This is a genomic window from Actinokineospora auranticolor (genome assembly GCF_002934265.1).
GTDB classification, from domain to species: domain Bacteria; phylum Actinomycetota; class Actinomycetes; order Mycobacteriales; family Pseudonocardiaceae; genus Actinokineospora; species Actinokineospora auranticolor.
This window is the reverse complement of the sequence record NZ_PTIX01000009.1, coordinates 286,786-339,969: the sequence shown is the minus strand read 5'-3', so window position 1 is coordinate 339,969 and position 53,184 is coordinate 286,786. Positions and strand designations below refer to the sequence as shown.

Below are 53,184 nucleotides of genomic sequence, written 5' to 3'. Positions count from 1 at the left end.
CGCACGCCACGAGAAGTGCACCACGCATACCACGCTCGAAAGTCAGCGATACCGACCGTTGTTTAGCCGCTGTCCGGAGACTTCGAGGCACCCCACCAGAAGATCAACAGCGAGCCTGTGGACAACCCGAGGGACGACCAGCGTCATCCCGACCGGCCGCCCCGCTCACCGCCGCGAACCCGGCGAGGGTGGTGTCGACGAAGGAAGACAGTGAGCGATGATCAAATCGATGCCTCCGGCCCCCAATATCCATTCTAGCGAGGAGGACCGACAGTTCCAGCCGAAGACGATCAAGCCTGTGGACAACCCAGACGGAGATCAGCTGCGCCCCGTGATCTGGTTCGCCAGCTTCCGGGCGTCCTGCTCCGAGTACGTCCCCGTGATCTGCACCGACCCCTCAGTGATCGGCGACGCGATCTGCGGCGCCGAGATCACCTTGTCCCCCACCACGATCGCCACCGACTCACCCACGTGCTCGGTAGTCCACCGACCGAACGCCGCCTGGTCCTCCGCCACCAGATCGATGATCACCCCCCACGACCCGCCCGACGTCAGCTCCGCCTTCACGTTCTTGAACCGGCTGAAATCCCCGATCGGGTCCCCGAGCGCGTACACGTTGCCGTCCGACCCCACCAGCTCACCCGGCCCGGAAGCCTCCGTACCCGCCCGCTGCGACACCACCGGCCGGAACTTCACCGGCACCTTCGCCTCGATCGGCCCACTCGCCGCCTCCGGCGAGGCCACCCCGGGTGTGGCCTCCGAACACGCGGCCGGGGCGAGCAGCAACAGCACGGTCAGCGCACGGGCGATGGCGGTTCGCATGCGCCGATCCTAAGCGGGCTCACCGACGGTGCGTGACCGCTTCGGTCAAGGCCGTGGTCACGCCCCGGGCGTCCGTCAGCACCGCCAGCCGACCCCCGGTCGACGCCGTCAGGTCGAGCAGTTCCTCCCGCGCCACGTCCGGCCCGATCGCGATCACGTCGACCGTCACCGGCTTGCGCTCGTTCGCCGCCCGCTTGATCGCGGCCTTGGCCTGCGCCAGGTCCACCGACCCGTCCGCACCCCCATCGGTGATGACGATCAGGTGGTTCGCCCGGTCGGGGACATATCCCTGCACCGCCGCCCGGTACCCCGCCACCACCGACTCGTAGAAGTCGGTCCGCCCCGCGGGTTCCAGGCCGTTCAGCACCTCGTGCACCCGGTCGCGCCGGTTGACCACCGGGCCGGTCGGCACCGCCACCTGGTACGGCTTGCCGCGCGCCAGCTCGTGCGAGAACGGCCAGACACCGAGGGATCCGGCCGTCGCGTAGTCCGTGTACTTGTTCAGCGCGTCCCGCACCCAGTCGAGGCGGCTGCGACCGCCGCCACCCTCGGTGCCCATGCTCTCGGACACGTCCACGAGGATCGTCGCCGCGACGCCGCCGGTCACGGTGCTGTCCCAGGTCGTCGTGATCTGCTGCGCCGTGTCCGCGGCCGCCGCGACGAACCCGACCTGGGCCTTGTCGTCCCACAGCAGGCCGACCTGGTTGGCGGGTCGGCTGTCGGTGTCGGTGCGCAGCCCCGCCCGGCCGAACTCGCGCTGCTGGTCCGGTTCCTGGAGGAACCGGCGGAACGCGTCGGTGGCCTCGACCCGCTGGGCGTTGAGCGCCGCGACCGGGAAGTCCGCCGACGGGCCGGGGCCGATCGCCACGACCTCCCACAGCGGGCGCTGCGGCGTCGGTTTCCCGTCGGACGCCGAGTTGCGCCGGTAGACGTCCACCTCCAGCGCCGCCACCGCGCTGTACGGGGCCGCCCCCGGGTCCGGGGCGTCGGCCAGCACGGCCAGCGCGGAGGACGTCGAGCCCAGCCCGTCCCGCTGCTGCGACGACGCCAGTGCCGCCAGCGCCTGCGCCACCGGTGGCCGGGCCAGGGCCGCCTGCGTCACCGGGCTCTCCTGCGCCGGGCCGAGCAGCGCGGCCTGCACTGCCAGCGCGCTCGCCGCGTTGTTCTTCGGGTCCGGCAGCGCGACGGTGATCCGGCCCCACTCCGCCCGGCCGAACCGCGCCCACCCCGAGGTGTCCGCGGTGAAGCCGGTCAGGTCGTTCCAGCGGAACCCGGCCCGCTCCCGCAGCAGCCCCGCCGCGGCCTCGTGCGTGGCCAGCACGACCGGGCTGTGCGCGACCGACTCGGGCGCGTTGGCCAGCAGCTTCTCGTCGAAGCGGCTCAACCGGTCGGTCCACAGCGACGACTCCGGCAGCCACGCGTCCGGCCGCTCGCCGAGCCCCGCGTCCCACTGCCCGGTCAGCCCGGCCAGGGCCCGCGCCGAGTCGACGGTGGCCACGACGACCTCGTAGCAGGTCCCGTCGACCACCGGCCCCCGCGCGTTCCAGCGCTTGGCGGCCTCCCGGACCGGCAGGTCCGCGCTCGGGCCGACCGCGACCCGCAGGACCGCCGTGCGGGCGCACTCCTCGGTGCGCGCGGGCCCGGTGGTGGGACCGCCGCTCAGCCAGCCCCACCCGGCCCAGCCGAGGACCAGCAGCGACACCAGTCCCACGACGACCAACGGCCACCGCCTTCGACGTCCCCCGTGGTGTCGAGGCATGACAACCCATCACGTCCTTTCGCGCGGCGCGGTGCCGGTTCACGGCGCGCATCGGGGCGTCCAGCACTCTATTCGGGGAACGGGACGCGTCAAGTCACCGTACGCCGGGAGAAATTCACCTGGACGGCGGACTCAGCTGGGATCGTCCGGGTGATCCGCCAGCAGGGCCTCGCACAGGGCAACGAGACTGGTCCGCAGCGGCGCGGCCCGCTCGGTGAACGCGACCTGCGCCCGCACGTAGTCCGCGCGGCCCCGCTCGGTCTCGATCCGCACCGGCTCGTAGCCCAGCGCGGACAGGTCGTACGGGCTGGCCCGCATGTCCAGCGCGCGCACGTCCACGGCCAGCTCGAAGCAGTCGGCCACCAGCTCCGACGGGGTGTGCGGGGCGAGCTTGTAGGCCCACTTGAACAGGTCCATGGTCGCGTGCAGGCACCCCGGCTGCTCCATCGCGACCTGCCCCTCCCGGCTCGGCGCGAGGGTGTTGAGCGGCCGCGCGGGCTCGGTGAAGAACCGGTACGCGTCGAAGTGGCTGCACTTGATCGTCGACGCCTCGACCACCGCGTCCGTGCCCGCCGACCCCAGCCGCAGCGGCCACGCCTCGTGCCGGACCTCGCCCGCGCGGTACACCATGGCCCACTCGTGCAGCCCGAAGCAGCCCAGCCGCGGCGGCCGGGACGCGGTCGCGGCCAGCAGGTCGCGCACGAACCCGGCGGTGAACCGCCGCTGCGGCGACAACGGCAGCGGCGTCACGCCCTCGGGGACGGCGGTGTACTCCTTCCACCGCAGGTACTCACGCGCACTTGCACCGGCCAGCACGACCCCGTGGCCGGGGTGCCAGCGCTCCAGGTGGGCGGGCCGGTGCGAGTAGTAGGTGAAGAGGAAGTCCAGGACCGGGTGCTTCTCGCGCCGCAGCCGCCGCTCCTGGTGCGGCCCCGTCCACTGCCGGACCCGCCGCGCGTGCGCGTCGCGGCGGGCCTGCCACTCGGCCTCGGGCAGCACGGTGACCTGGGAGTCGGTGAGGGGAGCCATCGCGGGCCATTGTCCCCCACGCTCACCCGTCGCCGATGTGCGTCCCGTCCCGGACGGTGCCGACGTACTCCTCCACCAGGTCCTCCAGCGCCACGACCCCGAGCACCTCGCGGTCGGCGGACACGGCCTTGGCCAGGTGGCTCTGGGCCCGGCGCAGCGCGGTCAGCGCCTCGTCGAGGCGGGAGTCGGCGGGCAGCTCCGGCAGACCCCGCACCCGGGACCACGGCACGCGGGTCGCGGGGTCGGAGTCGACCTGGTCGAGGACGTCCTTGACGTGCACGTACCCGTTGAGGGAGCCGTCCGGCATGCGCACCGGGAACCGCGAGAAACCGGTCTCGGCGACCGCCGCGGCGACGGCGCCGACGGTGGGCGGGTGCGGTACCGACTTGAGCCGTTCCAGCGGTACCAGCACCTCGGCCACCGTCCGCTCGGCGGAGGACAGGGTGTTGGTCAGCCTGCGGTGCTCGGAGTCGTCCAGCAGACCCTCGCGCCGCGACTCCGCGATGAGCGTGGCCAGCTCGTCGGGGGTGTAGGCACTCTCCAGCTCGTCGCGCGGGCTGACGCCGAACAGCTTCAGCACGGCGGTCGACACGGCCGTGAACAGGCCGAGGACCGGCCGCACCAGGCGGCAGAACGCCAGGTGCACGGGTACGAGCAGCATCGCCGCGCGCTCCGGCCCCGCGATGGCGAGGTTCTTCGGCACCATCTCGCCGAGCACCGTGTGCAGCGTGACCACGATGCCCAGGGCCAGCGCGAACGCCACCCCGTGGACCACGGCCTCGGGCAGCCCCATGGCCGCGAACGGCCGCTCCAGCAGGTGCGCCAACACCGGCTCGGCCAACGCGCCGAGACCGAGGGAGCAGATCGTGATCCCCAGCTGCGCGCCCGCGATCAACAGCGGCAGGTTCCGACTCGCCTCGACCGCCACCCCGGCCCGCGTCTTCCCCTCCCGCGCCAACGCCTCCAACCGGTCCCGCCGAGCCGTGATGATCGCGAACTCGGCCCCCACGAAGAACGCGTTGCCGAGCAGCAACAGCACGGTCGCGGCCAACGCCAGCACGTCGCTCACGCGCCCGCCCCCGATCGCGGCTCCGCCACACGCGGCCCGGCACTCCGGTGCCCGACACGCGTCACCGTGACCCGACGGCCCGCCCCGCGGCCTTCGCCGTCGACCCCGGGGACGCGGCTTGGCGGCTGCTCTGTCGCGGTGTCGTGTCCGCTGGTCGACGTCTGGAGTCCCAGGTGTGGCAGGTCGCTCACGCGCCCGCCTCCGATCGCACGGGCAGCTTCGCCACGCGTAGTTCGGCTACTCGGTGGCGGTCCATGCGCATGACGGTGACCCGCCAGCCCGCTACTCGGATCTCGTCGTTGACTTCCGGGATGCGGCCCAGTCGGGTGAGGACCAGGCCCGCCACGGTCTCGTACTCGCCGGTCGGCATGCGGAAGCCGGTGGCGTCGGCGAGTTCGTCGTCGCGCAGGAGGCCGGACACCATCCAGCTGTCGCGGCCCAGTGAGCGGACCGGGCTGACCTCGCCGCGGTCGTGTTCGTCGCGGACGTCGCCGACGATCTCCTCGATCAGGTCCTCGAGGGTGACCAGTCCGGCCGTGCCGCCGTACTCGTCGACCACCAGCGCGACCTGCAGGCCGGAGCCGCGCAGCCGTTCCAGCAGCACGTCGCCGTCGAGGGTCTCCGGGACGGAGGGCACCGGGCGGGCCAGCGACGCCACGCGCGTGGTCGCGCGCTGGGCGGCGGGCACGCCGAACACCTGCTTGACGTGCACCACGCCGCGCACGTCGTCGAGGTCGCCGCCGTGCACGGGGAAGCGGGAGAAGCCGGTGCCGCGGGCCAGGTCGATCAGGTCGGCCACGGTCGCGTCCGCGCGCAGGGCCTGGACCTGCACGCGCGGGGTCATCAGCTCCTCGGCGGTGCGGTCGCCGAAGCGCAGGGACCGGCTCAGCAGGGTCGCGGTACCGGTGTCGAGGGTGCCGGACGCCGCGCTGGACCGGACCAGGCCGCCCAACTCCTGCGGCGACCGCGCCGACCGCAGTTCCTCCTGCGGCTCCACGCCCAGCCTGCGCACGGCCCAGTTCGCCGAGCCGTTGAGGCCGTTGATCAGCCACCGGAACACCGACGAGAACACCGCCTGCGGACCCGCCACCGCGCGAGCCGTGGGCAGCGGGCTGGCGATCGCCAGGTTCTTCGGCACCAGCTCGCCGAACACCATGGACAGCGACGTGGCCACCAGCAGCGCCAGCACCAGCGCGATCACCGAGGCCGCCGCGTGCGGGACGCCCGTCCAGCCCAGCACCGGCTCGATCAGGTTCGCCAGCGCGGGCTCGGCGATGTACCCGGTGACCAGCGTCGTGATGGTGATGCCCAACTGCGCCCCGGACAGCTGGAACGACAACGTCCGGTGCGCCTTCTGGATGGCCAGCGCGCGCCGGTCGCCGACCTGCGCGGCGTGGTGGTCGACCTGGCTGCGCTCCAGCGTGGTCAGGGCGAACTCGGCGGCCACGAACAGCGCGGTGCCGAGCGTCAGGGCGCACACGGCCAGCAGGCCGAGGACGCTGATCAGGGGACCGGTCACCGGGGCCACCGCCCGGGTTCCGGGTCGCTATGGTCGCCGGGACTGTCTCCCGGCCCGCTACTGCGACCGGGGCTCTTCTTCTGCGCCTTGCGCACGGGGCCGGTACTCCTCGACAGACGTGACCCGACGCCGAGGGCTCCCGCCCGGATCCCCGACGTCCTGCGAACCGGCCCAGTCTAAGGGGCGCCGGCCCCGCCCGGGAGGTGATCAGCGCCGGGTGTCCGCCCACGTCACCCCCACTGCCCCGCCGAGCACCGCGCGGACCCCGCGGTCCGACCGCTCCCACACCCGGCATGCCTGATCGCACCGAACCCGCCACACCCCGCCGGCGACCCGGTCGCCTCGGCCCGGCGGCGTCGGCACCGCTGGGCGCGGGCGGCAGCAGATCGGGGCCGCCGCGCTGGTCCCGGCCGGTCGAGCGGTACGGGGCTGCCCAACCGAGTCCTGGTGGCACAGTCGCCCGACTCGGGGGACGAGCCTGCCCCGGCCGGGGGCGGTGGCAGGACGGCTCCGGCCGAGATGAGGCTCCGGCCGAGTGCGGTGGCGCGACCGCCCTGACCGACCTCGGAGACCGACCGACCCCAGCGAAGTGCGGCGGCACGGCCGGTCCCGCCGAGATGAGGCTCCGGCCAAGTCCGGTGGCGCGACTGCCCGGCCGAGATGAGGCTCCGGCTAAGTCCGGTGGCACGGCCGCGCTGATCGAGCCCGGCGACACGGCTGCCCCGACCGCTTCAGCCGGAGCGCGGTGGCACGTCCTTCTTGGCCATGCCCAGGTGACGCGGTCGCCAATCGAATGCGGCGGCGCGGCCGATCCGGGCCGAGCGCGGTGGGCACGCGCACTTCTGCCACGCTCCTGCCGACCGTGGGGCCACGGCCACCTCAACCGATTCCGGTGCCACGACACCCCGGCCAAGCCCAGGTGACACGGCCGCCGGACACGCGCGGCGGTCCGGCTACCTCGGCCGAGTCCTCGCGACATGGCCACCCGATCGAGTGTGGGGGCGCCACGGCAGCCCGCCGGTGCCGTGGCGTGGCCACCTCGACCGAGCCCGGTGGCGCGACCGCCTCGGTCTCGGTGGCATGGCGGTGCCTACCGAGGCAGGCGGCACGGCCGCGCCGGGGTCTCGGCGGCACGTCAGTCCCGGCCGTTCCTGGCGGCATGATCACTGCGGCCGAGTCCGCCGACATCATCACCCGACTGGGCCTTGGCGACGCGATCACTCCAGTCCGGCGGCCTCCTCAGCAGCGCCCAAGCACCCAGAACCCCCCGCCGAGGCGGTCCGAGGCCGCCGTACCAGGTGGTTCGCCGTGGCCGATGGTCACGGTTGCCAGGCCGGGTCGCGGCCGGTGAGGGCGAGCAGGCGGGTGGTCGCGTCCGCGTGGTCGGGGACCGGGACCGGGGCGGCGAAGATGCCCGTGCCCTCCCACCGGGCGATCTCCGGGGTGAACTCGGCCAGCAGCGCCTCGGCTAACGCGTCCCCGATCGCCGGGTCGTGGTCTGTCGCGGCGGTCAGGTCCCAGCCGTGTACGGCCAGGTCGAGGATCATCTGCCAGCGGTAGTCGCGCGCGGGGACGGTCGCGTAGCTCAGGTGGACGTCCCGGTCGTCGGGCACGCCGGCCCACGCCACCCGCGACACCTCCGACGCCCGTGCCCACGCCCCCACCGGGTCGTCGCCGACCAGGTCGCCGTCGTACCGGTCGCCGACCTGCTCGATGGTCTCGCCCCCGACCAGGTGCGGCACCCACAACTGCTCGGACACCAGGTGGTTCACCAGCTCACGCGCGTTCCACGCACCGCACGCCGTCGGCCCGTCCCAATCCCGGACCGCGCCCACGGCCCGGTCGAACACATCTCTTGCCCGATCGTGGGCCGTTGTCAGTTCCATGCGTTCAGTCCACCAGCTTCCGGCGGGCCGCGCTCAAAGTTGTCCCCAGCCCCGCGGCCAGCAGTTGCGTGCCCGCCGTGACCGCCATCGCCGCCCCTGGACCGGCCGCCGGGACCAGCCAGCCACCCGCCAGCGCCCCCAGCGAGTACCCGGCGATCTTGAGGCTGGCGCCCGTGGTCGAGACCTGGGCCAGCAGGTCCGGCGGTGTGTACCGCTGGCGGGTCGACATGATCGCGGGCAGCGCCAACCCCTCCGCGAGACCGGCCACGGCCACTACGACCAGTGTCCACGCGAAACCGTCCACAACCGGCCAGGTGAACATGACCAGCCCGAAGACAGCGGTACTCGCGAACACCGTCCGTTCCGGCCGGGGGATCGCGGCGAGCCTACCGAGCAGCGCGACCGCCACCAGGCAACCGACCTCCAACGCCGTCCACAGGTAACCGGCGGCCGGACGGCCGTGACCGAGCTCCTCGGCACGCAGCGGCATCGCGGTGGCCAGGATCCCGACCGAGCCGTACCCCAGAACCGTGGTCAAGGTGGCGCCACGCAGGGGAGGGGTGCGTACCAGGTGGACCAGTCCCGCCCGGACTGTCCGCAACAGCGGTTCCCGCTCCCGAGACTCGGTGTCCACCCGAGGTAAGAAGCCCGTGCACACAGCCCCCGCCAACGCGAGCACCCCGATCAACAACACAGCCGCGGCGGGGCTCACCACCGCGGCGACCGTACCGGCCAGTGCTGGCCCGGTGATCGAGCCGACGTTGAACGCCGCCGCGTCCAGGGCGTTCGCCCACCCCAACCGCTCGGCGGCCACCAACCGCGGCACCAAACTGGAGTAACCGCCGCTGGTCAGCGGCAACGCCAAGCCGGTGACCGCCGCCAGCAGCACCGGCACCACCAACGGTCCCGTACCGACCGTCGCGGCAAGACCCACGCAGGTAGCCGCCAGCAGCACCCCGCCGCCCGCCAGCACCGAACGCCTATAGGCGGTCCGGTCCAACCAAGCGCCCAACACCGGACCGGACACAATGGAAGGCAGCGTGTACGCGGTGACCACCGCACCGGCCGCCGCCGGGCTCCCCGTGCGGGCCAGCACCAGCAGCACCACCGCGACCCCGACCATCTCGTCGGCGACGCGCGCGAGGCTCGCGGCCACCGCGTACGCGCGCATCACCCCGAGCGGCGGTGCCGTCGAACGGTCTCCTCGACCAGGTCCAGCACGGGGTCCATGTCGTCCGCGGGCAGGCCCATGGCCAGGTGCGACACCAGGCCCTCCAGCACCAGTTCGAGGAACGCGGTCAGCACGTGCACGTCCACGTCGTCGCGCAGCTTGCCCGCTTCCCGCTGCCGCAGCAGGCGCTCCCGCGTGGCCACCGTGAGCTGCTCGGACCGCTCCGCCCAGCGCGCCCGGAACTCCGGGTCGGTGCGCAGCCTGCGCGACACCTCCAACCGGGTCCCCAGCCAGTCCGCCGGGCTCAGCGTGTCGCCGGTGCCCGCGGGCGACGACAGCAGTTCCCGCATCACCTGAACGAGACCTTGCGCGGCCACCACCTCGGCCATCCGCAGCACGTCGTCCTCGGCCAACGCCAGGAACAGCGACTCCTTGTCGCGGAAGTGGTGGAAAATGGCACCGCGGGAAAGTCCGGTAGCCTCTTCCAACCTGCGCACGGTGGCGCCCTCGTAGCCGTAGCGCGCGAAGCACGACCGGGCGCCGTCGAGGATCTGGCGCCGTCGCGCGTCGAGATGGTCCTGGCTCACCCGTGGCACCCGACGATCGTGGCAGTAGGCCCCGGCTTAAGCAATCCGTACGTACGTATTGGGTGTCACGTCCGTCCAGTGGACACCGCCTCCCGCGCGTCGAGCGGGGCCCGTTCGGATCCGTGCGGCTGTCGGTGGCCGCGTGTAGCGTCGTTCTCCGGGGTCAGCCAGCCGTTTTTCGGGGGTCGGCCCGGTTTTTCGGCACCACCAACGGGGAAACCCGGTCGAACCGGACCGGGCGCCGGTGATCAGCGGAAGGGAGATGAGCACATGTCCACCGACGGGCGCAGGCTGCGGGCCAGAGTGGAAGCCGAGGCGTACGTGGCCTCGGTGTGCTTCAAGCACGGGCCGCCGCGTCTGCTGGGCGTCGAGTTGGAGTGGGTCGTGCACCACCGCGACGACCCCCGGCGGCGACTCGACCCCGACCACCTCGCCGCCGCGCTGGGGCCGCACACCCCGGTGACCCTCCGCCCCGACAGCCCCCACCTGCCGCTGCCCTCCGGTTCCCCGCTCACCCTGGAGCCCGGCGGCCAGGTCGAGATCTCGTCCCTCCCCAGCCCCGCCCTCGGCCCGCTGGTCGACGTGGTCACCGCCGACCACCACCACCTCGCCGGGCTGCTCGACCAGGCCGGTCTCGTACTCGGCCCCCGCGCCCTCGACGCGCACCGCGCCCCGCGCCGAGTCCTCGACACCCCCCGCTACGCCGCGATGGAACGCGCCTTCGCACCGATCGGCCCGCACGGCGTCACGATGATGTGCGCCAGCGCGGGCCTGCAGGTCTGCCTCGACGTGGGCGAGCGGGGTGACGCGGCCGCCCGCTGGGCCGCGGCGCACCGGCTGGGCCCGGTCATGGTGGCGCTGTTCGCGAACTCGCCGGACCTCGCCGGGGCGCCGACCGGCTGGGCCTCGGCCCGGCTGCGCACGGTCCTCGGCGTGGACCCGCCCCGGTCCCGCCCGGTCCCGGTCACCGACGACCCGGCCGCCGCGTGGGCCCACTACGTGCTCGAGGCGCCGCTGCTCTGCCTGCGAAGACCCGGCGGCTGCTGGGACGCGCCGACCGGGGTCACCTTCGCCGACTGGATCGGCGGCGCGCTGCCCGGCCCGCCGACCACCGACGACCTCGATTACCACATCTCCACGATGTTCCCGCCGGTCCGCCCGCAGGGCTACCTGGAGATCCGCTACCTCGACGCGCAGGACGGCGACGCGTGGGTCGTGCCCGCCGCGCTGCTCGTCGCGCTGATGGCCGACCGCCGCACCGTCGACGCCGTGGTCGACGCCTGCGCGCCCGCCGCGGACCGGTGGCTCGACGCCGCCCGGCTCGGCCGCACCGACCCGGACCTCGCGCGCGTCGCGCGCCGAGTCCTCGACCTGGGCATCCCGGCGATCAGCGGTCTCGGCTTACCCCCGGGCACCGCCGCCGACATCACCGAACGCCTGGCCCGGCTGCGCGACGCGACCGGGCGGGCGCGTGCCGTCGAACCGCGGGTGGGCGCCGCCGACGGGAACGCGACGAACGGGAGGCAGTCGTGACCAGCACCGAAGACCGGCTTCTGGGGCCGGAGCAAGTCCGCGAGAAGGTGGCCGAGCAGCTGCGCCGCTCCCGCGCCCGCAGCGACGCGCTCACCGCGGCGGTGGACGACGATGACCTGGTCCGCCAGCACTCGAAGCTGATGTCGCCGCTGGTCTGGGACCTCGCGCACATCGGCAACCAGGAGGAGTTGTGGCTGGTCCGCGACGTCGGCGGTCGTGAGCCGGTGCGCGAGGACATCGACCAGCTCTACGACGCCTTCCAGCACGCCCGCGCCAACCGGCCGTCCTTACCGCTGCTGTCCCCGGTCGAGGCCCGCCGGTACGTGCGCGAGGTGCGCGACAAGGTGTTCGACGTGCTGGAGACCTCCCCGCTGGAGGGCAGGCGGCTCGTCGAGCAGGGCTTCGCGTTCGGCATGATCGTGCAGCACGAGCAGCAGCACGACGAGACCATGCTGGCCACGCACCAGTTGCGCGTGGGCGCGCCCGTGCTGCGCGCGCCGGACCCGGCACCGGCGACGCGGCCGGTGAAGCGCGAGGTGTTCGTCCCGGCCGGACCGTTCACCATGGGCACCTCGACCGAACCGTGGGCGCTGGACAACGAGCGGCCCGCGCACCGGGTGCACGTCGACGCGTTCTACCTCGACACCGTGCCGGTGAGCAACGGCGAGTACCTCGACTTCATCGCCGCGGGCGGCTACGACCAGCCGCGCTGGTGGAGCGAGGTCGGGTGGGCGCACCGGCAGCGGGCCGAGCTCTTCGCGCCCCGGTTCTGGGAGCGCGACGGCGACGGCTGGGTACGCACCCGCTTCGGCGTCGTGGAGCCGGTTCCGGTGGACGAGCCGGTCGTGCACGTCTGCTTCCACGAGGCCGCCGCGTACGCGAAGTGGGCGGGCAAGCGGCTGCCGACCGAGCCGGAGTGGGAGAAGGCGGCCCGCTTCGACCCGGCCACCGGGCGGTCCCGCCGGTACCCGTGGGGCGACGAGGACCCCGGTCCCGAGCACGCCAACCTGGGCCAGCGGCACCTGCGGCCCGCGCCCGTCGGGTCGTACCCGCTGGGCGAGTCGGCGCTGGGCGCCCGCCAGCTCGTCGGCGACGTCTGGGAGTGGGTCGACTCGGACTTCCGGCCGTACCCGGGGTTCGCGGCGTTCCCGTACCGGGAGTACTCGGAGGTGTTCTTCGGCGGCGACTACAAGATGCTGCGCGGCGGCTCCTTCGGCACCGACGCCTCGGCCGTGCGCGGCACCTTCCGCAACTGGGACCACCCGATCCGCAGGCAGATCTTCTCGGGCTTCCGCTGCGCCCGCGACGCGTCCCCGGCCGAGGCGCGCTGAGGGATGTGCCGCCATCTGGGTTACCTCGGCCCCGCCGTGCCCCTGGCCGGGCTGCTGCTGGCGCCGCCGCTGGGTCTGCTGCGGCAGAGCTGGGCACCGCTGGACATGCGCGGCGGCGGCACGGTCAACGCCGACGGCTTCGGTGTCGGCTGGTACCCGGGCGCGGGCGCGCCGCCGGTCCGGTACCGGCGGGCCGTTCCGATGTGGACGGACGCGTCGTTCGCCCAGCTCGCGACCGCGGTGTCCAGCGGCGCGGTGCTGGCGGCGGCGCGGTCGGCCACCGTCGGCATGCCGGTCGTGGAGACCGCGTGCGCGCCGTTCGCCGAAGGGCGCTGGCTGTTCAGCCACAACGGGGTGGTGCGCGGCTGGCCCGGCAGCGTGGCCGGGCTCGCCGCCGCGCTGCCCACGGTGGACCTGCTGACGCTGGACGCGCCGACCGACAGCGCGCTGCTGTGGGCGCTGGCGCGCCACCGGCTGCGCGCGGGTGAGTCCCTTGTGGACGCCCTGGCCGGTGTCGCGCGGTCGGTCACCGCCGCCGCGCCCGACTCCCGGCTCAACCTCCTGCTCACCGACGGCACGACCCTGGTCGCCACCACCTGGTGGCACTCGCTGTCCGTCCGCGCCGACGCGGACTCGGTCGTGCTCGCCTCCGAACCGTTCGACGACGCACCACAGTGGACGGCGGTACCGGACCGGTCCCTGGTCGTCGCCACCACCGATCCCGCTGTCTCCGTACGAGTGCACCCACTCGACACCGCCGCGAAGGACGCCCCATGACCGACTCCCGGCTCGACCACGTGGCAGTCCACCTGCCCGACGACCACGCGGCCCGCGCGCTGGCCAAGGACGCGCGCGAAGGCCTGTCGTCGAACCCGAAGACGTTGCCCCCCAAGTGGTTCTACGACGCGCGCGGCAGCGAGCTGTTCGAGGAGATCACCCGGCTGCCCGAGTACTACCCGACCCGCGCGGAACGGGAGATCCTGGCCGCCCGCGCCGACGAGATAGCGGGCCTGACGGGTGCGTGCACCCTGGTCGAGCTGGGTTCCGGCTCGTCGGAGAAGACCCGGCTGCTGCTGGACGCCCTGCGCCGCAACGAGACCCTCGAGCACATCGTCGCCCTCGACGTCTCCGAGTCCGCGCTGCGGGACGCGTCCGCCGCGTTGGCGGAGGAGTACCCGGGGGTGCAGGTCAGCGGGGTCGTCGGCGACTTCACCGAGCACCTCGCGCTGCTGCCGGGCGAGTCACCGCGCCTGGTGGCGTTCCTGGGCGGCACGATCGGCAACTTCCTGCCGGGCGAGCGCGCGGAGTTCCTGTCCACCATCCGGGGCGTGCTGCGGCCGGGTGAGTGGCTGCTGCTCGGCACCGACCTGGTGAAGGACGAGGAAACCCTGGTCCAGGCCTACGACGACGCGCAGGGTGTGACAGCGGAGTTCAACCGCAACGTGCTGCGCGTGCTCAACCGCGAACTGTCCGCCGATTTCGCCCTCGACGACTTCGCGCACGTCGCGGTGTGGGACGCGGACAACGAATGGATCGAGATGCGCCTGCGCGCCCGCCGCCCCGTCACCGCGACGATCGCGGACCTGGGCCTCAGCATCGATTTCGCCGAGGGCGAGGAAATGCGGACCGAGGTGTCGGCGAAATTCCGCCGGGAACGGGTGGCGGGCGAGCTGGCCGCGGCCGGTCTGACGTTGGAGCACTGGTGGACCGACGTCGCGGGCCGCTTCGCGTTGTCGCTGGCCAGGGCCGAATGACGGATTGATGGGGGAACGCGGTCCGTTTTAGGATGGGCCGATCGAGTCGGCGCGCTTTACCGACCCGATCGGCCCATTACTTTCGTCACCGTCCGGACGTCAGCACGGTTTAGGCCGCTTCGCGGATTTTTCCCCGGTGTTTCGCGTGTGAGTCTCATGGGGTCGGAGAAATCACGACCACCCAGGGGGAAATCACGTGACCGCACGATCCATGGCCCGCGCCGCCGTCGTGGCGACCGCGCTGGCCACCGCGGCGGTGACCGCGCCCGTCGCCGCCTCGGCTGCCTCGGCCGCGTCACCGCCCGCCGCCACCGCCGCCACCGCCGCGCCGGTGGTGTGGAAGGACTGCCCGGCCGACGCGCTGCCGGGCGTCCCACCGGCCGACCACTCCCGGTACGGCTGCGCCGACTACGCCGTCCCGCTCGACTACGACAACCCGCGCCGCGGCACGATCAACATCGCCCTGATGCGCCGCGTCGCCTCCGGCGCCGCGGGCAGCCGCATCGGCTCGCTGTTCGTCAACCCGGGCGGACCGGGCGGTCCCGGCTTCGGCATGCCCACCGCCGCCGACCGCTTCCTGCGCCCCGAGGTCCTCGACCGCTTCGACGTCGTCGGCTTCGACCCGCGCGGGATCGGCCGCAGCACCCCGTTGCGCTGCTTCGCCACCGCCGAGGACGCGGCGGCGGTCCGGGGCAAGATCCACGAGATTCCGCGCACCGCGGGGGACATCGCCGCCACCATCGAGGGCGACCGCGAGTACGCCCGGTTCTGCGACCGCTTCGCCCGCCCCCTGCTCCCGGAGATGTCCACCAAGGCCGTCGCCCGAGACCTCGACCTCCTGCGCGCCGCCGTCGGCGACCAGCGCCTCACCTACGTGGGCTTCTCCTACGGAACCCTCCTCGGCGCCACCTACAGCGCCCTGTTCCCGGACCGAACCCGGGCCATCGTCCTCGACGGCAGCGTGGACCCGGCCCTGCGCACCACCAACGGCGTCGAGTACGACCGCCAACGCACCGAGGGCTTCGAGGTCGCGTTGGACGCCTTCCTCAAGGAATGCGACCGCGTCGGCCCGGCCTGCGCCTACAGCGGCGGTGCCCGCGCCAAGTACGACGCCGACCGCGAGTACGTCAAGGCGCACGGCCCGGTCACCCTCTCGGACGGCACCGTGGTCACCCACGAGTTGTTCGTCACCGCCATCGGCCGCGCCCTCTACCAGCGGGACGCGCTCAAGCACCTGGCCGAACTGCTCCAGGAGCTCCACACGATCATCCACAACGGACAGTCCGCCGCCCGCGCCGCCCCTCGCTCCGCGCTGACCCGCAGTCCGCTGCGCGACACCCACCCGGACACGCCCTACACGGGCGACGACTCCTACGCGGCCGTCAACTGCCTGGACAAGCCCTTCACCACCCCGCTGAACAAGGTCCCCGCCCTCGCCGACCGCTGGGACAAGACCATGCCCACCTTCGGCCGCTACGGCGCCTGGGGCGACACCGCCACCTGCGCCGAATGGCCGGTACCCCACCCCGACCGCTTCGCGGGCCCCTGGAACCGCCCCACCAAGACCCCGGTCCTGGTCGTCGGCAACTTCTACGACCCGGCCACCCGCTACACCTTCGCCCAGAACATGGCGAAGGAACTGGGCAACGCCACCCTGCTCTCCACCGACAACTTCGGCCACTGCGTCCTCGGCGACAACAGCTGCGCCGACCGCGCCGCCGCCGACTACCTCATCACCCTCAAAACCCCGGTCCCAGGCCAGGTCTGCGCCCCCGACCGAGGCATCTTCGACCCGGCCTGACCCCGGACGTCGAGATCCGCGCGCGCCGCGAGGAGCGGGCTCCTCGGCAGGTGTGGGCCGCCCCTTGGCACCCAATGTGGGACAGCCCCACTAGTGGCGCTGTCCCACATTGGGTGCCTGCACCGCTTCCAGGGCGCCGCATGGCGCGGTGACCTCACCGGAACCCACACCTCCATACGACAACGGGACCGTCCTCGCGGACGGCCCCGTGTCGGAAGCGCTGGTCAGCTGTTGACCATCTTCCGCAGCACGTACTGCATGATGCCGCCGTTGCGGTAGTAGTCCGCCTCGCCCGGCGTGTCGATCCGCACGACCGCGTCGAACTCGACCTTCGCGCCGTCCGGCTTCGTCGCGGTCACCTGGACCGTCCGCGGCGTCGAGCCGTCGTTCAGGGCGGTGACGCCGACGAAGTCGAAGGTCTCCGTGCCGTCCAGGCCCAGGGACTCGGCGGTCTCGCCCGCCGGGAACTGCAGCGGCAGGACGCCCATGCCGATCAGGTTGGACCGGTGGATGCGCTCGAACGACTCCGTGATGACCGCCCGCACGCCCAGCAGCGACGTGCCCTTCGCCGCCCAGTCGCGCGACGAGCCCGAGCCGTACTCCTTGCCCGCCAGCACGACCAGCGGCGTGCCCGCGGCGGCGTAGTTCTGCGCGGCGTCGTAGATGAACGCCTGCTCGCCGCCCTTGGTGAAGTCGCGGGTGTAGCCGCCCTGGACGCCCTGGCCGCCGTTCTCGTCGGCCAGCAGCAGGTTGCGCAGGCGGATGTTGGCGAAGGTGCCGCGGATCATCACCTCGTGGTTGCCGCGCCGCGACCCGTACGAGTTGAAGTCGCGCCGCTCGACGCCGTGCGAGGTCAGGTACTCGCCCGCCGGGGAGTCCTGCTTGATCGCGCCCGCCGGGGAGATGTGGTCGGTGGTGACCGAGTCGCCGAGCAGGGCCAGCACCCGCGCGCCGGAGATGTCGGTGACCGGCGCCGGCTTCATCTCCATCCCGTCGAAGTACGGGGGCTTGCGCACGTAGGTCGACTCCGCGTCCCACTCGAAGACGTTGCCGGTCGGCGTCGGCAGCGACTGCCAGCGCTCGTCACCGGCGAACACGTCCGCGTAGCTGCTGGCGAAGCTCTCCGCCGACAGCGCCGACGCGATCACCTCCGCCACCTCCTGCGGCGACGGCCAGATGTCGGTGAGGAACACCGGCTCACCGTCGGTGCCCGTGCCCAGCGGCTCGGTGGTGATGTCGATGTCCATCGACCCGGCCAGCGCGTACGCCACGACCAGCGGCGGCGACGCCAGGTAGTTCATCTTGATGTCCGGGTTGATCCGGCCCTCGAAGTTCCGGTTGCCCGACAGCACCGACACGACCGCGAGGTCCGAGGACTGCACGCCCGCCGAGATCTCCTCCAGCAGCGGGCCGGAGTTGCCGATGCACGTGGTGCAGCCGTAGCCGACCAGGTTGAAGCCCAGCTTGTCCAGGTACGGGGTCAGGCCCGCGCGGTCGTAGTAGTCCATGACGACCTTCGACCCCGGCGCCAGCGTGGTCTTCACCCACGGCTTGCGCGCCAGGCCGCGCTCCACGGCCTTCTTCGCCAGCAGCGCCGCCCCGATCATCACCGACGGGTTGGACGTGTTGGTGCACGAGGTGATCGCCGCGATGGCCACCGCGCCGTGGTCGAGCTCGAACTCCGCGCCGTCCACGGTCACCTTGGTGGGCTTGCTCGCCCGGCCCTCGGCGCCGCGCGCGGCGGAGTGGTAGTCGTACGGCTCGCCGTCACCGTTGCCGCTGCTGACCGCGGGGGCGTCGCTGGCCGGGAAGGACTCCTCGACCGATTCGTCCACAGCGGACTTCGGCGCGTCCGTGGTGTAGCTGCCCAGCGCGGCGCGGAAGGCGCTCTTCGCGTCGGTCAGCTCGATGCGGTCCTGCGGGCGCTTCGGCCCGGCGATGGACGGCACCACGGTCGCCAGGTCCAGCTCGAGGGTCTCGGAGTAGGCGGGCTCGGCGGCCGGGTCGTGCCAGAGGCCCTGCTCCTTGGCGTACGCCTCGACCAGCGCCACCTGCTCGGCCGAGCGGCCGGTGAAGCGCAGGTACTCGATGGTCTCCGCGTCCACCGGGAAGATCGCGGCGGTGGAGCCGAACTCGGGGCTCATGTTGCCGATGGTGGCCCGGTTCGCCAGCGGCACGGCGGTGACGCCGGAGCCGTAGAACTCCACGAACTTGCCGACGACGCCCTGCTTGCGCAGCATCTCGGTGATGGTCAGCACCAGGTCGGTGGCGGTGGCGCCCGCGGGCAGCTCGCCGTGCAGCTTGAAGCCGACCACGCGCGGGATCAGCATGGACACCGGCTGGCCCAGCATGGCGGCCTCGGCCTCGATGCCGCCGACGCCCCAGCCCAGCACGCCCAGGCCGTTGACCATGGTGGTGTGCGAGTCGGTGCCGACCACGGTGTCCGGGTAGGCGACGCCGTCGCGGGTCATCACGACGCGGGCCAGGTGCTCGATGTTGACCTGGTGCACGATGCCCGTGCCGGGCGGGACGACCTTGAACTCGTCGAACGCGGTCTGGCCCCAGCGCAGGAACTGGTAGCGCTCCTTGTTGCGCTCGTACTCCAGGTCGACGTTCTGCTCGAAGGCGTCCGGGCGGCCGAAGACGTCGGCGATGACCGAGTGGTCGATCACCAGCTCGGCCGGGGCCAGCGGGTTCACCTTGTCGGGGTCACCCCCCAGTTGGGTGACAGCCTCGCGCATGGTGGCCAGGTCGACCACGCAGGGCACGCCGGTGAAGTCCTGCATCACCACGCGGCCGGGGGTGAACTGGATCTCCGTCGACGGCTCCGCCGCCGGGTCCCACGCGGCGAGCGCGCGCACGTGGTCGGCGGTGATGTTGGCGCCGTCCTCGGTGCGGAGCAGGTTCTCCAGCAGGATCTTGAGGCTGTACGGCAGGCGCCCGGCCCCCTCGACCGCGTCCAGCCGGTACACCTCGTACGAGGCGTCCCCGACCGTCAACGTGGCGCGGGCGCCGAAGCTGTCCTTACTCGGTGTGGTCACGTCCAACTCCAGTGGCGGCGCAAAGTCAGTTCGGGTACTCCGACGGTGAGTCTCGCGCACCCCCACCGGGAGCGCAGCGACGGCCTCACCGTTTTAACAGTACGCTTGTCCTGTATAGCCCTTCAAGGGGGCTCGCCGAAGGGAGTGGATGTGATCCATCACGTTCAGATCGCCTGCCCGGAGGGTGGGGAGGACGCGGCTCGGGGGTTCTACACGGGGGTGCTGGGGTGGGCTGAGCTGCCGAAACCGCCACGGCTGGCGGTCCGGGGCGGGTGCTGGTTCGCGGTGCCCGGGGGCGGGGAGTTGCACGTGGGGGTCGAGGCGGACTTCCGCCCGGCGCGCAAGGCGCACCCGGCCTTCGTCGCGGATGTGGACGCCCTGGCCCCGACCCTGGCGGCGGCGGGACACGAGGTGCGGTGGGCGAACCCGGACGAGATCCCGGGCCGTCCCCGCTTCCATACCGACGACCCGCACGGCAACCGGCTGGAGTTCCTGGCTCCGGCGTGATCGTGGTGGCACCCGAGGTAGGTGAGGCTGGTGGTGCGGAGCTCGAAGTGCAAGATAATAGGCGCGGTAGCCTGTGAAGCCGCAGGTCAGGAAGTGTAGTCCCCGCGCACGCGGGGCTGGTCCGTTCTGGTTGTCGAACTTCGTGTTGATGGTGGTGTAGTCCCCGCGCACGCGGGGCTGGTCCGGTTGGCGCTTCCTGGTCGAGGTTCCAACATGGTCGTCCCCGCGCGCGGGGACCGTTCTTCGGCAAGCTCGTGCGTACCGTAGGCGGCTTCGTCGTCCGGCGTGCCGGGCAGCTCGCGACAGGTGCCTGCACCTCAAGCCCAGTCGCGGGACCAGCCTCGGATGCGGTCGTCAGGTGTAGTGGGACGTGACGGCGGGTTGGCCCGTGTAGTTGGGCCCCGCCTTGTCGTCCGCGCCCAGGTACGTCAGCGGGAACGTGACCTGTCGCCCGCCCTCCAGGCTGATGCGCTTGCGGCGCGAGTCGTAGGTGAAGCCCGCCTGCCTCAGCAGCGGCCGTACCGGTCGGGGCGCCTCGATCGACGCCGCGTCGAGGTTGGCCGTGAACAGGCCGTTCGGGGTCAGCCAGGCGGCGATCCGGGTCAGGGCCGCCAGCTTGTCGCCCACGTAGTGCAACCCGTGGACGCAGGTGATCAGGTCGTACGGCTCCTCCGGCTCCCAAGCCAGCACCGACGCCGTGTGGAACTCGACCCGGGGGTGCGGTGGTGGGGCGACCAGGTCGACCCCGGTCACCCGGGCGTCGCTCGCGCACTCCAGCAGCGCCCGGCCCGTCCCGCAGCACAGGTCCAGCCACGACCCGGCGGGCGGCAGCTCGATCCCCAGCTCCCGCCGGTACGCGGCCAGCCCCCGCTCGCGGTTCATGTCGCGGTTGGCGACCACGGACGACCGCTCCAACGCCTCGGTATCGAGCACGCCCGGAGAATACCGCGCCTGAGCTGGGAAAACGATGAACGGCCCGCCCCCGGGAGGGGGCGGGCCGTTCGACCAGGAGAACTTACTTCGACAGTCGGAGCAGCGCCTTGATGTCCTCCGGCTGCAGGCTCTGCAGCGCCGTGACCTCGAGCTCCGTCACCGTCCGGATCGGGCTGACGTACCACTTGCCGTCGACCTCGGTGGTGACCACGCCGCTGTTGGCCATCATGCCCTTGATCAGGTTGGTCAGGGCCTGCTTGGCGCCCGGGTCCATGTCCCGCGTGGCGGAGCGGCCGAAGGCCTTCTCGGCGACGTCGTCGGCGCAGGCCTTCTGCTTCTCGCCGTTGGCCTCGACGGCGTAGCACTCGCCGTCCTTGCTGACCCGGACGGTCTCGCCGTCCTTGGTCAGCTCGGCCTCCTTGAGCAGGACCTTGGTGCCGCCGTCGACGTCCGCGGTCTCGGTCTCGAGCTTGCCGATGGTGATCCCCAGCGACCCGCCCTTGCCCGCCGCGTCCACGAGGGCCGGGCCCACGTCGTGCAGCACGCCCATCTCGTCCGGCGGGAGCAGCTCGATCGCCCGCTTCACGTCCTGGTCGAGCCCCGCCTCCAGCAGGCCGCGCACGGCGTCACCGGGGTTGTCGGCGCCCTTGGCCGCGATCGACGTCTTGGGCCACTCCAGGCCCGCGTCCGCCAGCGCGTAGTCGGCGACGGTGTAGAACAGGCTCGGGTACCACTCGTCGTCGACCTTGACGGTCGCGATGCGGATGGCCTTGCCGTCGTTCTTCTTGACCTCGTCCTCGATCTTGATGGACTTCTTCTCCGACTTGCTGGAGTAGCCCTCGGGGAACGCGTTGTCGATGAACTCCTCGGTGAAGGGCATCTTGCTCGCGTCGGAGTTGATCGTGACCGTGCCGCCGACCAGCTTGGTGATCGTCAGGTGGTCGTTGATCTTCTCGGCCGCGCCCTCGTCGAACTTGAGGTCCGCGGTGGTGATCTCCAGGCCCGCGATCTTGTTCGGGTCGGCGCCGGGCTTGTAGACCTCGAGCCGCTGCAGTTCCTTGGTGTTCTGCGCGTTGAACGTGGTCATCAGGTCCCGCTCGGCCGGGGCCAGCCCGGTCAGCAGGCCCGCGACGTCGCCCTGGCCGATGGCGTTGACCAGGCTGGTCGCCGCCGCCGTCGGGCTCTCCGCGCCCGCCGGGCCGCTACCGCGGTTGAGCGCCCACACGGTCACGCCCGCGCCCGCGGCCACCGCGAGCACCGCCACGACCGTGCCGATGATCAGGCCCTTGCGCTTCTTCGACGAACCCGGCTGCTCCGGGCCGGGGCCGTAGCCCTGGCCGCCGTAGGGCTGCTGCGGGAACGCCTGCGGGTAGCCCTGCGCGGGCGTCTGGCCGGTCTGCGGGAAACCGCCCTGGCCGGGCTGGGGGAATCCCTGCGCGGGGGTCCCGCCCGCCTGCGGGTAGCCCGGCTGGCCCTGGGGTAAGCCCCCGGGCTGCTGGTTCGGGTCGTTGGGCTGCCACTGGCCGCCACCCCCGGGTGGATAAGTCACTGTTCCCCTCCTGCGATCCTGCCAGCGCTGCTGCGCCCGCTCACTACGATGCCGACCGCGCCGAGCACGGCGAGCGCCGAGCCGATGAGCGTGGTCGTCGGTCCGGTCGCCGCTATGCCCAATGAGCTGTCAACGCCACCGCTTTCGACGGTCGCGGACCCCGAAACGGTTCCGGTGACTATCGCCAGAACCCCGGTGAACGTTGCGGCGGTCCGCCGGAAGCCGAACGCGTACGCGACCACACCCAGCGTGAGCACCGGGATGACCCCGAACCACGCGTAGAGCAGCAGGTGCAGCACGTCGCCCTCCAGGAAGCCCAGGGTATTGATCACCCCGGCCACTTGGAAGCTGTCCCGCAGCACGGTTCCGGAACGCAACCACGGCAGGAACATCCCGACCACGACCAGCAGCCCGCCGAGCCCGCAGGCGGCGGCGGACAGCAGGACACCCCAACGAGGCGCGCGGGGTCGGGAGTCGGCTTCGGACACCACACCATGCTCCCAGTCCGGTATCGGGCGGGGGACACCAACCCTCGTTCGGGTGGCTGAACCGTCCACAAACGACCCGGGAGTCGCCACGCAGCGTCGCGGCGTCGGGTGGGAGTTGCCGTCGTGGCCGGTGTTCCCGCTGGTACGAGTGGTCGGCGAGTGTCCCAAGTGGCACAGTCGGTGCGACGCGGGCGGGGGGAGCCGCCCAGGGGCAGGGAGGTGGAGCGGTGCCCGCACGACGGACGCTGTCGCTGGGGCTGTGGGCGACCGCGGTGGCCCTGGCGGCGACGCTGGCGGGCACCTCGGTGGCCGCCGCGGTGCCCCCGCCGCCGCCCAACCCCAGCGATTCCGAGATCGATCAAGGCAAGGCCGACGCCGAGCGCCGGGCCGGTGACGTCGGCCGGTTGACCAACCAGCTCGCCGAGGCCGAGGCCGCGCTCATGGGCCTGCAGGCCGACGTCGAGGCCAAGCTGGAGGACGCGAACAAGGCGCTCGTCGACCTCCGCGCCGCCGAGGACTCCGCCCGCCGCGCCCGCGACGACGCCGACGCCGCGCGCCGCGAGTCCGACGGCGCGGGCCAGGCCATCGACGACGCCCGCGCCCAGCTCGACGCGTTCGCCGCGGGCAGCTTCAAGCAGGGCAGCACGGTCGGCTCGATCACCGCCTACATCGGCGCGAAGAGCCCGGAGGACCTGCTGGCCCGGGTGCAGATGCTCAACGCCATCAGCGGCAGCGAACTCGACACCATGCAGGAGTTGGAGCGGGCCCGGCTGCGCAAGGCCAACCTCGACTCCCGGGCGCGGGCCGCGCTGGAAGTGGCCAACCGCAGGCAGAGCGAGGCCGAGGAGGCCAAGCACGCCGCCGACGTGGCCACCGAACTGGCCCGGCAGGCGCAGCGCGAGCAGCAGGGCCGCGCCGAGCAGTTGCGGGTCACGCGCACGGACTACGAGCGCCAGCTGGAGGAGGCGCAGTCCAAGGTCGGGGGGCTGCAGGACCAACGGCAGCGCTACGAGAAGTGGCTGGCGGACAAACGGCGCGAGGACGAGGAGAACGCCAAGAAGGCCGCCGCGGGCGGCGCGCACCCGACCTCGTCCGGTTCGGCCTCCGAGCGCGCGCGGACCGTGATCGACCGCGCGATCTCCCAACTGGGCGTGGAGTACGCGTGGGGCGGCGGCAACGGCCGGGGCCCCACCCGCGGCATCCGCGACGGCGGCGTAGCCGACAGCTACGGCGACTTCTCCAAGATCGGCTTCGACTGCTCCGGCTTGATGATCTACGCCTTCGCCGGCGTCGGCGTCGACCTCCCGCACTACAGCGGCTACCAGGCCGACGCGGGCCGCCGCGTCCCCCTGTCCGCGATGGCCCCGGGCGACCTGCTGTTCTGGTCCACCTCGGGCCGCATCCACCACGTGGCCCTGTACATAGGCAACGACCAGATGGTCGAGGCCCCGTACTCGGGCTCCGTCGTGCGCATCGCCCCGGTCCGCTACGGCGGCATCGTCTCCTACGCCACAAGGGTTCTCTAGACCGACAGTCGGGTCAGCCCTCTCGCCACTGGACGACGGTGGGGCGGGTGGCTGTGGCGAGGAATTGCTTGAGGGCCTTGGTGAACACGTCCACCGGTAGTCCGCTGCCCGCTTCGAAATCCGTGTAGTCGTAGTGGTGGTGGGCCGATGTCGGGTCGCCGACCGGCACGCACGAGACGTGGTCCGGGTCGTGGTAGTGCAGGTAGCCGAATCCGCTGTGGACCAGTGCCCACAGCAGGTGGTCCGGCACGGTCTCGCCGCTGTACGGGGACACCACCTCCGCGCGGCCCGCGTGCACGATCGTCGCCGCCGACGCGTGCGGGTCCGACAGCAGGGCGACCAAGCGGTCCACGTCCCCAGGGGACTCGGCCGTGAACTCCTCCTCCCCGGGCACTTCGTCCGGCGCGTACGTGTCCCAGTGGGCGGTGAAGGGCATCGGCGGTCCTCGGCTCGGCGGTGGCGCTCACCCTACGAGCAGCCGCAGGCCGAGTTCCGCCGCCTCCAGGCCCGCCAGGTCGCGGTTGCACTCGTCCCACCGGCCGGACGCGAGGTCGTCGCGGAGCCGGTCCACCGCCCGCCGCTCGGCGTCCGGGCCGACCCTCGTCCAGATCGATACCGCGCGGCGCACGTGCTCGTCCAGGTACGCCTCGGGTCTGCGCCAGTAGGCCTCGAAGAACCCGTCGGCGCAGTCCCACGGGATGAGCACCGGCTCGATGCGGGCGTCGAGCGCGTGCGCCAGCCGGTCGATCGTGGGCCTGCCCACCACCAGGTCGGCGACCTCGGGCAGGTAGTCGCGGGACAGCCAGAACCGCTGCCGCCAGCCCGCGTCGCTGGAGTCGTGCGTGAACACCACGACCCGCCGGGCCACCCGGCGCAGCTCGCGCAGCCCGGCGATCGGGTCGCGCCAGTGGTGCACGGTGCTGAACGCCATGGCGGCGTCGAAGGACCGGTCCTCGAACGGCAGCCGCTCCGCCGCGGCGGCCACGCACGGCGCCGAGCCCGGTGGGCGCTGCGCCCGCATGACCGCCGACGGCTCCACGGCGGTGACGTCGCGGTCGGGCGGTTCGTACGAGCCGGTGCCCGCCCCGACGTTGAGCACCGTCCGCGCGTCGCCGAGCGCCGCCCAGACCTGCGCGGCGATGCGCGGCTCGGTGCGCCGCGTCGCCGGGTAGGCGGAGCCGATGGTGTCGTACAGCTGTGCGCCGAACATCTTGAGCTGGTCCTCCGGACTCGGTCTGATCCCCCTGGCCCGCGCCGCCAGTTCCCCGTCGATGGCGGTCACCATCGCGGCGGCGCGGTCGCGCTGGTCCAGCAGCAGGCCGCGCAGCCTGCGCAGGTGCGCGACCGCGTCGGTGGTCGGGTCGTCGACGAGATCGGCGATCTCGCGCAGCCCGAAGCCCAGCCGCCGGTAGGCGAGCACCTCGCTCAGCCGCTCCACGTCGGCGGCGGAGTACGCCCGGTACCCGGCGGTGGTGCGCGCGGACGGCCGCACGAGGCCGATCTCGTCGTAGTGGTGCAGCGTGCGGACGCTGACGTCCGCCAAGTCGGACACGCGCCCCACGGTCAGGTGCTCCTCCACGCCCCCGACTCTGCGCCATGACGCCGCGTGAGGGTCAAGCCGCTAGCGTCCGACCACCGTGAACGCGTAGTCGGACGGGTCGACCAGCACCTGGAGGACTGTGCCCTCGCGCAGGTCGTCCTCGGCCAGGCAGGTGAGCTGGGCGGCGAACGGGGTGAGGCCCGGGCCGTCGACGGACAGGGTCAGCTCGACCCCGGTCTCGTCGCCCACCGACGCCCAGGTCACCGCGGCGATCGTCGCGGCGGCAGGCACACCGACCGCCCGCACCCGGCGCTCGTCGCGCCGGTTCCTGGCCAGGTCGCGCCAGAAGAACACGGCCAGCGGCATCAACAGGACGGTGAGGCCCGCGCCGACCAGCTCCACCACGCCGAGGTCGGCGTCGGCCGCGACCAGCGAGGTCACGGGCCCGGCCAAGCCCAGGAACAGCAGGGCGAGGTACACCAGCCCGGTACCGACCGGCCCCGGCGACCGGCCGAGCCGAGTAGGCGATTCCGGGACGTACCGACCTGCGGGGCGCACGGGCCGACGGTAGCCCAGTCGATCAGGATCGCGGCAGGCGCCAGATCACACCGCGGTCGCCCGCCCGGCCGCCGGTGACGTAGCCGGAGTTCGTGACCTTGGCGGCCCCACCGCCGGTGAGCGCCGCGCCGTGCGGGTCGAGCAGTTCGGTGGCCTGGTCGCTGCCCGCGGCCCAGACCACCGGGTACGTGTCCCACCCGCGCTGGGCCGTGCCGACCACGACACCGCGGTCGTTGATGTCGTGCGGCCAGGGCATCCAGGTGTCCGCGGGCGGGAACAGCTCGCGGACGTGGCCCGCCCGGCCCCACCGCGTGCCGCGGGTGAAGGCGATGACGGAGATCCCGACGGACTCACCGCGCGAGTTGACGGCGAACGCGTCCGTGTTCTCCTCGGCGAGGTCGTCCAGGGGCTGCCCGTGCCCGTCGGCGTCCCACCGGTAGGCGGTTCCGTTGACCCTTCCGACCGCGACGCCGCGCTCGTTCACGTCCTCCACCTCGGAGTAGACCGAGCCCTCGGGGACCTCCAGCAGCCGCAGCGCGCCGTCGGGTCGCCAGAACGCCGCCTGGCTGAGCGGGTGCGAGCCGTCCAGCGCCTCCAGGAAGCCATACGCCACGCCCGCGTCGGTGACACCCGCGACGTCGCCCAGGTGATTCGGCGGCACCGACAACTCCACCGGCGCGCCCGAGCGCCCCCACAGCACCACCCGCGCGTTGTACCCCGCGCTGCTGACGGAGCGTCCCACCACGTCACCTCGACCGTTGATGGCGGTGGGGAGGCTGCGCACGTCACCGGGCAGGGGGACGAGCTCGTGCGCGCCCTTCCGGTCCCAGCGCACCGCGCGCTCCCCGACCGGTGTCGTCTCCGTCCCCATGACGACCCCCGCGTCGTTGATCGCCACCGCGGTGGTCTCGTCGTTGGCGCCCAAGGGTTCCAGGCGCACCGGGAGGCGGTCGCGGCTCCACATGACCGCGTGGTCGATGTCCTTGCCGACCCCGGACACGCCCACCGCGACCCCGTCCTCGTTCACGTCGTTCGCATCGGCCCACGCGTCGCCCGGCAGCGGGACGAGTTCGATCGCCGCGCACCCGTGCGACGAGGGCTGCCCCACCGCCACCGCCGATCCGCCCACCACCAACACCGGCACGGTCACCACCACCGCGAGCCTCCGCCACATGCGCACACCCTCCCGTCTCGGACCATCACCCGACGCGACCGGTCCGCTCACCGGACGTCTCCCCAACGTCATCCGAATCCCGTTGCCGGACAAGGGGAGGAAGACATGTGAAGACGACAGGGCGGTCACCGGGCCGTCGCGGGATGTCACCGGATCGGGTGGAGACGGTCAGCTTTGGAGAAGCGATCCCCCGCGCCGCGCTCCTAGTGTCTTCGGCATGGACATCACCATCGCGTACAGCTTCCTCCCGCACCTCGACGCCGACGCCGCGCTCGCCTTCTACCGCGACACCCTGGGCTTCGAGCTGCGCAACGACGTCGGCTACAACGGCCTGCGCTGGCTGACCCTCGGCCCCGCCGACCAGCCCGGCACCGCGCTCGTGCTGGAGCCCCCGGGCATGGACCCGAACCTGACCGACGACGAGCGCGCCACCATCTCCGGTCTGATCGCCAAGGGCAGCTACTCCCGCGTCACCCTGGCCACCCCCGACCTCGACGGCGTGTTCGAGAAGATCAAGGCAGCCGGGTACGAGGTGCTGCAGGACCCGACGGACCAGCCGTACGGTGTTCGCGACGCCGCGTTCCGCGACCCGTCCGGCAACCAGGTCCGCTTCAACGAGGTCAAGTAGGCGCCTGCCCACCGGGCGGGCGCGGACCCCGCCCGGTGGGCGCCGTCATCAGGTAGACAGTGGACTGTCGCCCGGACGGCGGCGCAGTCGGACAACGATGGAGAGACGATGACCAAGGCCAAGCGGCCCGCCGCGCCGCACGCCGCCGACAGCCACGACCTCATCCGCGTGCACGGCGCGCGGGAGAACAACCTCAAGGACATCAGCGTCGAGCTGCCCAAGCGCAGGCTGACGGTGTTCACCGGGGTGTCCGGCTCGGGCAAGAGCTCGTTGGTGTTCAGCACCATCGCCGCCGAGTCGCAGCGGCTGATCAACGAGACCTACAGCGCCTTCGTGCAGGGTTTCATGCCGACGCTGGCCCGGCCCGAGGTGGACGTGCTCGACGGCCTGACCACCGCGATCATCGTCGACCAGCAGCGCATCGGCTCCGACCCGCGCTCCACCGTCGGCACCGCCACCGACGCCAGCGCCATGCTGCGCATCCTGTTCTCCCGCCTCGGCAAGCCGCACATCGGCTCCCCGCAGGCGTTCTCCTTCAACGTGGCCTCGATCAGCGGCGCGGGCGCGGTCACCATCGAGCGCGCGGGCCAGAAGGTGAAGGAGCGGCGCAGCTTCAGCATCACCGGCGGCATGTGCGCGCGCTGCGAGGGCCGCGGCCAGGTCAACGACATCGACCTCACCGAGCTCTACGACGACTCGAAGTCGATCGCCGAGGGCGCGTTCACCATCCCCGGCTGGAAGTCCGACAGCTTCTGGACCGTCAAGATCTACACGGAGTCCGGCTTCATCGACCCGAACAAGCCGATCCGCAAGTTCACGAAGAAGGAGATGCAGGACTTCCTCTACAAGGAGCCGACGAAGATCAAGGTCGAGGGCGTCAACCTCACCTACGAGGGGCTGATCCCGAAGATCCAGAAGTCGATGCTGTCCAAGGACAAGGAGTCGATGCAGCCGCACATCCGCGCGTTCGTCGAGCGCGCGGTCACCTTCACCACCTGCCCGGACTGCGACGGCACCCGGCTCAACGAGCTGGCCCGCTCGTCGAAGATCAAGCGGATCAGCATCGCCGACGCGTGCGCCATGCAGATCAGCGACCTGGCGGAGTGGGTGGCGGGGCTCAAGGAGCCGACCGTGGCGCCGCTGCTGGCCGCGCTCAAGCACACCCTCGACTCGTTCGTCGAGATCGGACTGGGCTACCTGAGCCTCAACCGGCCCACCGGCACCCTGTCCGGCGGCGAGGCGCAGCGCACCAAGATGATCCGGCACCTCGGCTCGTCGCTGACCGACGTGACGTACGTGTTCGACGAGCCCACGATCGGCCTGCACCCGCACGACATCCAGCGGATGAACGACCTGCTGCTGCGCTTGCGCGACAAGGGCAACACGGTCCTGGTGGTGGAGCACAAGCCGGAGGCCATCGCCATCGCCGACCACGTCGTCGACCTGGGGCCGCGCGCGGGTTCCGAGGGCGGTCAGGTGATGTTCGAGGGGACCGTCGAGGGGCTGCGGGCCAGCGGGACGCTGACCGGGCGCCACCTGGACGACCGGGCGTCGCTGAAGGAGTCGGTGCGCTCGTCCACCGGCGCGCTGGAGGTCCGCGGCGCGAACACGCACAACCTGCGCGACGTCAACGTCGACATCCCGCTCGGGGTGCTCGTCGTGGTGACCGGTGTCGCGGGCTCGGGGAAGAGCTCGCTGATCCACGGGTCGGTGGCCAAGCGGGACGGGGTGGTGGCCGTCGACCAGGCCCCGATCCGCGGGTCGCGGCGCAGCAACCCGGCCACCTACACCGGCCTGCTGGAGCCGATCCGCAAGGCGTTCGCCAAGGTCAACGGCGTGAAGCCCGCGTTGTTCAGCGCCAACTCCGAGGGCGCCTGCCCGAACTGCAACGGCGCGGGCGTCATCTACACCGACCTGGCCATGATGGCGGGCGTCGCGACCACCTGCGACGTCTGCGAGGGCAAGCGCTTCGACGCGTCCGTGCTGGACTACCACCTGGGCGGCCGCGACATCAGCGAGGTGCTGGGGATGTCGGTCACCGAGGCCGAGGCCTTCTTCGCCGACGGCGAGTCCAAGATCCCCGCCGCGCACGCCATCCTGACCCGGCTCGTGGACGTCGGTCTGGGCTACCTGACCATCGGCCAGCCCCTGACCACCCTGTCCGGCGGCGAGCGGCAGCGCCTGAAGCTGGCGACCCACATGGCCGACAAGGGCGGCGTCTACGTCCTCGACGAGCCGACGACCGGCCTGCACCTGGCCGACGTGGAGAACCTGCTGGCCCTGCTGGACCGCCTGGTGGACGCGGGCAAGTCCGTGATCGTCATCGAGCACCACCAGGCCGTCATGGCGCACGCGGACTGGATCATCGACCTCGGCCCCGGCGCGGGCCACGACGGCGGGAAGGTGGTGTTCGAGGGCACCCCGTCGGCGCTGGTCGCCAAGCGGGGAACCCTCACCGGCCAACACCTCGCCGACTACGTGGGCGCCTGACGCGCGGACGTGGTTGTGGGGCGATTCCCCGCCCCACAACCACATCGCACGTGCTCACCTGACCCCACTTGCCCGCACACGGCCGAATTGCCCGCACCAGCCGAGCCATTCCCGCTCGGCTGGGCTACTCCTGCTCGGCTGGGCCATTCCCGCTCGGCTGCGCTACTCCCGCTTGACTGGGCCACTCCCGCGCGTGGCTCCCGATCGTGTCGACCCGATTCCGCGCATGCCACAGAGATCCCCCGCCTGGCCAGGGGGTCCCCGGATTTCAACGCTATCACCGGCCGGTGCGGGAAAACGGTGTGGCGGAAGACCTGTGGACAACTCGGTGGGATGTGGAGAACCATCCTTTTCGGTCCTGCCGCGCGCGTCGCACCCGCGGGTTCCGTCGTCCCGATCACCGTGCGGGCGCCCGGGATCCCGCGCGGTCGGCGCGAGCCCGCCCGGCGCCCGGTGCCCTGAACGATCCGCGCGACGCCGCCCGCGGCAGCGCGGTCGCCGCCGCGTCCAGGTCCGCGGGCACCCGCGCGACCCACGCGACCACGGTGACCGCGTACTCCGCGAACCCGGACCGGGCAAGTACCGTATTCGCCATGCCGCAGCCCCAGGGAGCCCGCAACCGCCTCGACGAAGCCGTGTGGCTGGTGGACCGGCTCGCCGAGCACGCCCAACGGGCCCTGCGGGACCGCTTCGCCGAGCACGGCATGCACAAGCGGCACTACGTGGTGCTCGCCGCGCTCGCCGAGACCGGGTCGGCGTACCAGGACGAGCTGGGCAGGCTGCCCGGGCTCGAGGGCTGCGACCTCGTCGCCCTGCTCGACGGCCTCAAGGCGGCCGGGCAGGCGGACCGCAAGCCGCACCCGGTCAACCGCCTGCGCAACGTCGTCACCCTCACCGACGAGGGCGCCCTGGCGCTCCAGCGGCTCGACGTGCGCGTGCGCGAGACCGAGTCCGAGATCCTCGCCCCGCTGTCGCACACCGAGCGCGACCAGCTCGTGGCGCTGCTCAAGCGCGTCGCGCCCGCGGGCGACCTCAGGTCACGGAAAGATAACCCCGCTTGAGTCTCCACCCACTGGAACCTCCACGCTGATCCGTGTGACCGACCTGTTCACCATCGGCCAACTGGCCGCCCGCACCGGGCTCCCGGTGCGGACCATCCGCTTCTGGTCCGACAGCGGGGTCATCCCGCCCACCGACCGGTCGACGGGTGGTTACCGCCTCTACGACGTCGAGGCGGTGGCCCGGCTGGACCTGGTGCGCACCCTCCGCGACCTCGGCCTCGACCTGGACACCGTGCAGCGCGTGCTGCGCCACCAGGTCACCCTCGCCGACGTCGCCGAGGCGCACGTGCGCGCCATCGACACCGAGATCCGGACCCTGCGGCTGCGCCGAGCGGTCCTGCGGTCGGTCGCGCAGCGGGGAAGCTCGACAGAGGAGATGAGACTGATGCACAAGATGGCCCGGTTGTCCGCCCAGGAGCGGCAGCGCGTCATCGACGAGTTCGTCGACCGGACCTTCGAGGGGGTCGACTCGGCGGCCCCGGGTGCGGGCATCGCTCAGGCGATGCGGGGCCTGCCCGCCGACCTGCCCGAGGAGCCGACCGCCGACCAGGTGGACGCCTGGGTCGAGCTGGCCGAACTGGTCGCCGACCCGGACTTCCAGGCCCGCGTGCGCGAGATGGCCGTCGCGGGTGCCGAGGGCGCGCCGGTGGCGGGCGACCCGGACCCGGCGAAGGTGGTCGAGCACGCCGTGCCCGCGCTCGACGCGGGGGTCGCGCCGGAGTCGGCGGAGGGTCGGGAGGTCCTGCACCGGATCATCCCGGCCGACCTGCCCGCCGCGGACCGCGTGGCCGCCGCCGACCGGCTGGACCGGTTCGCCGACCGGCGGGTCGAGCGGTACTGGGCGCTGCTGGGGGTCCTCAACGGCCGTGAGCCGTTCCCGCCGCGCGTCCCGGCCTTCGAGTGGTTCTCGGCGGCGCTGCGCGCGCACGGGGCGTAACCATCCACAGTGGAGTGATAACGGGGACGCGCCTGCCGCCGGTCGGTGGTCCGCCCCCACCGGCGGCGGCGCGCGCGTCCCCGCTCCCTCACCCCTGGGAAGCGCGAACTACCCCACCTCGTGGTGGCAGGGGACCGCGACCACCGGCTGCGGGGTCGGCGGCGCCGCCGGTCTGACGCTGGCCCGTGCCTGGAGCTCCACCTGCTGCGCACCCACGAGCTGGTAGGACCCGGTCGAGAGCGGGATCGTCGCGAAGAGCAGCGCGACGGCACCCAGAGCCCTCGTGTACGGCCGCATGGGCGTTCTCCTTGTGCGTGTCGGTAGGCCGATTACACCCGTTCAACGCGCGCGCGTAATGACGGTTCTTCGGGGGACAGTGACATTCGTTCCCATCACCCGGCCCGGCCGCGGCTTGCGACCGGGCGCTCGCGAAGTCGGCCCGGCACCGTCCCGGCGGGTCATCCCAGCAGGTCGGGGCGGTGCCACTCCTCACCGAGGACGTGCTGGGCCAGGAACGCCAGCACCGTGGCGTACCACAGCTTGACGTTGCCGGGCGCCTGCACGAAGTGGTTCTCGTCCGGGAAGTACAGGAACCGGTGCGGGTGCGACTCGCCCGCGTGCGAGCACAGGTCCCACCACAGCCGCAGCGCCTCGTTGATCGGCACCCGGTAGTCGCGGTCGCCGTGGATCACCAGCACCGGGGTGCGGACCGCGGCGGCGAAGTGGTGCGGCGAGTTCGCCTCCGCCATCGCCGGGGTCATCTCGCGGCGGAAGTCGTGCGCGATGTCGGCGGTGTCGGTCGACTGGTCCAGGTCCCACACCGACGCGTGGCTGACGATCGCCCGGAACCGGTCGGTGTGCCCGGCGATCCAGTTGACCATGTAGCCGCCGAACGAGCCGCCCATCGCCGCGGTGCGCGCCGGGTCGAGGTCCGGGCGGGCCAGCGCGGCGTCGGTGATCGCCATCAGGTCCGTGTACGGGCTGGTGCCCCACGCGCCCCAGCCGCGGCGGATGAAGTCGATGCCGTAGCCGGTGGACAGCGCCGGGTCCGGCATCAGCACCGCGTAGCCGCGGGCCACCGGGATCCACGGGTTCCAGCGCCACGACCAGTTGTTGCGGGAGAGCACCGGGCCGCCGTGCACCCACAGCAGCAGCGGCGCGGGGGAGTCGGGGGAGGCGTCCGGCGGCAGCGTCAGCCAGGCGCGCAGCGGGGTGCCGTCCGCGGCGGTCGCGGTGACCTCGGTGAGCGTGCCGCGCACCGCCGCCGTCGCGCCCAGGGCCTCGGCCGGGCCGGGCAGGGGCGTGGTGGTGCCGTCGGCCAGGTCCACGCGGACCGGTGCGGGTGGGCTGTCTATGGCGGAGCGCAGCGCGTAGACCCAGCGGCCGTCGGGGGAGACCCGGGGGTCGGTGTAGGCGCCGTCGTCGTCGGTCAGGCGGGTGACCTCGCCGGTGGTCGCGTCCACGCGCCACAGGGGGGAGCGGCCGAAGTGGTCGGCGGCGCAGACCAGGGCGGTGCCGTCGGGGGTCCACTGGGGCGCGTGCGGCCAGCGGTCCCAGTCGGCGGTCAGCGGGGTGACCGCGCCGCCCGCCAGGTCCACGACGCCGAGCCATCGGTCGCCCGGGTCGTGCGGGTCCTTGCGGCGGTGCACGACGACGGCGACCCGGGTGCCGTCGGGGGAGACACGGGGCGCGTCGTACTCGTGCCCGGGGTCGTCGGCGACGACCCGGCGCGCGCCGGTCGCGCTGTCGACGGCGACGAGCGTGTAGCGCTGGGACCCGCACGGCTCGGTGACCGCCCAGGTGGTGACCACCGTGGAACCGTCGGGGGTGACGTCCCAGGCGCTGTCCTCGCCGAGCGCGCGGCCGACGTGGCCGGTGAGGTCGCGGGGGCCGCCGGGGTCGAGGACGAACAGCCGGGGGCGGTCCGGGCCGAGGTGGCGGTCCCAGTGCCGGATGGGGAACTCGTCGTGCAGGATCGCCGACACGCCCGCGTCCTCGCGCCGCGCGCGCAGCGCCTGGTCGGCGCCGAGGTCGGTGGCGGACGGCAGCATGCCGGAACCGAACACGACAGTCCCGTCCGCGCCCACCGCGACCCCGCGCACCCCGCCCGGCGGCCGCGCCACCACCCACGGCTCGCCACCCGACCGGGGGAGCACCCACAGCGCCTGCCCGTCGTCCGCGCCGGGCTCCGGACGGGTCGAGGTGAACAGCAAGTCACCCGTCGGTGTGAACCCCGCGCCGGTCTCGCCCTCCGCGCCCCTGGTCAGCCGCCGCGCCTGCCGGACGCCGTCGGGGTCGATCTCCCACAGCGCCTTGGCGTGCCGGGTGCCGGTGTGGTCCGGGGTCGCCGCGCCGACCACCAGCGCGCGCCCGTCCGGGGCCAGCCAGAGCCCGGCCACCTGCGGCATCGCCAGGTAGCCGTCGAGGTCGGCCAGGGGGCCCGCTGCGGGCTCGTCCGCGTCGAAGATCACGTCTCCTTATACCGAACGGGGTGACAGCGGCGTCCGGAGAGGTCGAGCGGGTGGACCGTCACCGGAACAGGGGACAAGACCCGTGGTTTGCGGCGCGGACCGGCCGGTCGGTGTTCTGTCGTATGTTGGGATCATGGCATTGAGCGTGGAAGAACGTGAGGAGTTCCTGGCGCAGCCCCACATCGGCGCCTTGGCGGTCGCCGCGGAGGATGGCAGAGCACCGCTCGTCGTGCCCATCTGGTACCAGTACGAGCCCGGCGGCGACCTGTGGATCCACACCGGCGTCGATTCGCGCAAGGCCCGTCTCATCGCGGCGGCGGGCCGGTTCTCCCTGATGGTGGAACGCCTCACGCCGACGGTCCGGTACGTGTCGGTGGAGGGCCCGGTCGTCCGCACGGAACCCGGCACCCCGGAAACCCTGCGCGAGATGGCCACCCGCTACATCGCCCCAGAGCGCCTGGAGGAGTACATCGAGTTCGCCACCGAGAACCACGGCGAAGCGATCACCATCCACCTCCACCCGGAACACTGGCTCTCCGCCGACCTGGGCGAGTAGTCCCCCGCGGAAGTTGTCCACAGGCCCCTTCGAGTCCCCGACTTCCCTTGGCCGGAACCGCTATCCTGACCAAGACCTGAGGCGTTCCTGCACGCCGAGCCCCACCGGCTCGACGACCTCGACCAGGCACCGGCACACACAACGGGACCGAACCACGGCCCCGCGATGGCGCGCGGATCCACGCACCTGGGTTCCCTGACTCGACCCACTGGGAGCGTTTCCGGGCCGTGACGCCCGCGTCCTGTTATCCCGTCCGAGGTTGGCCGCTGTGCCGGCGTCGGCGGCGGGTGCGCGCGGGGTCGCCGGTGATCGGCGGTGCCATGGGTGCCGTGGAGGTGGCCGGGAGAGGTACCACCCGTGTCCGCCGCGGCCGGGACCTGATTCCCGCTCACGGCACCGCGTCCGCGGGGATCGGGTGGCTCGAGTGGTGTCCCGGGCGGGGGTTGCCTTGCCTGCGACGATGTCCCGCATGAGCGACGCGGTGGTCCTGCCCCTCGACGACCCCGCGGCCGACCCGGCCGCCGTCGGCGGGAAGGGCGCCGCGCTGGCCCGGCTGGCGCGGGGCGGGCTGCCCGTCCCCGACGGCTTCCACGTCACCACGGCCGCCTACCGCGAGTTCCTCTTCCTCGACACCCACCACGGCGACCCGGCGGGCTTCATGCGCTGGGCCGTACCGCCCGCGGTGATCCGGGAGGTCGCTCGCGCGTACGCCGACCTCGGCGGCGGCCCGGTCGCGGTCCGCTCGTCGGCCACGGCGGAAGACCTGCCGGAGCTGTCCTTCGCCGGTCAGCACGACACCTTCCTCGCCGTCGAGGGCGCCGACGCCGTCCTCGACGCCGTGCGCCGGTGCTGGGCGTCGCTGTGGACGGACCGCGCCGTGGCCTACCGGGCGCGGCACGGCGTACCCGACGACGGGCTGGCCATCGCGGTCGTGGTGCAGCGCATGGTGGACGCGACGTCCGCCGGTGTGCTGTTCACCGCGAACCCCGACACCGGCGACCCGACCGAGACGGTGATCAACGCCGCGTGGGGCCTGGGCGAGGCCGTGGTGGGCGGCCAGGTGACACCGGACACCCACACCGTGTCCGGTGGCGCTGAAACGCGCCGTCACATCGCCGACAAGGCCGTCATGACCGTGTGCGCTCCCGAGGGCACGCGGAACGTCGCCGTGCCCGAAAACCGCCGCCGCGCCCCGGTACTCGACGAAACCCAGGTCCTGGCCTTGGCCGCCATCGGACGCGACATCCAGGACCTCTTCGGCGTCCCCGTGGACGTCGAGTGGGCGGCCCACCCGGGCGGCTTCGCGATCCTCCAGGCCCGCCCGATCACCACCGCCGTCGCCGAGGTGTGGAACGACAGCCTGCGCGGCGACTACCTGTGGACCTCCGCCAACGTCGGCGAGGCCATTCCCAGCGTCATGACCCCCGCCACCTGGTCCCTGGTCCGCGAGCTGTCGTCGGCGACCGTCGGCGGCCACCCCACCACCGGCAACATCGGCGGCCGCTTCTACCTGAACCTGAGCCCCCAGGTCGCGGTAGGCCGCGCCCTGGGCCTGGGCGGCCTCGTCCGCCGCCGGACCGAACGCTCCTTCGGTCGCGTCCCGCGCGGCGTCGAGATCCCCGGTCTCCCCATGTCCCGTCGCCAGGTCCTGCGCGCCGCCGTCGCCACAGCCGTGCCGATGCTCAAGCAGGTCCGCGAATACCGCAAACGCCTCCCCGAGCTACTGGCCCGCACCCCCGCCCGCTGCGCGTCACTACGCGACCGAATCACCAAGTGCACCACCAAAGGCGAACTGCTCGCCCTCTGGCGGTCCGACATAGACGCACTGCTCCGCCGAGACTGCGCCACCCTCGACGCGGGCGCCCGCACCGGCGGGGCGGGTCAACGCGTGACGGTGCGGCTGCGCGCACTGGCCGGGGACGACGCCGTACTCCTGACCACGGGCCTCCACGACACCGAACAACTCGCGAGCCTCGGCCCCTTGGTCGGTCTGGCCCACCTCCGCGACGGCGACCTGGACCAGGAGACCTACGTCCGCCACTGGGGCCACCGCTGCGCCGACGAGTTCGAGGTCTCCGCCCCGCGCCCTACGAGGACCCGACCTGGCCCACCCGCGAGCTGGCCGCTCTCCACCCCGACCCCCTGGACCTCCTGGCCCGCCAGTCCGAAGCGCGAGCGGACGCGTGGCGTCACCTGGAAACCACCCACCCCCGCCGCGCCCCCCGACTCCGCCGCGCCGCCGACCGCGCCGCCGAGACGGCCCGCGCCAGGGAACGCGCCCGCTCCGAGATGGTCCGCACCTTCACCGTCTTCCGAGCCTTCTACCTCCGCGCCGCCACCCTGACCACCCTCGGCGAAGATATCTTCTTGCTCACCTTCCCCGAAACCCTCCTCTTACTGGCAGGCGACGAAACCCCACTCGCCGCCCTCCCGCCCCGCCGCCAAGCCCTACGCACCTACCGCGCCCTTCCGCCCTACCCGCCCATGATCAGAGGCGAGTTCGACCCGGTCACCTGGGCGTCCACCCCCGACCGCAGAACCGACATCCACACCAAGAACCCGCCACCCCACCGGTCCGCAACGGAGATCACTGGCCTCCCCGGCCTGCCGGGCATCATCACCGGAACAGCCCGCGTGGCCACAACGGTGGAAGAGGCACAGTCCCTACGCCCCGGCGAAATCCTCGTGGCCCCCGCCACCAACATCGGCTGGACCCCGATCTTCCCCAGAGCCGCCGCCGTGGTCACCGACATCGGCGCCCCGCTGTCCCACGCCGCCATCGTGGCCAGAGAACTGGGCATCCCTGCCATAGTCGGTTGCGGCGACGCGACAACGAGACTGTCCACAGGAGACACCGTTCGAGTGGACGGCGCCAAGGGCACGGTCACCCTCAACCCACCCGACTGACCCGACCCGCACCCCGCCCGGCAACCCTCACTGCCCGAACGAGTACCGCAGGTCCGCGTTGATCAACTCGTTGACGCGCCTGCGCAGGTGGCCCACGAGCGACGCGTCCGGTGCCGGCTCGTCCACGGTCAAGATCCAACGCAGCGCCGTTCCCATCCCACGCGGCGCCAACTCGAACCGCACCACCGCGTCCGCCCGCCGCACCCACAACGACGACCACACCACCAAAGACGGCGACACCGCCTCCACGACGTCAGGAACCCGCTCGTCCGCCAACAACCGCAACCACCGCGGCGACCGCTCCACCAACGCCTCGAACACCACCCACGGCGGCGGGGGCTGGTCTCGCCGTCGGTTCCCGATCTCCACCTCCCGACCTTAACCGTCCCCGCCACCGGATAACCCGACGAGGCTCGACATACTCCCTTCGGGGGCGGTGTTGCCGGATCTTTTCTCCGCCGCTCACGGCCAATCCGCGTCAATGTCCGACCGATATCGGTCGTGGCCGAGGTGAGATTCGAACCGAAGTCCCTGCCTGCTTCCTTAGAGGCATGATTGACACCTCTGTGCCAGCCCAGGCCGCCCGTGGCGAATTTCCGCGTGCGCTCGAGACGTTACATGAATTCACTCGAATGGGGCCGCGAGAATGCGAGCGATTGGCCGCCCAGCGCGTTCCTTCGACCCGTCCGACGAAATCTCGCCAAACCGACCGGGGCGCGCGAAAACGCGATCGAATGGCCGCTCGCTGTGGTAGATCTGATCGCGTCGCCATAAGGAGGTCAGGTGGCTGGAGAATCTGACGAGCGGACGAGCCTCCGCCCGTTCGACGGTGTAGTGGACGTCGTCCGACTGGTCGAGCGCCTCACCGAGCGGCCGCAAGTCGGCGAGGCCCCGGGCGGATGGGGACGGCGCTCCGGCAGGCACCGCGGCATCCCGATGGTCTGCTTCGTCCGCGAAGCCGACCACGGCGACCTGCTCCCCGCCCTCGCCGGTTACCTCCGCTCGGCGCAACCGACCCGCGTGCCGCAAGCCCTGCGCGCCTTCCCCGTCGACGACGCCGTCGACCGGGCCAAGTCGGAGGTCGAGCTGGTCGCCGAGGTGCTGTGGGAGTGCGCGCGGACGCTGTCCTCCGGCGGCAACGTCCGCTACGGCCGCTTCCCCTTCCGCCGGTTCCAACTCGTCCACTGGCTGATGTCCCAGCGACTCGCGGGCGACAACCTGGACACCGTGGTGGAGCTGCGCAACAAGCTCCGCAAGCGCGACATCGTGCAGAAGCGGGCGAAAGGACTCGCCGCCGACCCGGCCCACCAGGCGCTCGAGGACAAGACTCCGTGGTGGGCGAAGTTCCTGCTCGCGGTCCTCCCGCCGGTGCTGTTCACCTCCCGGTTGCGGGGGTTCGGCCCGGGCGGCGCCGAGTACCGCTGGTTGCTCCACCAGCCCTACCTCGCGCCCCACGACCCGGGTACCTTCCTCGGGTTCGCCGAGCGGCTGACCGCCACCCTCGGCCCCCGCGCCGTGTCGGAACCCGTGGCGGACCCGGACCAGCTGGTCGAGCTCCTCGTGAACGCCTTCCTGGAAGACGTGCGGCGCGCCTACCAGCGACGCGTGTGGCGCCCGCGGGGCTGGCGGCGGACCGCCTACCCCGCCCTCCTGCTCGACGGCATCACCCGGGTCAACGGCGGCTACGCCCTGCTCAAGACGATCAACGACGTGCGCAACGACACCGGCGCGTTCGACCCGCTGGTCGTCATCAGCGGCAGCGAGAAGGTGCCGCCCGACGCGGCCAACCCGGAGGAGGGCCGCTCGCCGAACCCCTCCAGCCCCGCGTCGGGCGCGGGGCAGGCGTACGAGGCGTGGCGGTACAAGTTCGGCCGGGACAGCCGGGTCCCGTCGCCCCACCGCCTGGTACCTGCCGATCGTCATCCCCTCCGAGGCGGCGGAGGACGTCGCCGTCCCCGCGCGGGACGCGATGGAGGTCAGGTCGGCGCCGATGTGGTCCCGCACCTGGCTGCTGACGTTGGTCCCGGCTGTTTTCGTCGGCGCGGTCGGCTTTGTCGGCTACACCTACTTCGACAACGTCCGGACCCAGACCGCGCAGGACGGGTACGCGCACTGCGGCAAGGATCCCGAGTCGGCGGGGGCGCGCCACCTCGTCCGCGTCGGCAACGACTGCGTGGGCGTGACCGAGGGCGACGTCCCGTTCCTGGCCAACGCGGGTCCGCTGCGCAGCCAGAAGATCGATCGCTTCCACACCGTGCAGGGCGTGGTCCGGAACCAGAACGCCGAGGTCGCCGCGGCGGAGAGCAGGCCGGTGGCGACGATCGTGTTCGTGACCGCGCTGAGCGCGCGGGACGACTCGCTGACCGCCAACACCTACCGGCTCATGGGCGTCGCGGCCCAGCAGCGCGCCCTGCTCCGGCGGAGCAACCGCAGCGACCCGCTGCTGCGCATCCTCGTCGCCAACGCGGGCGACGAGATGAAGCACGGCGGCCTGATGGTGGACAAGATCAAGGAACTCGTCGCCGAGGACCCCACCGTCATCGGCGTCGTCGGGCTCGCGCAGAGCCGTCAGCCGACCCTCGACACGGTCCGGGCGCTCGGGAACCTCGGTCTGCCCAGCATCGCGGTGACCCTGCCGGCGGACACCCTGGTCGACCAGTCCCGCACCTACTACCAGGTCTCGCCGACCAACCAGCGCCAGGCCGACGTCGTCGGCTACATCCACGACCAGCTCGCGACGACGTCGATCATCGTCTACCGGTCCGACGACAAGGCCGACATCTACAGCGCCAACCTCGCCGAGGACGTGTTCGAACGCGGCACGGGCCTCGGGATGCGCGTCGACATCGTCGGCTACCAGCCGGAAGGGGCGCCTGCCGACAAGACGAGCGCGCGCGAGGTCTCGGACAAGGCGTGCGAGCGCCCGGACCGGCCCGCGGTGTTCTTCGCGGGCAGACCCGCCGACTTCCAGCGCTTCCTGGACGGCTACTCCAGCAGGCCCTGCGCCAACCCGCCCCGGCGGATCGTCGCGGGCGACGACATCTCCCGGTACGTCGCGTCGATCGGTTCACGCAGCGACGTCCCGTTCGACTACGTCTCCTTCGGCCCCACCACACCGCGCTGCGACGGCATCGGCGACCTCCAAGCAGGCGCCCGCGACCTCTTCGACGACTGCGCCGACGGCAACCACTTCACCCAAGACGGCCAGGCGGCCTTGACCTTCGACGCCACCGCCGTCTTCGCCACCGCCGTCGGCCGCCTCGGCAACGTCCCCATCTCACCGGGCGCGGTGTGGCGGGAGATCGACCAGATCAACGGCGCGGCCGCGCTCAACGGCCAAAGTGGACTGATCGACCACGCGGGGAGCCGGGTCCCGATCCGCAAGTTCATCACCATCCTCGCCGTCTCCGTCAACCCCCTGGAACCGGTCGCGTCCTGCGGCAAGGGCCCCGCGACCCCGGACTCCCCTCCACAAGCCGCGTGGTGCCCGTAGACGCTGTCCCGCATCCGCGGCCCCTGACCGCACGAGCGGAAAGCCCAAGCACAACCCGGTACGCGCGGCTCCCGCCCGGATCACGAATCCCGCGCACCGGACTTGCCGGACAGCGTCCAGACGAGCCCAGGTCGCGAGCCTCGCAACGAGCACGGCCACGTGTCCTGGATCGCGACCGCGCTGTTCAGCCACCCGAACCCGCCCCGCGCACCACTGGGCCGCTTCAACTGGTCAAGCGGTTGCGAGCCGGCAGTCCGCGTTGCCGGCGGGTCGAACTCGTCGTCGCCGCGATCACCCTCGGCGCCGATGCCGGACAGCGCCTGGTCGAGCCGGGGTCGGGGGCCCGCGCGGTGGCCTGAACGGTTGCGGCTCCGTGCTGGATCGCGACCGCGCTGTTCAGCCACCCGAACCCGCCCCGCGCGGCACCACTTGGTCAACGGCAAAGCTTGACATCGGCGGCGGCGTGATCACCGGCGGACGTGCGATCTCGTGGACGTCGTGGAGGTGCGCCGCGGCGTGATCTGCCCGAGCGCTGTGGCCCACTTCAACCGGCTCAAGCGGCTGCGCGATCCGGCAACCCGCGTTGCGACCGGGCCGAACTTGTCATCGCCGCGATCACCCCCGGCGCCGATGCCGGACAGCACTTGGGCGAGCTAGCGTCGTGGAGCCCGCGCGGTGGCGTGAACGGTTATGGCTCCGTGCTGGATCGTGACCGCGCTGTTTACTCACCCGAACCCGCCCCGGGCGGCGCCGCGCACCTCTGGGGCTGCGGCAAAATAGTTCGGGCTGCTCGATATCGGCGGCGTGATCACCGGAGGATGCGCGGTCTCCTGGACGTCGCGGAGGTGTTTCGCGGCGTGATCTGCCCGAGCGCTGTGCGCCGCTTCAACCGGCACAAACGGTTGCGCGGCCCGGCAGTCCGCGTTGCGACTGGGCCGAACTTGTCATCGCCGCGATCACCCTCGGGCGCTGATGCCGGACAGCGCCTGGGCGTACCCGGTCGTGGGGCCCGCGGGATGGTGTGAACGGTCGTGGGTCCGTGCTGGATCGCGACCGCGCCGTTCACCCACCCGAACTCGCTCCGGGCGGCGCCGCGCACCTCTGGGGCTGCGGCACGCGGTTCGGGCTCGACCTCGGCGGCGGATGCGCGGTCTCGTGGACGTCGCGGAGGTGTTTCGCGGCGTGATCTGCCCGAGCGCTGTGGGTCGCTTCAACCGGCACAAGCAGTTGCGCGGCACCCTGCAGTTGCCACCGGATCGAACTCGTCATCGCCGCGATCACCCCCGGGCGCCGATGCCGGACCCGCGCTAATCGGGGTCCGTGGGGTGGTTGCCGGTGTCTCGCTCCTCGCGCTCCGCCCGGTCGAGCAGGTCCTCCAGCCGGTAGGCCGTGTCGTCGATGGGGGAGTGGAGGTCGCCCAGTTCGGCGAACCGCGCGGGCACCGTCGCGATCGTGCAGTCGCGCGGGTCGACCGCGTCCAGTTCGTCCCAGCGCAGCGGTGTCGAGACCGTCGCCTCCGGCACACCGCGCACGGAGTAGGCCGAGGCGACGGTGTGGTCCCGCGCGTTCTGGTTGTAGTCGACGAACAGCGCCGACGGGTCCCGGTCCTTGCGCCACCACGTCGTGGTCACCTCGTCCGGCGCCCGCCGCTCCACCTCCCGCGCGAAGGCCCAGGCCGCTCGCCGCACGTCGCCGAAGCCCCACTCCGGTGCGATCCGCACGTAGATGTGCAGCCCGCGGCCCCCGGACGTCTTCAGCCACCCCGTCGCGCCCAGCTCGTCCAGCACCTCGCGCGCCACCCCCGCGACCCGCCGGACGCGGGCGAAGTCGCAGTCCGGCATCGGGTCGAGGTCGATGCGCCACTCGTCCGGCCGCTCGGTGTCGGCCCGCCGCGAGTTCCACGGGTGGAACTCCACAGTGGACATCTGCACCGCCCACGCCACGTCGGCGAGCCGCGTGACGCACAGCTCGTCGGCGTGCCGGTTGTACCGGGGGAAATGCACCCGCACCGTCTCCAGCCACGGCGGCGCCCCGTTCGGGACCCGCTTCTGGTGCACCTTCTCGCCGCCGACCCCGCTGGGGAACCGGTGCAGCATGCAGGGCCGCTCCCGCAGCGCCCGCACGATCCCGTCACCCACGGCCAAGTAGTAGTTGACCAGGTCCAGCTTCGTCTCCCCACGCGCCGGGAAGTACACGCGGTCCGGGTTGCTCACCCGGACGGTGTGGTCACCGACCTCGATCTCGACGGCCGGACTGGTGCTCGCCATAGGTCCGACGGTAATACCCAGTTCACCAATACGCCCCTTACCTGGAATAACACCCGGCCCCGCCGGGACGATCTCCCGGGCAGAACCCTCATCCACCACGGCGGCTGAGCCAACCGGACCAGTCATGTCCCAGAAATTGTGGGACACCCCCACCGACCCACGAACGGCGACACCATGGACCGAATGCGGCCACCACCCCACACCCGAACCCCGGCTCACACCCGATCCTCGGGTCGCCCCTCAACCCTGACCTACATCCGATCCTTGGGTCGCCCGGTAACTCCGGCTCACACCCGATCCTCGGGTCGCCCCGCAACCCCGGCCTGCTCCCCACCTCCGTCGCCCACCGTGCCCAGCCACCCCGGGCGGGTGGCCAGGTGAACAGCACGGCCGAGCGGATCGCGCGCGAGGTCCTCGCCGACCGCTACCCCGAGGCCCTCGCCGCCGTCCTCGCGGGCAGCTCCGCCATCGGCGGCGACACCACCACCTCCGACGTCGACCTGATGCTGCTGCTCCCCGGCCACGCCGCACACCGCGACACCCTCCGCAGACGGGAGCGGGTCGTCGAGGTGTTCGCCCACACCGAGGAGTCCTTCCGCACCTTCGTCGAACGCGAAACCGCCGCCCGCCGCTCCCCGACCCTGCACATGTGGGCCACCGGCCGCCTCCTCCTCGACCGCGACGGCGTGGGCACCGAACTCCAGGTGGAAGCCTCCGCCCGGTTCGCGGCGGGCCCACCCCCGCTCGCCAAGCGCGAGACCGACAACATCCGCTACCGCATCACCGACCTCCTCGACGACCTCGCGGGCACCCCGACCCCCGGCGAAGCGGTCTTCGTGGCCGCCCGCCTCCTCACCGAAACAGCCGAACTGGCCCTCGCCCACCACGGCCGTTGGCTCGGCACCGGCAAGTGGCTCTGGCGTCGCCTGCGCTCCGCCGAACCCGCCCTCGCCCAAGAGCTGGTCGTGGCGTTCCAGGACGTGGCGAACCAGGGCCCCGACCGGCTGCTGGCCGCGGTCCACACAGTCCTGTCCCGAGTAGGCGGCCCCTTACGCGAGGGCTACCGGCGCTAGCTCCCGATCGAGGTCCACCGGGGCACCTCCTGGCCGGTGCCCCGATCTCATTGTGTAGGAACGGTTCCGGACTTGGGTAGCCGGTTCCGGAGCCTGTAGATGGTTGGTGGGCATGTGGACAACCGAGCCCAACCCCGCCATCCGCGCTCCGCGCGGCCCCCCACCCACACCGATCTCGCCCGCGCCGCAACAGCGCCGACGGGGGCTGTGGACAAGTCGATGCGAACGTCCGCGCACTCGTGGATGCTGATATCCGGCGCCAACATCCAGGACAAGGCGGGGCGGCCGATGGCGCGTGTGACGTCGACGAGGTTGTCGATGGCACAGGCGTCGATGGCAAGGCGCCCGGACCAGGGCCAAGCGAGGCCGCGATCGGCGGATGGCCGATCGCGAGAGCTGCCGCGCGCCCACTCGACGGCGACCGACCCACCGTGGACAAGCACTCCACCAGCGGCGTCGGCGACAAGATCACCCTGCCGCCAGCGCCCCTGGTCGCTGCCCACGGCGCCGTTGCCCCGCAACTCTCCCGCCGCGGCCTCGGACCCACCGGCGCCACCCTCGACATGCTCGACGCCGTGCTCGGCCACTTTCTCGCTCGCCCGCATTGCTGTGCACCGGGAGCCTTGCTCATGGTCGCTATACCCGTAGCGTGCCGCTTCGCACGCGTCGACGTTGTTGTGTGCTGGGAAGATGGCGTTGCCTGTCGTCGCCACTCCCGTGCCGGGCCTGCTCGCGCCCGTCGGCACTGTTGCGTGGCGGGGCTGGCGTTCCCTGCGGTTGCACACTCCCGTGGCGCCCGACTTGGGCGCGTTGGCGTTCTTGCGAGGTGGGAGGGCTGGCGTCTCCTGCCAGCGCTACCTCTGTGCCACGTCTGCTTCGCGTGCGTTGGCGTTGTGTTCCATGCGCGGCGACTAGGTGGCTCCGTTATCCGAGCCCCTTGGCCGTCCGTCGCGCAACACCACAACTGCGGCGTCGGTGAACTGCTCGCGCGGCGCTGCGGCGGCTGCGGGCTGCCTCGTCCCGGTTCGCCGACCCCGCGCGGGCGGATACCCGCCCCTCCCACCAAAGCGGCCAGGCCCGTTTCAGGCCGTCAGCTTCTCGTCCCAGTTGATGGTGTGGGAGTGGGTTTCGCCGAACATGCGACGTGGGGTGATGACGGTCTTGGTCAGGATGGGCATGATCATCGCGGTCAGAGCGCGGGCGACGGGACCGGCGGCCTTCGTGTTGTTGGTGCGGCGGGCGGCGGCGATGATCTTCTCCACGCGCGGGCGGCGGAGGCGTTCGTAGGTGGTGAGGGCGGTTTCGAGGTCGTCGATGTCGCGGAGGCAGCGGGCCAGTTGGACGGCGCTCTCCACCGTGATGGACACGCCCTGACCCGAGCTGGGGGACGGGGCGTGGGCCGCGTCGCCGACCAGGACCATGCGGTCGCGGTGCCAGTGGGGCACCGTGGGCAGGATCTCCATCGCCCCGGTCACCTCGAGGTCGCGCGCACCCGCCAGCACCTCGCGGGCCGGGTGGTCGTCGGCGTGCGCCTCGCGGACCCGGCGCAGCCACTCCGACGTCGGGACGGCGCGGGCCTCGGCCATCGACAGCGCCTTCGGGTCGGGCAGGTTGCTGAACCAGAGCGTGCCGCTGCCGTCGGAGGCCGCCCAGTACCCGAAGAACGCGCGCTTGCCCTGCGCGAAGTGCATGACGTCGGGTCCGCCCGACCCCTCGACGGGCGGACCCCAGCCACCGACACCCAGCAGCCCGACCGGCTCCGGGCCGGGCGCGGAAGGGTCGATCAGGCCGCGCACCGTGGAGCGGATGCCGTCGGCGCCGATCAGGATGTCGCCGGTGGCCTTGGTGCCGTCCGCGAACACAGCGGTGATCGCGGACGCGCTCTCCTCGACGCGCACGAGCCGCTTGCCGTACTCGACCCGGACGCCCTTGGCCGCGGCGTTGTCGTTGAGGACGCGGTAGAGGTCGGACCGGAACAGCGTCCGGCTCGGCGGCAGACCGGGCAAACCGTTGAAGGCCATGACTTTGCGGCCCTGACTGTCCTCAATGACCATCGTCCGCGTCGGCTGGCCGAGGCCGCGCAGCTCATCGGCGACCCCCACCGCAGCGAGCGCGTTCAGCCCGTTCGGCGCCACCTGGACGACACCACCGACCCCGTCAGCCGGGCTGTCGTACGACTCGTGGATCACGACGTCGACACCCGCGCGCCGCAGCGCCGCCCCCACGACCGGCCCGGCGATGCCGCCCCCGATGACCAGCGCGGTCTTTACCGCTCCCATGTCTGTTTCCCCTCGTCGAACATCTCGTGCCAGGCGCGGACGTAGTCCGTGCTCTTGAGGGCCTCGATGAGGGTGGTGACGAACCGGCGCTCGGCGTCCAGCACGGCCAGGCGGTAGTTCTCCTCGACGAGGAAGACCCACAGCACGCCCTGGTCGAGCGTGCTCTCGGTTTCCCTGCTGATCGCCTCGGCCTCGCGGTCGAGCGCGGCCAACCGCTCCCCGAGCAACCCGACCGCGACGGTCGGTTCGAGGACGCCGAGCAGGGACAGCGCGACCCCGAACTTGGGGTACTCGTGCTCGGGTTTCGCGACCAGCTCACGCATCCAGTCGTCCAACTCGACCCGCCCGGCGTCGGTGAGCGCGTAGACGGTGCGCTCCGGCCGGGCGGTGTCCCGCACGGTTTCCTGCTCGGCGATGAAGCCCGCCTTCCGGAGCTGCTCGACGACCATGTAGAGCGAACCCCGGTTGTACTTGATGTTGCGGTCCTTCCCGGTCTCCTTGAGCCTGCGCCCCATCTCATAGGGGTGCAGGGGCTCGAGGAGCAGGTTCGCCAACACCGCCAACGCCAGCGGATTGCCCACCGAACGCCTCTTGGCCACCACACCCTCATCTCTAGCCAGGACCAACTATCCTGACCCAACTAGTCAGTGTCAACTATTCAATCCGGACCATAGTCAGCCTGCCACGGCACGCCGCCCCCGAACCGCAAGACCTATCCTCGACGCCCCCGGCCGCGCCACCCGCCCTACCCGGCACGCCCGAAGTGAACGAAAATGAGCAGAACGGCCGACAAAGCCCCAGGTCAACAAGTGTCGTCCCCGCGCACGCGGGGCTGCTCCGGACTCGGCGTCCACGTCGAGGTCGGAGGCGATGTCGTCCCCGCGCACGCGGGGCTGCTCCCTCGCCGCTGCTCACGCTCCAACGGCTCGGCGCGTCATCCCCGCGCACGCGGGGCTGCTCCGGTGGGCGGTCCCTCCCTGGTCACGCTGTGGATGTCGTCCCCGCTCACGTGGGGCTGCTCCCACCGACACGATCGACGCCCTGGTGTGTGAGGTGGTCGTCCCCGCGCACGCGGGGCTGCTCCGGTCGTCACTGGGTGGCGGCAGGGGGAGAAGATGTCGTCCCCGCGCTCGCGGGGCTGGTCCCGACCTGGAGATCCTCGAACGCGCCCTTGAGCAGCCGTCCCCGCGCATGTGGGCTGCTCCGCGGTACGAGACCGCCGCCAGCAAGATCCAGGTGTCGTCCCTGCGCACGCGGGGCCGCTCTGAGCCGACTGCGCCGCGCGATGGAGACCCTGGGGTCGTCCCGCGCACGCTGGGCTGATCCCCACCAGCCCTGCAGGGGCGAGGTGGCGTATCCGTCGTCCTCGCGCACGCGGGGCTACTCCCACCGCGTTCGGCACTGCGGTGGCCTGTCCGATGCCGTCCCCGCGCACGCGGGCTGCTCCCGCCTGCTTGGCCAGCGCGGGGTTGCGGCAGGCGGCGTCTCCGCACACGCGCAACTGCTCCGTCGGAGCAGTTGGAGAACAACACGCTGGCGATGTCGTCTCCGCGCACGCGGGCTGCTCCGGACCCATGTGGTGCGCGAGAGTTGGTGGAGGCGTCATCTCCGCGCACGCGGGGCTGCTCCGCCGGTGGTGACGCGCCAGCCTGAGAACACGAAGTCGTCCCCGCCCACGCGGGCCGCTTCGAACGGTCTGTGCGGTGCCGAGGCCAGCACGCGTCGTCCCCGCCTACGCGGGGCTGGTCCCAGGATGATGCCTAGGAAGAAGATCGCCCCGGTGTCGTCCCGCACCCGCGGGGCTGGTCCGACACTGCCCAGGCGCCCGACCTGCCCGGCCATGTCGACCCCGCGCATGCGGGGCTGGTCCGCCCGCAGGGCTGATCGTTCTCGGGGGTCGAGATCATCCCCGCGCACGTGGGCTGCTCCCGTCAACGCCTGCCGTTTCCTCCAGCCGGGTTGCCGTCCCCACGCACGTGGGGCTGGTCCGCTCGTCTCCGATGGGCTGCTCGCCGAGGGCCAGTCGTCCCCGCGCACGCGAGGCTCGTCCTGCCGCGCTCATCGACGGGCCATCGAGCTCGGGTTGTCCGCGCGCATGCGGGGTTGGTCCCGTGATGACCAGCGCCACGACGGTTGCCCCGAAGTCAGCCAGAGCTGGTCGCGTCCTCCGCGCCGATCGCCCTAACGCGTTGGTTCGGTAGCCCCGTCCGCAGCGGGGCTTCTCCGCGCCGAAGTGTTCTCATGGTGCACGTGGAACAGCCATGGTCCGCCGTCGTCCTCGCGGGCGGAGCCGGACGACGCCTCGGCGGTGTCGACAAGCCCGGCCTCATCATCCGAGGCCGAACCCTCCTCGACCGCGTCCTCGCCGCCCTCCCCGGCGCCCACGAGATCGTCATCGTCGGCCCCAGGCGCGAAACCGAGGCAAAGGTCCGCTGGACCCGCGAACCCACCCCCGGCTCCGGCCCCCTCGCCGCCCTGGCCGCCGGCCTCGACCTCATCACCACCGACCGAGTCGTCCTCCTCGCCGCCGACCTCCCGCAAATCACCCCCACCACCATTACCCGCCTCCGCCAGGCGGTCACCCACACCGGTGCCGTCCTCACCGACAGCGACCACCATCCCCAGTGGCTCCTCAGCGCCTGGCCCACCGACCTCCTCCGCCGAGCTCTCCCGGCGGACTCCGCCAACGCCTCCCTCCGCGGCACCCTCACCCCGCTGTCACCCGTCCGAGTGGACGATATGGACGGTTCCGCCCGGGACATCGACGTTCCCAGCGATCTCGACGCGTTCCCAGAATGAGTTCACAGGGCTCTCACCGTCGGTGCGGTTGGCTGTACCCGGAACCGTAGGCTTAGAGGAGGATGCCGGTGACCGAGCCTGGGCAGGCCGAGCTCGCGAGCGAGACGCCCACCACCCCCGCGCGCGACGCGCAGTTGCTCGAACGGACCGTGTTCGAGGTCAAGCGGGTGATCGTCGGGCAGGACCGCCTGGTCGAGCGGATGCTCGTCGGTCTGCTGGCCAAGGGGCACCTCCTCCTCGAGGGCGTCCCCGGCGTCGCCAAGACCCTCGCCGTCGAGACCTTCGCCCGCGTCGTCGGCGGCTCGTTCTCGCGCGTGCAGTTCACCCCCGACCTGGTGCCCGCCGACATCCTCGGCACGCGCATCTACCGGCAGGGCAGTGAGCGCTTCGACGTGGAGCTGGGGCCGGTGGTCGCCAACTTCGTGCTCGCCGACGAGATCAACCGCGCGCCCGCGAAGGTGCAGTCGGCGATGCTGGAGGTGATGGCCGAGCGGCACGTCTCCATCGGCGGCAAGACCTTCCCCATGCCGACGCCGTTCCTCGTGCTGGCCACGCAGAACCCGATCGAGAACGAGGGCGTCTACCCGCTGCCCGAGGCGCAGCGCGACCGCTTCCTGTTCAAGATCATCGTCGAGTACCCCTCCGTCGAGGAGGAGCGCGAGATCGTCTACCGGATGGGTGTCACCCCTCCGGAGCCGAGTCAGGTGCTGACCCCCGAGGAACTCGTCCGGCTCCAGGGCGTCGCCTCCAGTGTCTTCGTGCACCACGCGCTCGTCGACTACACCGTGCGGTTGGTGCTCGCAACGCGCACGCCCGCCGAGCACGGGCTCAGCGACGTTGCGGGCTGGATCGCCTACGGTGCTTCGCCGCGTGCGAGCCTTGGCATCGTTGCGGCTTCGCGGGCTCTCGCACTGGTGCGCGGCCGGGACTACGTGTTGCCGCAGGACGTCGTGGACGTGGTCCCCGATGTGCTGCGCCACCGGCTCGTGCTCTCCTACGACGCGTTGGCCGACGGCGTGCCGATCGACCACATGATCTCCCGCGTCCTGCAGACCGTGCCGCTCCCGCAGGTCTCCGCGCGACCCCAGCAGCCGGTCGGGCACCCGGCGGCGGCCGGGGTGAACGGCAGGCCGTGAGCAAGCAGAGGAACACCGACGGCGAGCGCCCGAACTGGGTCCCCCCGGTGCTGCGCGGCGACCGCATGGAGGCGGGGCTGCGGCTGCTGGAGATCGACGTCCGGCGCAGGCTCGACGGCCTGCTGCAGGGCAACCACCTCGGTCTCGTGCCGGGTCCCGGCTCCGAGCCCGGTGAGGCCCGCCCGTACCAGCCCGGCGACGACGTGCGCCGGATGGACTGGGCCGTCACCGCGCGCACCACGGTCCCGCACATCCGCGAGACGGTCGCCGACCGCGAGCTGGAGACGTGGGTGGTGGTCGACCTGTCCGCCAGCCTCGACTTCGGCACCGCGGGCTGCGAGAAGCGCGACCTCGCCGTCGCGGCCGTGGCGGCCATCGCGCACCTGACCCGGGGCGGCGGCAACCGCATCGGTGCGTTGATCTCCACCGGCGAACGCACCATTCGCGTCCCGGCGCGCGGCGGGCTCGCCCACGCGCGCGGCCTCGTCCGCAAGGTCGCGGAAACCCCCCGCGCGACGGAGGGTGTGCGCGGCGACCTGACGCAGGCGATCGAGCAGCTGCGCAGACCACCGCGCCGCCGCGGGCTCGCCGTGGTCGTCTCGGATTTCCTCGGCGACACGGAGTGGCAGCGCCCGCTGCGCGCTTTGTCGCTGCGGCACGAACTGATTTCGGTCGAGGTGGTGGACCCGCGTGACGTGGATTTGCCGGACGTCGGCACCGTCGTCCTGGCGGACCCGGAAACCGGTCGTCAACGCGAGGTGACCGCTTCCCCTTTGCTGCGCAAGGAATTCGCCGCCGCGGCCGCGGAACACCGGGACGCGGTGGCCGCGGGCATTCGCCGGGCGGGCAGCGGACACCTGGTCCTGCGCACCGATTCCGACTGGATCGCCGACACGGTGCGTTTCGTCGTGGCCCGCAAACGCCGCTGGTCGGGGGGTGCGGCGTGACGTTGAGTTTCCGGAACTTCTCCGCCCCCTGGTGGTTCCTGCTCCTGGTGGCGATCGGCGCGCTGGTCGTCGGTTACGTCATGGTGCAACGCATGCGCCGCAAGCGGACGCTGCGCTTCACCAATCTCGAACTCCTGGAAAAGGTCGCGCCGAGAGGTCCGAGCCGCCTGCGGCACATCCCCGCGATCGTGCTCGTCCTCGCGCTGATGCTGTTGACCACGGCCATGGCGGGCCCGACGGCCGAGCAGCGGGTCCCGCGCAACCGGGCGACGGTCATGCTGGTCATCGACGTCTCGCTGTCCATGGAGGCGACCGACGTCGCGCCGACGCGCCTCAAAGCGGCCCAGGTGGCGGCCAAGTCGTTCGCCGAGGGCCTGACCCCGGGCGTCAACCTCGGCCTCATCACCTTCGCCGGCACCGCGACGGTCCTGGTCGCCCCGACCACCGACCGCGGCGGCGTCGCGAAGGCCATCGACAACCTGAAACTCGCCCAGTCCACCGCGACCGGCGAGGCCATCTTCGCCGCCCTCCAGTCGATCGACGGCTTCTCCCAGGTCGTCGGC

At 72.1% G+C, this 53,184-nt stretch carries 45 protein-coding genes, 1 pseudogene and 1 CRISPR repeat array (1 of these 47 only partly in view); of the genes and pseudogenes, 21 read left to right on the top strand and 25 right to left on the bottom strand.

The genetic code is table 11. The annotated features are described in order from the left end of the window. Positions 1–318 precede the first annotated feature (318 nt). The 8 genes from CLV40_RS18965 to CLV40_RS18930 form a co-directional block, all read right to left on the bottom strand. Positions 319–822, bottom strand: a complete 504-nt coding sequence (locus CLV40_RS18965) for a SecDF P1 head subdomain-containing protein (protein WP_104480264.1) — start codon at positions 820–822, stop codon at positions 319–321. Positions 823–841: 19 nt separating this feature from the next. Then, positions 842–2,533 (bottom strand): vWA domain-containing protein, encoded by a 1,692-nt coding sequence (locus tag CLV40_RS18960; protein WP_245931382.1) that lies wholly within the window; start codon positions 2,531–2,533, stop codon positions 842–844. Between the two features lie 180 nt (positions 2,534–2,713). Next, positions 2,714–3,610 (bottom strand): 3-methyladenine DNA glycosylase, encoded by an 897-nt coding sequence (locus CLV40_RS18955; RefSeq protein ID WP_104480262.1) that lies wholly within the window; start codon positions 3,608–3,610, stop codon positions 2,714–2,716. 22 nt (positions 3,611–3,632) lie between these two features. Beyond that, a complete protein-coding gene (locus tag CLV40_RS18950) occupies positions 3,633–4,679 on the bottom strand; it encodes a hemolysin family protein (protein WP_104480261.1) in 1,047 nt (348 codons plus the stop codon). A gap of 187 nt (positions 4,680–4,866) precedes the next feature. Then, positions 4,867–6,198 (bottom strand): hemolysin family protein, encoded by a 1,332-nt coding sequence (locus CLV40_RS18945; protein WP_104480295.1) that lies wholly within the window; start codon positions 6,196–6,198, stop codon positions 4,867–4,869. Positions 6,199–7,517: 1,319 nt separating this feature from the next. Next, positions 7,518–8,084 carry a TIGR03086 family metal-binding protein gene (locus CLV40_RS18940; RefSeq protein ID WP_104480260.1) on the bottom strand — a complete coding sequence of 189 codons (567 nt, stop codon included), beginning with the start codon at positions 8,082–8,084 and terminating at the stop codon, positions 7,518–7,520. A gap of 4 nt (positions 8,085–8,088) precedes the next feature. Then, positions 8,089–9,255 (bottom strand): MFS transporter, encoded by a 1,167-nt coding sequence (locus tag CLV40_RS18935; RefSeq protein WP_104480259.1) that lies wholly within the window; start codon positions 9,253–9,255, stop codon positions 8,089–8,091. Further along, positions 9,255–9,851, bottom strand: a complete 597-nt coding sequence (locus CLV40_RS18930) for a TetR/AcrR family transcriptional regulator (protein WP_104480258.1) — start codon at positions 9,849–9,851, stop codon at positions 9,255–9,257. Before CLV40_RS18930 ends, CLV40_RS18935 begins: the two co-directional genes overlap by 1 nt. 261 nt (positions 9,852–10,112) lie before the next feature. Here CLV40_RS18930 and egtA point away from each other — a divergent pair, with 261 nt between their 5' ends. The 5 genes from egtA to CLV40_RS18905 all read left to right on the top strand — a co-directional run bounded on the left by egtA (position 10,113) and on the right by CLV40_RS18905 (position 16,261). Then, entirely contained in the window at positions 10,113–11,375 is a 1,263-nt protein-coding gene (egtA, locus tag CLV40_RS18925) for an ergothioneine biosynthesis glutamate--cysteine ligase EgtA (RefSeq protein ID WP_104480257.1), read from the top strand. Then, entirely contained in the window at positions 11,372–12,706 is a 1,335-nt protein-coding gene (egtB, locus tag CLV40_RS18920) for an ergothioneine biosynthesis protein EgtB (RefSeq protein ID WP_104480256.1), read from the top strand. The genes egtA and egtB overlap by 4 nt, the downstream gene beginning before the upstream one ends. 3 nt (positions 12,707–12,709) lie before the next feature. Then, positions 12,710–13,483, top strand: a complete 774-nt coding sequence (gene egtC, locus CLV40_RS18915; protein ID WP_104480255.1) for an ergothioneine biosynthesis protein EgtC — start codon at positions 12,710–12,712, stop codon at positions 13,481–13,483. Further along, complete coding sequence (egtD, locus tag CLV40_RS18910) at positions 13,480–14,460, top strand: L-histidine N(alpha)-methyltransferase (protein WP_104480254.1); 981 nt, start codon at positions 13,480–13,482, stop codon at positions 14,458–14,460. Before egtC ends, egtD begins: the two co-directional genes overlap by 4 nt. Positions 14,461–14,656: 196 nt before the next feature. Then, on the top strand, positions 14,657–16,261 hold the full coding sequence (locus CLV40_RS18905; protein WP_342752276.1) for an alpha/beta hydrolase: 1,605 nt from the start codon (positions 14,657–14,659) through the stop codon (positions 16,259–16,261). Positions 16,262–16,485: 224 nt separating this feature from the next. On the opposite strand, the gene CLV40_RS18900 is transcribed toward CLV40_RS18905, so the two are convergent. After that, positions 16,486–19,302: an aconitate hydratase gene (locus CLV40_RS18900; protein ID WP_104480252.1), complete on the bottom strand. Its 2,817-nt coding sequence runs from the start codon at positions 19,300–19,302 to the stop codon at positions 16,486–16,488. A gap of 150 nt (positions 19,303–19,452) precedes the next feature. On the opposite strand from CLV40_RS18900, the gene CLV40_RS18895 reads away from it, so the two are divergent. Beyond that, positions 19,453–19,809 (top strand): VOC family protein, encoded by a 357-nt coding sequence (locus CLV40_RS18895; RefSeq protein WP_104480251.1) that lies wholly within the window; start codon positions 19,453–19,455, stop codon positions 19,807–19,809. A gap of 354 nt (positions 19,810–20,163) precedes the next feature. Here CLV40_RS18895 and CLV40_RS18890 read toward each other — a convergent pair whose 3' ends face one another. From CLV40_RS18890 to CLV40_RS18880, 3 genes are all read right to left on the bottom strand, one after another. Then, on the bottom strand, positions 20,164–20,742 hold the full coding sequence (locus tag CLV40_RS18890; RefSeq protein WP_245931373.1) for a class I SAM-dependent methyltransferase: 579 nt from the start codon (positions 20,740–20,742) through the stop codon (positions 20,164–20,166). Positions 20,743–20,824: 82 nt separating this feature from the next. Then, positions 20,825–22,291 (bottom strand): proline-rich domain-containing protein, encoded by a 1,467-nt coding sequence (locus tag CLV40_RS18885; protein WP_104480250.1) that lies wholly within the window; start codon positions 22,289–22,291, stop codon positions 20,825–20,827. Continuing rightward, entirely contained in the window at positions 22,288–22,779 is a 492-nt protein-coding gene (locus CLV40_RS18880) for a hypothetical protein (protein ID WP_146108103.1), read from the bottom strand. The genes CLV40_RS18885 and CLV40_RS18880 overlap by 4 nt, the downstream gene beginning before the upstream one ends. A 227-nt stretch (positions 22,780–23,006) precedes the next feature. On the opposite strand from CLV40_RS18880, the gene CLV40_RS18875 reads away from it, so the two are divergent. Then, positions 23,007–24,305, top strand: a complete 1,299-nt coding sequence (locus CLV40_RS18875) for an NlpC/P60 family protein (RefSeq protein WP_104480248.1) — start codon at positions 23,007–23,009, stop codon at positions 24,303–24,305. Between the two features lie 13 nt (positions 24,306–24,318). Here the strand turns inward: CLV40_RS18875 and CLV40_RS18870 are convergent, their stop codons facing one another. From CLV40_RS18870 to CLV40_RS18855, 4 genes are read right to left on the bottom strand one after another with little or no spacing between them, the layout of a single operon-like run. Beyond that, positions 24,319–24,741, bottom strand: coding sequence for an Imm1 family immunity protein (locus CLV40_RS18870; protein WP_104480247.1), 423 nt, complete (start codon positions 24,739–24,741; stop codon positions 24,319–24,321). Positions 24,742–24,768: 27 nt separating this feature from the next. After that, the gene (locus CLV40_RS18865; protein WP_104480246.1) at positions 24,769–25,884 is read right to left on the bottom strand and encodes a MerR family transcriptional regulator; all 1,116 of its coding nucleotides are present in this window, start codon (positions 25,882–25,884) and stop codon (positions 24,769–24,771) included. A gap of 42 nt (positions 25,885–25,926) precedes the next feature. Further along, on the bottom strand, positions 25,927–26,403 hold the full coding sequence (locus CLV40_RS18860; RefSeq protein ID WP_146108102.1) for a hypothetical protein: 477 nt from the start codon (positions 26,401–26,403) through the stop codon (positions 25,927–25,929). A 22-nt stretch (positions 26,404–26,425) separates the two neighbouring features. Next, entirely contained in the window at positions 26,426–27,577 is a 1,152-nt protein-coding gene (locus CLV40_RS18855) for a hypothetical protein (RefSeq protein WP_104480244.1), read from the bottom strand. A gap of 217 nt (positions 27,578–27,794) precedes the next feature. Here CLV40_RS18855 and CLV40_RS18850 point away from each other — a divergent pair, with 217 nt between their 5' ends. Both CLV40_RS18850 and CLV40_RS18845 read left to right on the top strand, forming a co-directional pair. After that, positions 27,795–28,205, top strand: a complete 411-nt coding sequence (locus CLV40_RS18850) for a VOC family protein (protein WP_104480243.1) — start codon at positions 27,795–27,797, stop codon at positions 28,203–28,205. A 108-nt stretch (positions 28,206–28,313) separates the two neighbouring features. Continuing rightward, complete coding sequence (locus CLV40_RS18845) at positions 28,314–30,695, top strand: ATP-binding cassette domain-containing protein (protein WP_104480242.1); 2,382 nt, start codon at positions 28,314–28,316, stop codon at positions 30,693–30,695. A gap of 397 nt (positions 30,696–31,092) precedes the next feature. Here the strand turns inward: CLV40_RS18845 and CLV40_RS18840 are convergent, their stop codons facing one another. Beyond that, the gene (locus tag CLV40_RS18840) at positions 31,093–31,290 is read right to left on the bottom strand and encodes a hypothetical protein (RefSeq protein WP_104480241.1); all 198 of its coding nucleotides are present in this window, start codon (positions 31,288–31,290) and stop codon (positions 31,093–31,095) included. Here CLV40_RS18840 and CLV40_RS18835 point away from each other — a divergent pair. Beyond that, a complete protein-coding gene (locus tag CLV40_RS18835; RefSeq protein WP_104480240.1) occupies positions 31,289–31,756 on the top strand; it encodes a MarR family winged helix-turn-helix transcriptional regulator in 468 nt (155 codons plus the stop codon). The two genes, CLV40_RS18840 and CLV40_RS18835, sit on opposite strands and share 2 nt — an antisense overlap. 34 nt (positions 31,757–31,790) lie before the next feature. Then, positions 31,791–32,693 carry a helix-turn-helix domain-containing protein gene (locus tag CLV40_RS18830; protein ID WP_342752275.1) on the top strand — a complete coding sequence of 301 codons (903 nt, stop codon included), beginning with the start codon at positions 31,791–31,793 and terminating at the stop codon, positions 32,691–32,693. Positions 32,694–32,801: 108 nt separating this feature from the next. Here the strand turns inward: CLV40_RS18830 and CLV40_RS18825 are convergent, their stop codons facing one another. Beyond that, the gene (locus CLV40_RS18825) at positions 32,802–32,990 is read right to left on the bottom strand and encodes a hypothetical protein (protein ID WP_104480238.1); all 189 of its coding nucleotides are present in this window, start codon (positions 32,988–32,990) and stop codon (positions 32,802–32,804) included. 161 nt (positions 32,991–33,151) lie between these two features. After that, complete coding sequence (locus CLV40_RS18820; RefSeq protein WP_245931372.1) at positions 33,152–35,164, bottom strand: S9 family peptidase; 2,013 nt, start codon at positions 35,162–35,164, stop codon at positions 33,152–33,154. Positions 35,165–35,297: 133 nt separating this feature from the next. On the opposite strand from CLV40_RS18820, the gene CLV40_RS18815 reads away from it, so the two are divergent. From CLV40_RS18815 to CLV40_RS38955, 3 genes are all read left to right on the top strand, one after another. Continuing rightward, on the top strand, positions 35,298–35,720 hold the full coding sequence (locus CLV40_RS18815; protein WP_104480237.1) for a pyridoxamine 5'-phosphate oxidase family protein: 423 nt from the start codon (positions 35,298–35,300) through the stop codon (positions 35,718–35,720). Between the two features lie 469 nt (positions 35,721–36,189). Next, positions 36,190–38,064, top strand: a complete 1,875-nt coding sequence (locus CLV40_RS18810; RefSeq protein ID WP_219824019.1) for a PEP/pyruvate-binding domain-containing protein — start codon at positions 36,190–36,192, stop codon at positions 38,062–38,064. Continuing rightward, positions 38,010–38,627, top strand: coding sequence for a PEP-utilizing enzyme (locus CLV40_RS38955; RefSeq protein ID WP_219824018.1), 618 nt, complete (start codon positions 38,010–38,012; stop codon positions 38,625–38,627). Before CLV40_RS18810 ends, CLV40_RS38955 begins: the two co-directional genes overlap by 55 nt. A 27-nt stretch (positions 38,628–38,654) precedes the next feature. Here CLV40_RS38955 and CLV40_RS18805 read toward each other — a convergent pair whose 3' ends face one another. The 3 genes from CLV40_RS18805 to CLV40_RS18795 all read right to left on the bottom strand — a co-directional run bounded on the left by CLV40_RS18805 (position 38,655) and on the right by CLV40_RS18795 (position 40,492). Beyond that, on the bottom strand, positions 38,655–38,996 hold the full coding sequence (locus tag CLV40_RS18805; protein WP_104480236.1) for a hypothetical protein: 342 nt from the start codon (positions 38,994–38,996) through the stop codon (positions 38,655–38,657). 255 nt (positions 38,997–39,251) lie between these two features. Then, positions 39,252–40,061 carry a hypothetical protein gene (locus CLV40_RS18800; protein WP_146108101.1) on the bottom strand — a complete coding sequence of 270 codons (810 nt, stop codon included), beginning with the start codon at positions 40,059–40,061 and terminating at the stop codon, positions 39,252–39,254. Between the two features lie 248 nt (positions 40,062–40,309). Beyond that, positions 40,310–40,492 (bottom strand): hypothetical protein, encoded by a 183-nt coding sequence (locus CLV40_RS18795; RefSeq protein WP_104480234.1) that lies wholly within the window; start codon positions 40,490–40,492, stop codon positions 40,310–40,312. Positions 40,493–40,617: 125 nt separating this feature from the next. Here CLV40_RS18795 and CLV40_RS18790 point away from each other — a divergent pair, with 125 nt between their 5' ends. Next, positions 40,618–42,120 (top strand): hypothetical protein, encoded by a 1,503-nt coding sequence (locus CLV40_RS18790; RefSeq protein WP_146108100.1) that lies wholly within the window; start codon positions 40,618–40,620, stop codon positions 42,118–42,120. Between the two features lie 1,307 nt (positions 42,121–43,427). Here the strand turns inward: CLV40_RS18790 and ligD are convergent. After that, positions 43,428–44,387, bottom strand: a complete 960-nt coding sequence (gene ligD, locus CLV40_RS18785; protein ID WP_104480232.1) for a non-homologous end-joining DNA ligase — start codon at positions 44,385–44,387, stop codon at positions 43,428–43,430. 377 nt (positions 44,388–44,764) lie between these two features. Between ligD and CLV40_RS18780 the strand changes: the two genes are divergently transcribed. Both CLV40_RS18780 and CLV40_RS38950 read left to right on the top strand, forming a co-directional pair. Then, positions 44,765–45,460 carry a nucleotidyltransferase domain-containing protein gene (locus CLV40_RS18780; protein ID WP_245931371.1) on the top strand — a complete coding sequence of 232 codons (696 nt, stop codon included), beginning with the start codon at positions 44,765–44,767 and terminating at the stop codon, positions 45,458–45,460. Positions 45,461–45,870: 410 nt separating this feature from the next. Continuing rightward, positions 45,871–46,044: pseudogene (locus CLV40_RS38950) on the top strand (thymidine phosphorylase); the annotation flags it as partial. Positions 46,045–46,542: 498 nt separating this feature from the next. Here the strand turns inward: CLV40_RS38950 and CLV40_RS18770 are convergent. Together CLV40_RS18770 and CLV40_RS18765 are read right to left on the bottom strand one after the other, a co-directional pair. Then, positions 46,543–47,739, bottom strand: coding sequence for an FAD-dependent oxidoreductase (locus CLV40_RS18770; protein ID WP_104480231.1), 1,197 nt, complete (start codon positions 47,737–47,739; stop codon positions 46,543–46,545). Further along, complete coding sequence (locus CLV40_RS18765; RefSeq protein WP_104480291.1) at positions 47,727–48,338, bottom strand: PadR family transcriptional regulator; 612 nt, start codon at positions 48,336–48,338, stop codon at positions 47,727–47,729. The genes CLV40_RS18770 and CLV40_RS18765 overlap by 13 nt, the downstream gene beginning before the upstream one ends. Before the next feature lie 216 nt (positions 48,339–48,554). Next, positions 48,555–48,884: direct repeats of the CRISPR family, unit length 24 nt; unit sequence TCCCCGCGCACGCGGGGCTGCTCC. A 1,096-nt stretch (positions 48,885–49,980) separates the two neighbouring features. Here CLV40_RS18765 and mobA point away from each other — a divergent pair. From mobA to CLV40_RS18745, 4 genes are all read left to right on the top strand, one after another. Beyond that, positions 49,981–50,538: a molybdenum cofactor guanylyltransferase gene (mobA, locus tag CLV40_RS18760; protein ID WP_104480230.1), complete on the top strand. Its 558-nt coding sequence runs from the start codon at positions 49,981–49,983 to the stop codon at positions 50,536–50,538. Between the two features lie 62 nt (positions 50,539–50,600). Next, positions 50,601–51,674, top strand: a complete 1,074-nt coding sequence (locus CLV40_RS18755) for an AAA family ATPase (protein WP_181043581.1) — start codon at positions 50,601–50,603, stop codon at positions 51,672–51,674. 65 nt (positions 51,675–51,739) lie between these two features. Next, entirely contained in the window at positions 51,740–52,621 is an 882-nt protein-coding gene (locus CLV40_RS18750) for a DUF58 domain-containing protein (RefSeq protein WP_181043589.1), read from the top strand. Positions 52,622–52,623: 2 nt separating this feature from the next. After that, positions 52,624–53,184 carry the 5' portion of a VWA domain-containing protein gene (locus CLV40_RS18745; RefSeq protein ID WP_104480289.1) on the top strand. The gene runs 423 nt beyond the window's last position, so only the first 561 of its 984 coding nucleotides appear in the window; the start codon lies at positions 52,624–52,626; its stop codon lies beyond the right edge, outside the window.

Coding starts and splice junctions, on each gene's coding strand:
- CLV40_RS18965 (WP_104480264.1), bottom strand. CDS start 822: ATGCGAACCGCCATCGCCCGTGCGCTGACCGTGCTGTTGCTGCTCGCC.
- CLV40_RS18955 (WP_104480262.1), bottom strand. CDS start 3,610: ATGGCTCCCCTCACCGACTCCCAGGTCACCGTGCTGCCCGAGGCCGAG.
- CLV40_RS18940 (WP_104480260.1), bottom strand. CDS start 8,084: ATGGAACTGACAACGGCCCACGATCGGGCAAGAGATGTGTTCGACCGG.
- CLV40_RS18935 (WP_104480259.1), bottom strand. CDS start 9,255: ATGCGCGCGTACGCGGTGGCCGCGAGCCTCGCGCGCGTCGCCGACGAG.
- egtA (WP_104480257.1), top strand. CDS start 10,113: ATGTCCACCGACGGGCGCAGGCTGCGGGCCAGAGTGGAAGCCGAGGCG.
- egtC (WP_104480255.1), top strand. CDS start 12,710: ATGTGCCGCCATCTGGGTTACCTCGGCCCCGCCGTGCCCCTGGCCGGG.
- egtD (WP_104480254.1), top strand. CDS start 13,480: ATGACCGACTCCCGGCTCGACCACGTGGCAGTCCACCTGCCCGACGAC.
- CLV40_RS18870 (WP_104480247.1), bottom strand. CDS start 24,741: ATGCCCTTCACCGCCCACTGGGACACGTACGCGCCGGACGAAGTGCCC.
- CLV40_RS18855 (WP_104480244.1), bottom strand. CDS start 27,577: ATGTGGCGGAGGCTCGCGGTGGTGGTGACCGTGCCGGTGTTGGTGGTG.
- CLV40_RS18850 (WP_104480243.1), top strand. CDS start 27,795: ATGGACATCACCATCGCGTACAGCTTCCTCCCGCACCTCGACGCCGAC.
- CLV40_RS18845 (WP_104480242.1), top strand. CDS start 28,314: ATGACCAAGGCCAAGCGGCCCGCCGCGCCGCACGCCGCCGACAGCCAC.
- CLV40_RS18835 (WP_104480240.1), top strand. CDS start 31,289: ATGCCGCAGCCCCAGGGAGCCCGCAACCGCCTCGACGAAGCCGTGTGG.
- CLV40_RS18840 (WP_104480241.1), bottom strand. CDS start 31,290: ATGGCGAATACGGTACTTGCCCGGTCCGGGTTCGCGGAGTACGCGGTC.
- CLV40_RS18825 (WP_104480238.1), bottom strand. CDS start 32,990: ATGCGGCCGTACACGAGGGCTCTGGGTGCCGTCGCGCTGCTCTTCGCG.
- CLV40_RS18815 (WP_104480237.1), top strand. CDS start 35,298: ATGGCATTGAGCGTGGAAGAACGTGAGGAGTTCCTGGCGCAGCCCCAC.
- CLV40_RS18810 (WP_219824019.1), top strand. CDS start 36,190: ATGAGCGACGCGGTGGTCCTGCCCCTCGACGACCCCGCGGCCGACCCG.
- CLV40_RS38955 (WP_219824018.1), top strand. CDS start 38,010: ATGGTCCGCACCTTCACCGTCTTCCGAGCCTTCTACCTCCGCGCCGCC.
- CLV40_RS18790 (WP_146108100.1), top strand. CDS start 40,618: ATGTGGTCCCGCACCTGGCTGCTGACGTTGGTCCCGGCTGTTTTCGTC.
- ligD (WP_104480232.1), bottom strand. CDS start 44,387: ATGGCGAGCACCAGTCCGGCCGTCGAGATCGAGGTCGGTGACCACACC.
- CLV40_RS18770 (WP_104480231.1), bottom strand. CDS start 47,739: ATGGGAGCGGTAAAGACCGCGCTGGTCATCGGGGGCGGCATCGCCGGG.
- mobA (WP_104480230.1), top strand. CDS start 49,981: ATGGTGCACGTGGAACAGCCATGGTCCGCCGTCGTCCTCGCGGGCGGA.
- CLV40_RS18755 (WP_181043581.1), top strand. CDS start 50,601: ATGCCGGTGACCGAGCCTGGGCAGGCCGAGCTCGCGAGCGAGACGCCC.
- CLV40_RS18750 (WP_181043589.1), top strand. CDS start 51,740: ATGGAGGCGGGGCTGCGGCTGCTGGAGATCGACGTCCGGCGCAGGCTC.